The following is a 57,207-nucleotide window of genomic DNA, read 5'->3' on the forward strand; positions in this document are numbered from 1 at the left end:
GCTCGACGCGCCCGTTCCCGTACCCGAACCGGAGCGTCCGGCGCGGACGCCCGCGACCGCGTTCCCGCTGGAACTGCGCGGGGTCCGGGCCCGCTACCGGGGCCGGGAGCGGAACGCGCTCGACGGGATCGACCTCACCATCGGCGCGGGCGGCCGGATCGCCGTCGTCGGCGCCTCCGGCTCCGGCAAGACGACCCTCGCCCAGGTACTCCTCCGCTTCCTCGACACCGGGGACGGCACATACGCGCTGGGCGGGGTCGCCGCCCGCGACCTGGACGGCGACACCGTCCGGGGCTTCGTCGGGCTCTGCGCCCAGGACGCCCATGTCTTCGACAGCTCGGTCCGGGAGAACCTCCGGATCGGCCGCCCCGACGCGAGCGACGACGAACTCCGGCGCGCCCTGGCCGACGCCCGGCTGCTGGACTGGGTCGACGGCCTGCCCCGGGGCATGGACACCCTGGTCGGCGAGCACGGCGCCCGGCTCTCCGGCGGCCAGCGGCAGCGGCTCGCCCTGGCCCGCGCCCTGCTGGCCGACTTCCCCGTCCTCGTACTCGACGAGCCTGCCGAGCACCTCGACCTGGCGACGGCCGACGCGCTGACCGCCGATCTGCTGGCGGCGACCGAGGGGCGGACCGCCCGGGGCGCGGCCACCGTACTGATCACCCACCGGCTGACCGGCCTGGACGCCGTGGACGAGATCGTCGTCCTGGCGGAGGGCCGGATCGTCCAGCGCGGCCCGTACGCCGAACTCGCGGCGGCCGAAGGGCCCCTGCGGCGGATGCTGGTACGCGAACGGGAGACGGACGCGGTGGCGGCGGCCCGGGTGGAGGGCGCGGGAGCGGCGATGGCAAGAGTCTGAACGGCGGGTTCGGAGTTCAGGCACCGGTCCGTACGAGGCCGTCGGTGCGGGGCACCGGCCCGTACGGAATCCGGGGCGTCGGCCCGTACGGGATCCGGGGCGGGTCCCGGGCGGGGTCCCGGAGGGGTACGGATCCGGACCGGAAGGGTGTCTTCCGGCCGGTCTGCCGAGCCGACTTTTCTCGGCAAATAGGAATTACTAGGCTCAAGGCCATGACGGCTTCCGACGCTGCCCCCACAGAGCCCGACGACGAGCCGGACGAGGCCGGGGCCGCCGAGTCCGGGACGGCGTCCGGGGCCGGGTCCGGACGCGGGGCCGCCGGAGACGGGCCCCGGGCCGCCGGGGACGAGCCCGAGGAAGGGACCCACGAGCCCCGGGACGAGTCCAGGGATCCGCTGGAAGCCGCAACCCGGGCCACGCGCAGCCTCCAGGGGCTCTCCACCGAGCTGACCGCCCGGGTCCCCCAACTGCTGGAGGCGATGCGGTCCGTCGGTACCGGCCTCGAACTCCATACGACCCTCGACCGGATCTGCGAGACCGCCGCCGAACTCGCCGACGCCCGCTATGCCGCGATCGGCGTCGTGGACGAGGAGGGCCGCGGACTCTCCGACTTCGTCACCCACGGCATCGACGAGGAGACCGCCGCCAGGATCGGCCACCGCCCCGACGGCCACCGGGGGCTGCTCGGCGCGCTGATCCACGACCCCGTGCCGGTGATGCTCACCGATCTGACCTCCGACCCGCGCGCGGCCGGATTCCCGCCCGGCCATCCGCCCATGCGGACCTTCCTCGGCGTCCCCATCCGGGTCCAGGGCGAGATCTTCGGCAATCTCTACCTCGCGGAGAAACGCGGCGGCGCCCAGTTCAACGACTACGACCTCCACATGGTCCGGGTCCTCGCCACCGAGGCGGGCATCGCCATCGGCAACGCCCGGCTCTACGAGGCCGCCCGCCAGCGGGAGCGCTGGATCGACGGCTCCGTCGCCGTCACCACCGCCCTCCTCTCCGGCGGCGACGCCGAGGACGCCCTGACCGTCGTCGCCGAACAGGCCAGACGGCTCGCCGACGCGGCGGCCGGGATCGTCCTGCTCCCGGCGGCCGAGGGCGGCCTGGAGATCGTCGCGGTCGCCTCCGAGCGGCCCGCGACGGCGCTCGGCGAGGTGATGCCCCCGGAGAGCCCGGTGATCGCCCGGCTGCTGGCCGGGGAGCCGGTCTTCGTCGCCGACGCGGCCACCGACCCCCGGGTGATCACCCGCAGCGCCGGCCGGTACGGGCCGTGCATGATGCTCCCGTTGCAGAGCGGCGGCCGGGTCCTGGGCGCGCTGGCGACCCCGAGGACCCGGGGCTCCCGGCAGTTCACCGAGGCCGAGCGGACCCTCGCCACCCAGTTCGCCTCCCAGGCCGCACTGGCGCTGATCATGGCGGAGGCCCAGCGCGACCGGGAACGGCTCGCGGTCTACGAGGACCGCGACCGGATCGCCCGCGATCTGCACGATCTGGTGATCCAGCGGCTCTTCGCCACCGGGATGATGCTGGAGGGCGCGCAGCGGCGGTCCCGGGTGCCCGCCGTCCAGGACGGGGTCGGCAAGGCCGTGGACGAACTGGACGTCACCATTCAGGAGATCCGTACCGCGATCTTCGCCCTCCAGCAGGGACCCGCGGAGGCGCCGTCCGGACTGCGCACCCGGGTCCTGCGGGAGATCAACATGGCGGCCGTACCGCTCGGCTTCACCCCCGGACACCGTTTTCTGGGACCGGTGGACGCGCTGGTGGGCGAGCTGACCGGGAAGAACCTGATCGCCGCGCTGCGGGAGGCGCTGTCGAACGCCTTCCGGCACGCGGACGCCTCCCGGATCGATGTGATCGTGGACGCGACGGTGAAGCTGCCCGACGGATCCGAAGGGGTACGGCTGACGGTCGCCGACGACGGGGTCGGCATCCCCGACGGCGGGCGGCGCAGCGGCCTGCGCAATCTGGCCCGGCGGGCCGAGTCGCTGGGCGGGTCGAGCGTCTGCGGGCCGGGGATCGGTGAGGACGGCCGGGGGACGACGGTCCGCTGGGAGGCACCGCTGTAGCCCGCGGACGGGCCGGACCGCGGGCGGGGCGGCGGGGTCCGTGGGGCCCGCGGGGTCCGTGAGGCGAGGGGTTTTGCTGGTCCGGGTGGCCGTACGACCCCCCGGGCTCCCCGGATGCGTGCCCTCCCCGGGTGACGATCCGACACATGTGCCAAAGACGTCGGTCGCCGTTGCTCGTCCTGGTGGTGATCTGGTCCGTCCTGCTGCCGACCGCCCCGGCGGCGGCCGAGGCGGCCGAGGCGACCGGCGCTGCCGGGGCGGTCGCCCGGACCGACGGTCTGTCCGTCGTCGCCGATCCGGCACCGGACGCGGGGCGGGGGCCGGGCGCCTCGGCCCCGGTTCAGGGCCCCGTTTCCGGTATGTCCGCCGGACCGGGAGCCGGATCGGGAGCCGGTCCCGGTGGTGCACCGGCCCGGTCCTCGGTGGCCACGGTGGCGCTGCTGCCGCCCGGCGGAGGCCCGCAGATCCGGACGAAGGCGCGGGCGGAGGGCAAAACGGAAGGCGAGTCGTCGAGCGATCCGGAATCTGATTCCGATGGGCGGAGCCCGGATCCCGGCCCGGAGCGGGGCCGCGCTGCCGCCCACGGTCCGGTCGCCGGAACCTCCACCGAAGTGGCCCGGCTCTTCGACGAGGCGGCCCGGGTCACGGCCTCGTACGAGCGAAGCACGCGTGAGACGCGCCTGCGGCGGGCGGCGGCCGTACGGCTCCAGGAGCAGCTGGGCCGCCGCCGTACGGAACTCGCCGCGCTCCGCGACGCGGTCGGCGCCGCCGCCCGGGACCAGTACCGCACCGGTGGCCAGCTCACCGCCACCGCCGGGCTGCTGCTCGCCCGCGACCCGGACGCCCTGATGTACGGCAGAAGGCTCGCCCGGCAGGCCCAGATTGCCGTGGAACGGCTGCTGGCCAGGACCGAGGCGGCGGAGCGGCGGCTGACGGCCGCCGAGGACCGGGCCCGCCGGGCCTGGCGCGATCTGGAACTGCGGACCACCCGGCTGGCCCGCTCCAAGGAGCGGCTGGAGACCCGGCTGGCGGCTGCGCGCCGAATCCTCCAGGACGAGGCGCAGAGCCGGTCCGCACGGGGTACGTGCCCCGGCCCGGCGCGCTTCCCGGCGGACCCCGGGACCGGCACCCGGAACCATGGTGCCGACGAAAACGGAACCGAAACTGGAACCAGAAATGGAACCGGAGCGGGGGTATCGGGCGGTCGGGAGATCTGGGTGGCGCCCGTCGACCGGTACCGGCTCTCCGCCGGTTTCGGCAGCGGGGGCGCGCGATGGGCGAACCGCCATACGGGCCAGGACTTCGCCGTCGACATCGGCACACCGGTCCGGTCGGTGGGCGCCGGCCGGGTACTGACCGTCTCCTGCGGGGGCGCCTTCGGGATCCAGATCGTCGTCCAGCACCCCGGCGGCTACTACACGCAGTACGCGCATCTGTCGTCGGCCGGGGTCGTCGGGGGCGAGCCGGTCCGGGCCGGACAGGTGATCGGGCTCGCGGGCTCGACGGGCAACTCCACCGGCCCGCATCTCCACTTCGAGGTACGGATCACCCCGTATCTGGGCTCGGGCGTGGACCCGGCGGCCTGGCTGCGCTCCCGGGGCGTACGACTCCTGCCGTGACCGGCGGCCCTCCGCCCCGGCCCGCGGTGCCGTACGGCCCGCAGTGCCGTGACGCGCGGCTCAGCCGAGGAGACGGCCTCGGTCGCGGTCGCGGTCGCGGTCGCGCAGAATCTGCTCGATGACGACGGCCACACCGTCCTCGTTGTTGGCGACGGTCCGGCCGGACGCCGCGGCGATCACCTCGGGATGCGCGTTCCCCATCGCGTAGGAGGTCCCGGCCCAGCGCAGCATCTCCACGTCATTGGGCATATCGCCGAAGGCCACGACCTCCTCGGCGGTGATCCCGCGTTCGGCGCAGCACCGGGCGAGGGTGCTGGCCTTGCTCACCCCGGGGCCACTGATCTCCAGCAGGGGCCCGGGGCTGGACCGGGTGACGGAGGCGAGGCTTCCGGTGCTCTCGCGGGCGAGGGCGTGAAAGGCGTCGGGCGCCGTGGCCGCGTGGTGGGCCAGCAGCTTCAGCACGGGCGCGGAGCAGACGGCGTCGTCCTGGAGCAGCTTCTCGGCCTCGGCGACGATGGTCCCCGGCTCGTCGTCGTAGAGCGTCGGATACCCCGCCTCGTGGTGGAATCCGGCGGCGGTCTCGATCCCGAAGGTCGTCCCGGGCGCCGTGGCGCGCAGCGACCTGACGACCCCGAGGGCCGTGACGCGCGCCAGCGGATGGACGGTGAGCAGCGTACCGCCGGAGCGCAGATCGACGACGGCGGCGCCGTTGGCGCAGATCGCCAGCCCGTGGCCCTGGACGTGGTCGCTGACGACATCCATCCAGCGGGCCGGGCGGCCGGTGACGAAGAAGACCTCGATCCCGGCCTCCTCGGCCGCCGCGAGCGCGGCGACCGTACGGGCGGAGACCGACTTGTCGTCGCGCAGCAGGGTGCCGTCCAGGTCCGTGGCGATCAGCCGGGGCGGCGCCGGGTACGGGCTGCGGGGATCGATTGCAGGGGTCACACAAGCATTCTCGCGTACCGGCCCGTACGCGTGTACGGGCCGATGGGCCCGTTTTCCCGCCGCCCCGGCCTCGCCGGTCCCTCGGCCGCGCGGGCGGTCAGCGGAGCTGGGTCAGGGCGTCGCAGGCGATCTTCTCGTAGACGGCCTGGTCGGCGGCGAACTCCGAGTCCGGGATCGGCGCGTGGATCACGATCTCGTCGATCCCCAGGGCGAAGTGCGCGCCCGCGAAGTCGACGAAGGCGTCGAGGGAGCGCAGCGGGGTGTTGCCGTCGGGGGTGAATCCGGTCAGCAGGATCCGGTGCGGCCCAGCGCCCTCGCGTCCGGTCTCGGAACAGATCTCCGCCAGCCGCTCGATCTGGGCGCCGATCGCGGCCCGGGACGCCTCGGGGGTCCCCCGCCGCCCGATCTTCGGGTCGCCCGTGGTCACCCACGCCTGCCCGTAGCGGGCGGCCAGCCGCATCCCGCGCGGCCCCGTGGCGGCCACGGCGAACGGCGCCCGCGGCGACTGGACGCAGCCCGGTACGTTCCGGGCCTCCACGGCCGAGTAGTGGACACCCTCATGAGTGATCGCGTCCTCGGTGAGCAGCCGGTCCAGCAGCGCCACGAACTCGGCGAACCGGTCCGCGCGCTCCCGGGGCGTCCACGCCTCCTGCCCGAGCGCCGTCGCGTCGAACCCGTCACCGCCCGCCCCGATCCCGAGGGTGAGCCGCCCGCCCGAGATGTCGTCGAGGGTCATCAGCTCCTTGGCGAGAGTGACCGGATGCCGGAAGTTCGGCGAGGTCACCAGCGTCCCGAGCCGGATCCGCGAGGTCGCGCACGCGGCGGCGGTCAACGTCGGCACCGCCCCGAACCAGGGCCCGTCCCGAAAGGTCCGCCAGGTCAGATGGTCATAGGTGTACGCGGTGTGAAAGCCGAGGTCCTCGGCCCGCTGCCAGATCTGCCGCCCTTCGGCCCAGGGGTGGATGGGAAGGATTACCGTGCTCAGACGCATGACTCAGACCCTACGCGGGCTTCCTGACGTCGGGGATAAGCCGATGGGACGCCGGAGGTGAGACCGGCCCGCCGGGCGATCACGTCTTGTTAAGTCATGTATTACACTTTCCTCATGGCTACGTCCCGCGTCGGCAAGACCAGAGTCACCAGCGTCTCCCTTCGTGCCGAAACCCTGGAGGCGATCCGCGCGCGCGCCGGTAAACAAGGTGTGTCCGCCTATATCGAGGAAGCCGTGCAGCGGCAGCTCCAGCGCGAGGCCATCGACGAGTACATCGCCGCCGCCGAAGCGGAGCACGGCACTGTCGACGCCGCCGAGGTGTCGGAGAAGGCTGAGCGCGTTCGCGCGTATCACGCCGCCCACCGTCGTGACACTCCTGCGGCGGACGCGGCGTGAGCGGCACCCTCGTCCTCGACAGTGAGGCCCTCTCCAAGCTCTCCCGGCGGCACCGTGACATGACCGTATGGCTGGACGTCGCCCGCAAGCTGGACCTGCTCGTCGTGACGAGCACCGCCACCCTGGTGGAGGCGCGCGACCCGAAGGTCCCGCAGGCGGCGTTCGACCATGCCGTTTCCCTGGCCAAGGTGCGCCCGGTCACGGAGGAGATCGCCCGTGCGGCAAGCAGACTGCTTGCCGCCGAGAACCTGCACGGTCACAAGTACGCCATCGACGCGATCCTCGCGGCCACGGCTCACGAGGAGCACGGCGACATCACCGTCATCACGAGCGACACGGATGACCTGCGCCGACTGTGCCACTCTCGGATCGCCGTCGAGCCGATCTGAGCACTCGCGGGGATCGGCGTCGGTACCGCTCCGAACCAGGGCCCTTCCGGAAGGCGGCGCGCTTACCGCAGCATGCTGGTTCCATGGCGAATACGACCCGCATCACGGTCACCCTGCCCGCTGGACAGGTGGCGGAGCTGAAGAGGCTCACGGACAACGTTTCCGGCTATGTCGCGGCGGCGGTCGCCCGGCAGATCCGGCATCAACTGCTCGGCGAGGAACTGCGCCGTCACGAGGAGGAGCACGGCGCCTTCACCGAGCAGGAGTTGGCGGCAGCGCAGGCCAGGATCTTCGGCACGGCCGGGCGCGATGAATCAGCAGGCGCCGCGCCGACCGGGCAGCCATCCGGACGCCCTGCCGAGTTGCCCGAGTAGGCCGCTTCGGGCTCGGCCTCTGCTGGAAAGTAATCGGACAACTCAGGTTTGATCCACAGTCAACCCTGGTTATCCACAGGGGAATTGGCGATTCTGTGGACAACTCCGCTCCGTAATCGTAGTTTTGCCCAATATCGCTGGTGCGAAGGGGCCTTGAACCCAATGCAGCCAAGGCCCCTTCTTCACCGCCTGTTTGGGTCGGTGATGCCCAACTCGACGGCCCGGCCTCCTCCGATCGCTTCATCGACGGCTCGCGCCGCCCCGCTCACAACGGCGGCTCCAGCCGGGATATCCCGCGCAACAGCTTTGGTGCGAAACGGGACATCAGCAGGGCTCCGCGCGCTTCCGGGGTCACCGGGACCACGGCGATATCGCGGACCACCGCCCGCAGAATCGCCTCCGCCACCTTCTCCGGGGCGTAGTTCCGCAGCCGGTACAGCCGGGCCGACTTCCGCCGCAGGCGCCGCTCTTCGGCCGCGTCGACCCCGGTGAACCTGGTCGTCGCCGTGATGCCCGTATTCACGATGCCGGGGCAGACCGCCGTCACCCCGATGTCCCGGCCCGCCAGCTCGGCCCGCAGGCTCTGGCTCAGCATCAGCACGGCAGCCTTGGAAGTTCCGTAGGCGGAGAGCGACTTCAAGGGCTGATAGGCCGCCGCCGAGGCGATATTGACGATATGGCCGCCCTGGCCGCGCTCGGCCATCTGCCGCCCGAAGAGCCGGCAGCCGTGGATCACGCCCCACAGATTGACGTCGAGGACCCTCCGCCAGTCCTCGGGCGCCGTCTCCAGGAAAGGCCCGGCCACCCCGATCCCCGCGTTGTTGACCAGGACGTCCACCACCCCGTACTCCCCGGCCACCTTCCCCGCCAGCTTCTCCATCGCCGACTCGTCGGCCACATCGGCCTGTTCGGACCAGGCCGAGGCCGCGCCGAGCGACCGGGCCCGCTCGGCCGTCCGCGCCGCGCCCTCGGCGTCCAGGTCCACGGCCACCACCCGGGCCCCCGCCACCGCGAAGGCGAGCGCCGTCGCCCGGCCTATCCCGCTCGCCGCGCCCGTCACCAGCACCAGCCGCCCGCCGAACCGCTCGGCGTACGGCCCCGAACCGGGCACCCGCGCCAAAGTCGGCCCCGCCGCCGGGACTTTCCCCGGGGCCGCGACCTCCGCGGGTACCGTCGCCGTGTCCGCCACCGAATCGCCGGCCGGGGGCGTCGCCTCCCCGGACGCCTCCTCGGACGCGGTCTCGGGCGCTGCCTCGTGCACCCGTACGAAGTCGGCGATCCAGGAGGACAGTTGATCCGGCCGGGTCCGGGGAACCCAGTGCCCCGCCGCCAGCGACCGGCGGGTCAGGCCCGGCGCCCACTTCTCCAGGCCGTCGTAGAGCCACCGCGACAGATACGGATCCCCGTCGGGCACGATCAGCTGGACCGGGGCGTGCGCGTACGCGTCCGGGCGCGGCCGGGACATCCGGGTCCGGACGTTGTCCCGGTAGAGCCAGGTGCCGTGCGCCGCGTCGTCGGGGAGCGACGGTGTCGGATAGCCGCCGCCCGTCACTTTCTCCCGCCGCGCCAGCATCCCCGGCCAGGCCCGGCCGAGGGGACCCCGCCAGGCCCGCTCGGGCAGGACGGGGGTGTGCAGCGCGTAGACGTACCAGGAACGGACGTTCTGCCGCAGCAGTTGGGCGAGCGCCCGGGGTGTGGGCCGCGAGGCCCGCTGCCGCCGCCAGAGGGCCATATGGTCCAGGGACGGCCCGGAAATCGAGGTGAAGGAGGCGATCCGGCCCTCGGTCCGCCGTACGGTGACGAACTCCCACGCCTGGACCGACCCCCAGTCGTGGCCCACGACATGCACCGGACCGCCGGGGCCGACCTCGTCCACCACCGCGAGGAAGTCGTCCGTCAGCTTTTCCAGGGTGAAGCCGCCGCGCAGCGGACTCGGCGCCGAGGAGCGGCCATGGCCCCGGACGTCGTACAGCACCACATGGAAGCCGTGCTCCCCGGCGAGCCGCCCGGCGACCTCCGACCACACCTCCTTGCTGTCGGGGTAGCCGTGGATCAGGACGACCGTCGGCCGCCGCGCGTCGCCCGCCTCGGCCACGCACAGCTCGACCCCGCCCGTCCGTACCCACCGCTCCCGCACACCCGGGATCCCGGACCCGTCACGACCGGACCCGTCACGACCGGACCCGTCATGACCGGCCCCGCTCCGACCCGCCACATCACGACCGGAACCGTCGCGACCCGCCCCGCCGGGATCCGGTTCGCCGTCACCGGGCTTCTCGCCACCGCTGTGCACCGCCCACCCCTCTCCGTTCCGTACGCGTGCCGTCGCGCTCCGCGATCGCCGCCTGCCACGGACGAATGTGACAAGGCCCGGCGACGGCGTCAAGGCGCGCCCGCCGCCTGTGGACAACCCGCCAGCCGCCCGCCCTGCGCCCTCGTGACGCCCCGCGCCGCCGCCCGCCGCGTACCGCCCGCGCCCCCGGCCCCGTACGCCCTCCCCGGTAGCCGGGGCGTCGCCGATCGGACGACACCCCGCCCGCCCCGCCACTGACTTTCGTCGCTCCCCCTAAGGCCATGTCCACCTCAGGTCTGACAGGGATCCGACCACGAAGACTGATGCCCGCGCGGCCCGCCACCACTACGGTCGAGTGGTGACTGTGATCGCCACCGAAAGCCTCAGCATGCGGTTCCCCCGGGTAACCGCTCTCGACCGGCTCTCCTTGGACATCGGACCGGGCGTGACCGGACTGGTGGGTGCCAACGGGGCCGGAAAGTCCACCCTCATCAAGATCCTGCTGGGCCTGACCCCGGCTTCGGAGGGCCGGGCCACCGTACTCGGCTTCGACGTGGCCACCGCGGGCTCCTCGATCCGTGAGCACGTCGGCTACATGCCCGAGCACGACTGTCTGCCGCCCGATGTCTCGGCCACCGAGTTCGTCGTCCATATGGCCCGGATGTCCGGACTGCCGCCCGCCGCCGCCCGCGAGCGCACCGCCGACACCCTGCGCCATGTCGGCCTCTACGAGGAGCGTTACCGCCCCATCGGCGGCTATTCGACCGGTATGAAGCAGCGGGTGAAGCTCGCCCAGGCGCTGGTCCACGACCCCAAGCTGGTTCTCCTCGACGAGCCGACCAACGGGCTCGACCCGGTGGGCCGGGACGAGATGCTGGGACTGATCCGCCGGGTCCACACGGACTTCGGCATCTCCGTCCTGGTCACCTCCCACCTCCTCGGCGAGCTCGAACGCACCTGTGACCATGTCGTCGTCATCGACGGCGGCAAGCTGCTGCGATCCAGTTCCACCAGTGACTTCACCCAGGTCACCACGACCCTCGCCGTCGAGGTCACCGACTCCGACGAGCACCCCGACGGCACCGCCGCCCTCCGGGAGCGGCTGACCGCCGCCGGAGTCGTCCTCCACGACCGGGTCGAGGAGGGCCTGCCCGGGGCGGGCCACATCCTGCTGATCGAGGCCGAGGGGGAGCAGACGTACGACACCGTCCGGGACGTCGTCGTCGAACTCGGCCTGGGACTCGTCCGGATGGAACAGCGCCGCCACCACATCGCGGAGGTCTTCCAGACGGACGGCGCGACCGCGACCGCCGCCACCACGACCAACCCGGCGGCCGTCGCCGCCCACCCGGCCCCGGCCGTGAAGGGGGACCCCCGATGAGCAACAGGACCCCCGTCCCGGCCCCGGGCTCGCCCGCGGACGCCGCTGAGTCCGCCCGGATCCACAACATCGGCTACCGCCACTACGACGGACCGCGTCTGGGCCGCGCCTATGTGCGCCGGTCCCTGTACGTGCAGTCCCTGCGCGGCGCCTTCGGACTCGGCCGTTCCGCCAAGTCCAAGGTCCTGCCGATGATGCTGTTCGCGGTGATGTGCCTGCCCGCGCTGATCATCGTCGCGGTCGCCGTCAGCCTCAAGTCCGACGAACTGCCGCTGGACTACGCCGAGTACGGCTTCTTCCTCCAGGCCGTCATCGGTCTCTTCGTCGCCGCCCAGGCGCCGCAGGCGGTCTCCCGCGATCTCCGGTTCCGTACCGTGCCGCTCTACTTCTCCCGCCCGCTGGAGCGGGTCGACTACGTCCTCGCCAAGTACGGCGCCATGGCGACGGCGATGCTGATCATCACCGGTACGCCGCTGATCCTGCTCTACCTGGGCTCGCTGCTGGCCAAGATGGACTTCCTCGACCAGACCAAGTACTTCACCCAGGGCCTGGTCGCCGCCGCCGTGCTCTCCGTGCTCTTCGCCGGGCTCGCCCTAGTCCTGGCCGCCGCCACCCCCCGCCGGGGCTTCGGCGTCGCCGCGATCATCGCCATGCTGACGATCACCTACGCCGCCGTCTCCACCGTGCAGGGGATCGCCCACGGCACCGGAAGCACCGAAGTCGTCCAGTGGTTCGGCCTCTTCTCGCCCTACACCCTGGTCTACGGCATTCAGAACGCCTTCCTGGGTACGGACTCCGTCTTCCCCGGCGGCCACGAGACCAGTGCCGGGGTCGGCGCGCTGTACGTCCTGGTCGCCGCCGGGCTGATCGCCGGTTCGTACGCCCTGCTGATGAGCCGCTACCGGAAGGCGGGGCTGTGACCGAGCCGCTGCCGCACCCGACCGCCGCCGCCACCCGCCGCGAATCGCCCGGACCGTCCCGGTCCGGATTCCGGCAGAGCCGAGAGAACGGGCCCCGCCCATGACCACCATCTCCATCGACCACGTCTCCCGGTGGTTCGGGAACGTCGTCGCCGTCAACGACATCACCATGGCCGTCGGCCCCGGTGTCACCGGTCTGCTGGGTCCGAACGGAGCCGGGAAGTCCACCCTCATTAATATGATGGGCGGATTCCTGGCGCCCTCCACGGGAAGTGTCACCCTGGACGGCACCCCGATCTGGCGCAACGAGTCGGTCTACCGCGAGATCGGCGTCGTACCCGAGCGCGAGGCGATGTACGACTTCCTCACCGGCCGGGAGTTCGTCGTCGCCAACGCCGAACTGCACGGCCTGGGCGACCGGGAGGCCGCCCGCGCCCTCGCCACGGTCGAGATGGAGTACGCCCAGGACCGGAAGATCGCCACCTACAGCAAGGGCATGCGCCAGCGGGTGAAGATGGCGTCGGCCCTGGTCCACGAACCGTCCGTACTGCTGCTCGACGAGCCGTTCAACGGAATGGACCCCCGGCAGCGGATGCAGCTGATGGATCTGCTGCGCCGGATGGGCTCCGACGGCCGTACGGTGCTGTTCTCCTCCCACATCCTGGAGGAGGTGGAGCAGCTCGCCGCCCATATCGAGGTGATCGTCGCCGGACGGCACGCCGCGTCCGGGGACTTCCGGCGGATCCGGCGGCTGATGACGGACCGGCCGCACCGCTATCTGATCCGCTCCAGCGACGACCGCGCGCTCGCGGCGGCGCTGATCGCCGACCCGTCGACCGCCGGGATCGAGGTGGACACCACCGAAGGCGCCCTGCTCATCCAGGCCGTCGACTTCGGCCGCTTCACCGAACTCCTGCCGAAGGTCGCCCGGCGGCACTCGATCCGGCTGCTCACGGTCTCACCGTCGGACGAATCCCTCGAATCCGTCTTCTCGTACCTCGTAACGGCCTGAAAGGAGCTGTGACACCACCATGTACAACCCCACGGTCGCCCGGCTCACCTACCGGGCCGTACTCGGCCGCCGCCGCGCGGCCATCCTCTTCATCCTGCCGGGGCTGCTGCTGCTGATCGCGGTGGCTGTCCGGGGCTTCTCCGGCGTCGACGACCAGGTCGCCAACGACATCCTGGCCGGGTTCGCCATCGCCACCATGGTGCCGCTGATCGGAGTGATCGCGGGCACCGGCGCGATCGGCCCCGAGATCGACGACGGCTCCATCGTCTATCTGCTCGCCAAGCCGGTGAAGCGGCCGACGATCATCATCACCAAGCTGATCGTCGCGATCGCTGTCACCATGGCCTTCTCCGCGATCCCGACCCTGATCGCGGGCTTCATCCTCAACGGCAACGGCCAGCAGATCGCCATCGCGTACACGATCGCCGCCCTCTTCGGCTCGATCGCCTACAGCGCGCTCTTCCTGCTGATCGGCACGGTCAGCCGGAACGCGGTCGTGATCGGTCTGATCTACGCCCTGGTCTGGGAGGGCGTGTTCGGCAGTCTGATCGAGGGCGCCAAGACGCTCAGTGTGCAGCAGTGGTCGCTGGCGCTCGCCGAGCGGATCGCCGCCGACGGAATGGTCGACTCCGCGGTGAAGCTGCCGGTCGCCGTGGTCCTGCTGACCGTCGCCACGGTCGGCGCCACCTGGTACGCCGGGCAGCGGCTGAAGGTGCTGAAGCTGGCCGGCGAGGAGTGACGTACGGCCCCTGATCTCTGATTCGGCCCCCGGCCGCGGAAGCCCGGCTTCCGCGGCCGGTCCCGTTTCCGGGCGTACGACACCGGTCACATCGCGGGGCCCATCGCGGGCGGAGCCGTACGGCACCTGCTCCGTTCCGGGTCGTACGGTGCCGATGCCCTTCGGGGTCGTACGGTGCCGGTCTCTTTCCGGGTCTACGGTGCCGGTCCCGGCCTCGTACGCCCAGGGAAACCGGGGCGAAATTCGGTGGCGGGCCAACGGTGTCGGGAGGAGAGTGGGGTGACCGGGACAGCCGGAACCCCGGGTCCGGGAGAGGAGCACGACACCGCCCCGCGCGGGTCGGGCTTCCGTCCGGGCGGGCACCGGCGGGCCGCGGAGCCGCCGTCATGGCGACACTCCGCGCCGCGGTGCGGCCCGAGGGGGCGGTCGCTTCGAGCGCGCTGAGGCGCGGACCGCCCCCTTCCCCCGGCCGTCAGGTCGAAGGGCGGGGGAAGTAGCTGTCGGGCCGGAGCCCACAGCCATCGCGGGCCCGGAGCCCGCGGCGATCAAGCCGCGAGCAGGGACTCCAGCTTCACCGCGATACCGTCCTCGTCGTTCGACGCGGTCGTCTCGTCGGCGACGGCCTTCAGCTCATCATGGGCGTTGGCCATCGCGACCCCGTGCCCGGCCCAGCCGAACATCGGGACATCATTGGGCATATCGCCGAAAGCGATCGTGCTCGCCGCCTTCAGCCCCAGCCGCCGCGCGGCCAGCGACAGCCCGGTGGCCTTGGTCAGACCCAGCGGAATCAGCTCCACGATGCCCGGCCCCGCCATGACCACATCGACCAGCCCGCCCACGGTCTCCCTGGCGACCCGGGTCAGCTCGTCGTCGTCCAGCGTGCGGTGCTGGATGTAGATCTTGTTGAGGGGCTCGGCCCACAACTGCTCCACCTCGGTCAGCGGCAGATACGGCAGCGGCCCCTCATGGGCCACGTAGTCGGCGCTGACCAGGACGTCCCCGTCCAGCCCGTCCCGGCTGGCGGCCAGCGCCACCCGCCCGATCTCCGCCTCCAGCTTGGCCAGCGCGATCGCGGCGATCTTCCGGTCGAGGGTGAGGGACGTCAGCAGCCGGTGCTCGCCCGCGTGGTAGACCTGCGCGCCCTGGCCGCAGACCGCGAGACCGCGGTAGCCGAGGTCGTCCAGTATGTAGCGGGTCCACGGCACGCCGCGGCCGGTGACCACGATATGCGCGGCGCCCGCCGCCGTGGCGGCGGCGAGCGCGTCCCGGGTCCGGGCCGAGACCGTGCCGTCCCCGCGCAGCAGCGTGCCGTCGAGATCGGTCGCGACCAGCCCGTACGGGAAAGCTCCCGCCGGCTCCCGTATGTCCCGCTCCCCGGGCCCGCCCGTCGCGCTCACCGGGAGACCGGCTCCAGCAGCTCACGGCCGCCGAGGTAGGGGCGGAGCACCTCGGGAACGCGGACCGAACCGTCCGCGAGCTGGTGGTTCTCCAGCAGGGCCACGATGGTCCGCGGGACGGCGCAGAGCGTGCCGTTCAGCGTCGCCAGCGGCTGGGTCTTCTTGCCGTCCCGGTACCGGATCGACAGCCGCCGGGCCTGGAAGTTGTCGCAGTTCGACGCGGACGTCAGCTCGCGGTACTTGCCCTGGGTGGGGATCCACGCCTCGCAGTCGTACTTACGCGAGGCCGAGGAGCCGAGATCGGCGGAGGCCACGTCGATGACCTGGAAGGGCAGTTCGAGGGCGGTCAGCCACTGCTTCTCCCAGTCGAGGAGCCGCTGGTGCTCGGCCTCGGCGTCCTCGGGGGCCACATAGGAGAACATCTCGACCTTGTCGAACTGGTGCACCCGGAAGATGCCGCGGGTGTCCTTGCCGTACGTGCCCGCCTCCCGCCGGAAGCAGGGCGAGAAGCCCGCGTACCGCAGCGGCAGCTTCTCCGCGTCGATGATCTCGTCCATGTGGTAAGCGGCGAGCGGGACCTCGGAGGTGCCGACCAGGTAGTAGTCGTCCTTCTCCAGGTGGTAGACGTTCTCCGCGGCCTGGCCGAGGAAGCCGGTGCCCTCCATGGCGCGCGGGCGGACCAGCGCCGGGGTCAGCATCGGGATGAACCCGGCCTCGGTCGCCTGCGCGATCGCGGCGTTGACCAGGGCCAGCTCCAGCAGCGCGCCGACGCCCGTCAGATAGTAGAAACGGGAGCCGGAGACCTTGGCGGCGCGCTCGACGTCGATCGCGCCCAGCTTCTCGCCCAGCTCCAGATGGTCCCGGGGCGCGAAGCCCTCGGCCGCGAAGTCGCGGATCGTCCCATGGGTCTCCAGGACGACGAAGTCCTCCTCGCCGCCGACCGGGACATCGGGGTGGACCAGGTTCCCCAGCCGCAGCAGCAGCTCACGGGCCTGCTCGTCGGCCTCGTTCTGCTCCGCCTCGGCGGCCTTGACCTCGGCCTTCAGCTGCTCGGCCCGCTTCAGCAGCTCGACCCGCTCCTCGGGGGTCGCCTTGGGGACGAGCTTGCCGAGGGACTTCTGCTCGGAACGCAGCTCGTCGAAGCGCGCGCCGGACGACCTGCGGCGCTCATCGGCGGAGAGCAGGGCGTCGACGAGTTCGACGTCCTCTCCACGGGCGCGCTGGGAGGCGCGAACACGGTCGGGGTCCTCACGGAGCAGGCGAAGGTCAATCACCCCACCAGGCTACCGGTGCCCGCCTCGGGCTCGGCCACTTCATATTGCGTTGCGTTGGGATCTGTCCGTATCGGTGGCATTGATGGCTTTGGTGACATTTGCCGTTATTCAGCGGATTGTGGAGTGGTGCGGGGATCGGGCGCGGCGATCGGGTGCGGGTCGGGCGGGTTCCGGGGTGCTCCCCGCCGTTCGCCGTGTGCTCCGTGAATGGGGTCCGGGGATGCTTCGTGCCCTGGTCGGCGGGGGTCCGGCCGGCGTCAAGCGGGATCGGGGCGCTTCGCCGGAACGGGGCACGGCGGGGCGGCCGGAATTGACCCATGTTCCTTGCGGACCGGGGAACTTGGGGCCTCGTTGTCCACAGGAGGGGCGATGGTCGAAAAGTTATCCACAGGCTGTGTGAGAAAACTGTGGATTCCGGAAGTGATCATTCCTGTGGGCTCTCGGTTCGACTTCGGGATTCCTTTGCCAAACCCCCGCCATCCACTCATTCGGGTGGGAATTGCTCTCTCTTGGGGGGTGATGGATGAAACAGGGGTGACGGGCGGAGGTCCGGGGCCCGGCGGCCGTGCTGTGGACGATGTGACGCCGACCACGGCCGGTGCGAGGGGTGGAGGGGATAGGTGGCCCGATTTGTCGACGATGTCGGGCCACTCTGTCGACTTGTCCCCAGGTCGAGAACCCGTACCTGTGGATAACTCTGTGGATGATGAAAATCAGCAGGTAGGACAGTTCCGGTCAGCCGGGCCCGGCGGTCGGGAAGCGCCTGGAACCCGGCCCGGAGCGGGGCAACACAGGACAGGCCCCGGTACGGAGCCGACACCGCCTCCGTCGTCCGGCGTCCAGGGCCTCGTGCCGGTGTGCCGGTATGCCTCAGACCCGGCCGTCCTGGCAGCGGGCCAGCCAGTCCGACGCCTCCGTGAACTCCTCGTCCGACGTACCCGCCCGCGGCCCGCGGACATCCCCCGGCGATACCCCCGCCCGCGGGTACGAGCCCAGGAACCGCACCTCCGGACAGATCCGCTTCAGCCCCATCAACGCCTCACCGACCCGCCGGTCGGAGATATGGCCCTCCGCGTCGACCGCGAAGCAGTAGTTGCCGATGCCCTGCCCCGTCGGACGCGACTGGAGCAGCATCAGGTTCACGCCGCGTACCGCGAACTCCTGCAACAGCTCCAGCAGACCGCCCGGATGGTCCTCCCGCTGCCAGATGACCACCGACGTCTTGTCCGCCCCCGTGGGCGCGGCGGGCCGGGCGGGCCTGCCCACCAGGACGAACCGGGTCTCCGCGTTCTCCGCGTCGTGGATATCGGTCACCAGCGCTTCCAGACCGTACGTCGCCGCCGCGAACTCGCCCGCGAAAGCCGCGTCGTACCGGCCCTCCTGCACCAGCCGGGCCCCGTCCGCGTTGGACGCCGCCGACTCCCACAGGGCGTCCGGCAGATGGGCCCGCAGCCACTTGCGCACCTGGGGCTGGGCCACCGGATGCCCGGTCACGGTCTTGATCTCCGACAGCTTCGTCCCCGGCCGTACGAGCAGGGCGAAGGCGATCGGCAGCAGCACCTCGCGGTAGATCATCAGCGGCTCGCCCGACGCCAGCTCGTCCAGGGTCGCCGTCACCCCGCCCTCGACGGAGTTCTCGATCGGGACGAAGGCCGCCGCCGCGTCCCCGTTCCGTACGGCGTCGAGTGCGGCCGGGACCGACACCATCGGGACGAGCTCCCGGGTGGCGGCCTCAGGCAGTGTGCGGAGGGCGGCCTCGGTGAAGGTGCCCTCGGGACCCAGATACGTATACCGCGTGGCTGACATACGGTCACCCTAGTAGGACGGCCGGGCCCGGCCCGGCGATCGGCGGAACGAGCGGCAGCGGCCGGAGAGACGGCGGCGGCCGAAGGTGCTGACGGGACGGAAGGGCCGTCAGGGCCGGGTCACGACTCCAGCAGCCGCTGCCCGACGTACTCGCCCTCCGCCGCGCCCCCCGGTACCGCGAAGAGACCGCTCGACTCGTGGCGGACGAACGCCGAGAGCGCGTCGCCCCGGTCCAGCTTCCGCTGGACGGGGACGAAGCCGCGCAGTGGATCCGCCTGCCAGCAGACGAAGAGCAGCCCCGCGTCCGGCGCGCCGTCCGCGAGTACGCCGTCGTGGTACGAGAAGGGGCGCCGCAGCATCGCCGCGCCCTGGTTCTGCTCCGGCGCCGAGATCCGGGCGTGCGCGTTGGCCGGGATCACCGGTCTGCCGTCGGCGGCCAGCGCGTCCAGCGCCAGGGGGGTGGTCTCCGAGCCGCCGGTGAGCGGGGCGCCGTCGGACTTGCGCCGCCCGATCACCCGTTCCTGCTCGGTCCGCGGCAGCCGCTCCCAGGTGTCGAGGAGCATCCGGATCCGCCGGACGACGACATACGAGCCTCCGGTGAGCCACTCCTGGTCCCCGCCGGGCGCGACGAAGATCCGGCGGTCGAAGTCGGGGTCCGCCGGACGTGGGTTGTTGGTGCCGTCGATCTGGCCCATCAGATTGCGGGCGGTCATCGGGCGGTCCGTGGCGCCGGGCGAGCGGTTGAAGCCGTCCATCTGCCAGCGGAGCCGGGCGGCGTCCCCGGCGGCCCGCTGTACGGCCCGCAGGGCGTGGAAGGCGACCAGGGCGTCATTCGCCCCGATCTGGACCCACAGATCGCCTTCGGAGCGCCGGGGGTCGAGCTGGTCGGAGGAGAACGCGGGCAGCGGCTTCAGCCCCGCCGGGCGCCGGGCTCCCAGCCCCGTACGGTCGAAGAAGGTCCGGCCGAAGCCGAAGGTGAGGGTCAGCGACGACGGCCCGGCGTCGAGGGCCACACCCGTATCGCCGTCGGGCGCGGGCTCGCCCGCCATCAGGGCCGCCGCCAGCGCCGACCAGCGGCGCAGCAGGGCCGCCGCCTCCTTGCGGCCCGCCCCGGGCGCCAGATCGAAGGCGGTCAGATGGCCGCGGGAGTGCAGGGGCGTGGTGATGCCCGCCTGATGTTTCCCGTGAAACATCGCCGCCGTCGCGCCGACCGAGGTCAGGGCCGTCGGTACGTCGGTGGTGGCGGCATGGGCCGCTGCGCCGCCCGCGCCGCCCAGTGCCAGCCCGGCCGCGCCCGCCGCTCCGGCGGCCGAGAGGACCCGGCGCCGCGAGGGTCCCCCGGCGCCGGGGCCGGAACCCTCACCGGCTTGCCGCCCCGGCCCGGAATCCGGACCCGAACCGTCTCGGCGCCCCGGCCCGGAATCCCGGCCCGAACCCTCCCGGTGACCCGGTTCGGTCGCCGGTTCCGGCGTCCCGCCGGGTCGTCCGTGCGTGCCCCGCCCGGCCGGTACGGAGGCGGGGGCGCCCGCCTCCGTATCCGGCTCTCCCGAAGGGGTCCGGGTCCGCGCGGAGGTCTTTCCGGCGGCGGTCGTCTTCTTCTTCGCCATGGGGTACGTCAGCCGATCTTCATGCTCTGGTCGACGGAGGTCTGGTCGATGTCCGAGGTCCGTACGGTCACCCTGATCCGCCAGTCGCCCGCCACGGGGATCCGTACGGCGTCGGCGCTCCACTCTCCCGGCGCCGTCCGCACGGGGGTCACGGCCAGCGGGCCGATCTCCTGGGCGGGGAGGGTGAGGGCGACCCGTACCTCCGGAACGTCCAGCGGGCCGCCGTCCGGGCCGGTGACCCGGATCCGGAGGCCGTTGGGGCCCCGGCCCGCCGGGTCGAGGGCGAGCCGGATCGTGCCCCGGCCGTCGGTGCCGCCCGTGTCGAAGGGGATCTCAACCTCGGCCGGGGTACCGGTGCCCGAGGGCGCCGGTGACGAACCGGCGGTCGTGGCCGCCCGGTCCGCCGTCTCCGCGGTCCGGGCGGGCTCGGTGGCCGTCAGTGCCGTGGTCACGGCCAGGACGACGGCCGCGATCCCGGTCTCCACCAGGACGGAACGGCGCAGTCCGGAGCGTACGGGGTCGGCGTCCCGGGCCTTGCGACGCGCGGTGGAGGCCACCGCGGCACGCTGCCGGGCCAGCTGGGCCGCGCGTACCGGATCGGCGTCTGCCGGATCGGCGTGTAGCGGATCGGGCCCGGCCGCCGGGGAACCGGCCCGGTCCGGGACGTCCCCGGCGCCACCGGCCTCCGGGGTCCGGGCGAACTCCTCGGCCGCCCGCACCTCCAGACACCGCGAGCACTCCGAGTGACCCGGCTCCCGCGCCGCCGCGGCCGCCTCCAGCCGGGCCGTCCAGCGGCGGGACCAGCGGGCGACGGCCACCATCAGCACCACCAGCGCCACCTTGACCAGCAGCAGCCGCCCGTACGGCGTCCCGGTCAGCGCCGACCAGGAACCGATCTGCCGCCAGGACTGATAGAGCCCGGTCACGGCGAGGACGACCACACAGCCGAGGGCGACGCCGGAGAACCGGCGTACCGCCGACGGCTCCAGCGACGGCTCCCGGCGCAACGCCGTGAGCAGGGTCGCCAGCCCGCCGAGCCAGCCCGCGACCGCCAGCAGATGGAGGACGTCGAGGGGGATGGCGAGACCGGTCTGGATACCGGTGGAGGCGTGTTCGGAGAGCGCCCAGGTGGCGGCGATCCCGGCACAGACCACCGCGCCGCCGACCCTCAGCCCGAAGGCCAGGTCCTCCCGGCGGTCGTCCACCGGGTGCGGCTCCCCGCCCGGGGCGGGAACCGGGGCCTCATGGCGCCGGACCCGCTGGCCGTAGGCGCCGATGAGGACGGCGACGAAGAGCGCCGCGGCCCCGAGCAGCAGCAGCCGTGAGACCAGGGCGGCGCCCGTCTTGCTCGCCAGGACGTCCTGGAGACCGCCGAGGTCGAAGACGTCCGCGAGCTTCCCGGAGCCGGTGTACGGCACCCGGAGCATCAGCATCGCCACGGTCGCCGCCGTCAGGACCGCCCAGGAGCGGGTGATCAGCTTCTGGACGGACCGTACGGACGCGCCCCGGGGCCAGCAGACCAGGACGAAGGCCGCGGCGCCGCAGAGCAGGACGAAGCCCGCGTAGGAGATGTACCGCGCGATGTCGTACAGCGTGCCGACGGTTCCGCCGCCCGCCGCGCCGTCGGGCAGTGCGACCGTGGTCGCGGACGGCGCCCCGACGGAGAAGGTGAAAGCGCCGGAGATCGGATGGCTGTCGGCGGACACGGCCTGCCAGGCGACGGTGTACGTGCCGTCCGGCAGCCCGGTCCGCAGGCCGACGGAGTAGGCGACCCTGCCGTCGGCGGAGCGGTCGCGGACCGGACCGGAGTCCGCCCGCGACCCGTTCGGTTCGAGTACCCGGATCGAGCCGTCGCCCATGGCGAGCTGCTCGGAGAAGGTCAGGGTGACCTCCGCCGGGGCCGTGGCCACCACCGCCCCGTCCTTCGGGTCGCTCCCGGTCAGGGCGGCATGGGCGGCCGCGGGACCCGCTGCCGCCAGCAGGGCGCTCAGCACCGTGCCGACGAGGACGACGGCGGCGAGCAGGGCCCGTAGCGGCCCGGCCGGACGCGCCGACCGGACCGGTGGGGGATGGGGGGCGGTGATGGTTGTCATGGCTTCCTCAGGGATCCTCGGCTCAGTGGTGCCCGCCGGAGGCGTGCCCCGACTTCTCCGGTGATTCCCCGGACTTCCCCGTCCCCTCCGGACGCTCGGAGTCCGGCTCGGTCGCGGGGTTGTAGGTGGCGTCCATGACGGGGAGTTCGACCCGGATCGGGTCGGACGTCTCGAAATGCAGCTCGATCACGACCTTCTGGCCCTTGGCCGGCCGGGACTTCAGCCGCTCGAACATGATGTGGTTGCCACCGCGTTCGAGGGCGAGCGACCCGTCGGCCGGAACGGGGAAGGAATCGACCTTCCGCATCCGCTGGCCCTCGGTCTCGTGGATCGTGATCCGGTCGGAGATCGAGCTGGTGACGGAGGTGAGCCGGTCGGCCTTCCCTCCCCCGTTCCGTACGGTCAGAAACCCGGCGGCCATGTCATTGACGGGTTGTGGCATGAATTCGCCACTTACTGTCAATTCGGGCGCGTTCGGCCTACCGTTGGAGGAGTCCGAGGAGCAGGCGGTCAGCGTCACGGCCGTCCCGGTGACGACGACGGCGAGTGCTATCAGGGGGTATGCCGCGCCCCCTCGCCGCCACCGTGCCCGGTCCCGGCCCCCGTGTCCGTCGCTCACGGGGCCTCCCCGCGGACGAGCTTCGGCAGGTCCTTGGCGTATGCCTCGGGCGTGGTGTCCTCGCCGTAGACGACATAGCCGCGGTCGGTCTTCGGGGAGAAGGCCATGACCTGGGCGCCGTGCATGGAGGTGACGGTTCCGTCCTTCTCCTTCTTCGGCGCGTCGATCCCGATTCCGACCGAGCGGGCGGCGGCCTGGATCGTCTTGAAGTCGCCGCTCAGGCCGATGAAGGAGGGGTCACCGGCGGAGGGCAGCCACTTGCCGATCGCGGCGGGGGTGTCGCGCTCCGGGTCGGTGGTGACGAAGACGACCTGGAGCTTCTCCCGGTCGGCCGCCGGGAGCTTCTCCTCGGCGATGGCGAGGTTGCTCATCGTCATGGGGCAGACGTCGGGGCAGTTGGTGTAGCCGAAGAACAGCAGAGTCGGCTTGCCCTTGGTCCGCTCCCGCAGGTCGAACGGCTTGCCCTTGGTGTCGGTCAGTACCAGATCCGGCTTCTCGAAGGGCTGGTCGAGGACGGTACCGGGCTTCTTGTCCTTCGGCGCGGAGACCTCGGCGACGGAGTTCTTCGAGCCCGATCCGGAACCGCCGTCGGAGCAGGCGGAGAGGGTCAGAGCCGTGGCCGCGGCGAGCGCGGCGACCAGTGCGGTCTTCTTTCGCATGGAGACAGTCCTGAAGGAGAGGGAACGGGATGGGGGAAGAGACGTCATGAGGTGACACCGCTGTCGCGGCGGCGTCCGGCGAGCACGCCGAAGGCGACACCCGCGGCACCCACCAGGATGCCGACCACACCGAGGACCCGGGCGACGGTGTCCGTCGAGTCGTCCTCGCCGTCGTCGGCGGAGGCGTTCGCGGACTTGCCGTCCGTGCCGCCGTGGTGGTCCCCGGCGGCACCGTCGGCGGCGGGAGCACCGTGACCGTCGGCCTTCGGCGCGGACAGGGCCAGCACCGGAGCAGGCGCCTCCGGCTCGGGGCCGCCCTTCTCGGCGACCTCGATCCAGCGGACGACTTCCTTGTTGTCGTACGTCTGGAGCGCCTTGAAGACGAGCTGGTCGGTGTTCTCGGGCAGTCGGCCGAGGGAGAGGGGGAACTGCTGGAACTGGCCCGGACCGATCTTCGAACCGTCCGCGGTCCAGGTGACCTTGGAAACGGCCTCGGTGATCTGCTTGCCGTGCACGGTCAGCGGCTTCGCCAGCTTCGACTTGGTGACCTCGACCTTCCAGCCGGGGACCGGCTGCGGCTGGACGGACGCCAGCGGGTGCTCGGTCGGGAGGACGATCTCCAGCTTCACGGTCGAGGCGTTGTCGCGCTCATTGGGGACCTTGACGTCCACAGTGGCGTAACCGCCCCGGGCCGCGTCGCCCCGGGGCTCCACCCCGACATGTGCGAACGCGGGCCCGGCCAGCAGCAGGGAGGCCGCCCCGACGCCCGCGGCGAGGGCCGTGACCCGGACGGCACGGAAGGACCGGCGACGGGCCGGACCACCGGCGGCGACGCCGGAAGCCGAAGCGGAAGCGACAGGGGCAGCGGCAGACCCGGCAGAACTAGCAGACCCAGCAGGCTCGACAGACTCAGCAGAAGCGGAGAAAGCGGAAGAAACGGGGGAAATTCTCATGGTGCACGTACTCCACGAACAGGGGAGGAAACGGTGGTCGTGCCGGTGCGCGAAGGCGCACGGGCACCACGGCCGCACTCCCGTCGAGTGGGCCGTGTCAGGCGGCGAGCGCGAGGCCCGAGGGCGGCCCGCGTCTGATCACCGTGTGCTGAAGCGTCTCGCCCACCGGTGGTGGCGGAGCGTCCTCGCCGGGGCGCGCGGGCCCGGTGCCGGGCGCCGGAAGCCGTACGAGACCGGCGCAGAGCGTCCGTACGAGGGCGAGCGCGGCCCGCAGCGACCGCAGCCGGGCCGCCTCGGCCATCAGCCGGCGTGCCTCGTGCGCCGATGCCGCCGAATCCGTCGCCAGCTCGATCAGCCGCAGCAGCGCCAGATCCCCGCGGCGCAGCAGCCAGCCGGTCACCACGGCGACCAGCAGATGGGCCAGCAGCATGGCGAGGGACGGCAGCAGCGCGGCCCCGATCAGGCTCTGTTCACCGGCCGGGTGGCCGGTCGGTCCTCCGGCCGTCGGCGGGTTGATCCCGGCGGTGGTGACGATCCGCCGGGCGTCGTCCGCCGTCAGGGTGCCGGTCGGCCCGCAGACCAGGTTCGCGGCCATCCGGATCAGCCCGTCGTCCGTGCCGGACGACGGCCGGACCGGATGCCCCTGCCCCAGTCCGAAGAGGACATGGAGCGCGAGCTGTCCCGCGCCCAGGGCGACGGCGACGGCGGGCAGGGACCGCACCCGGCCCGTGAAGGGCAGCGCGAGGGCGAACGTCCCGGCGAGCGCGGCCAGCAGGGTCCACCAGGGGACGCCTTCATAGGAGGCGAGCGCGTGTCCCGTCGCGGACAGCACGACGCAGACCGCGGCGAACACCGCGGCCCGCAGCAGCCGAAGGCCGGTACCGGTGGGCGCACCGGGCCGGGGCGACAGGGACGACATGGCCGGGTCATCATCCCACTGCGGTTTCCGGCGCCCGACGGCAGGTCCGCGTCGCCTCCCCCGGATCACCTGGTGGATCGAAGGGGAGCGGTGGCGGGCGGCGCGGAGCGCGCCGGGGCGGTCACGGTACGGAATCGCCGCCGTCCGCGCCCCTTCCGTCACCCCCGCCACGATGTCACCCGTCCGGCATACACCTTTGCGCCATGGGCGCGCTTCCGCCGAATGAGCGCAATCACACCAACTCTGGGCTTACGGCCCGTGTCTTGGGGCAATACGTATCGGTATGTCGAGCCGCGGCCAGGAGGCTGGAGCATGAGCATCTGGTGGTCTCTGCACTTGCGGCGCGAAGCTGCGAGCATTCCGCTCGCCCGGCGGCTGCTGATCGGCGCGATGGAGACGGCGGGGGTCGATCCCGATATCTCCTTCGACCTCTCGGTCGCCCTGAGCGAAGCCTGTGCGAATGCCGTGGAACACGGCGGAGGCGCGGGTTCCGGCGGTCCGGCCGGGGGGTATCGCGTCACCGCGTACCTGGACGGCGAGAAGTGCCGAATCGAAGTGTCCGACTCCGGGCCGGGGTTCCCGGCCGGATCCGCCCGGCACGGCCGCGGCTGTGCCCACGGCGGAGCCGCGGTACCGGCGGCCGGAGGCGCCCGTACGGTGCCCCAGGGCGCCGAGGGCGCCCTGGGAAGACCTCCCCGTCGGCAGGGGAGCCAGGGGAGCCAGGGGAGCCCGGGGGGCCAGGGGAGTCCCGGAAGCCCGGAGACCGCCGGGACGCGGGCCGTGGCGCCGGGCGCCACCGGCGGCCCCGCAGGCCCCGGGATCTCGGTGAACAGAGCGGCCGACCGGCCCCTCGAACGTCTCGGGGCCGGGCAGGACCGGACCACCGGCCCGGGACCCGCACGCTCCGAGACGACCCCCGCGCGGCCCGATCCGGGCTTCGCGGCGGCCACCGCCGAAAGCGGCCGGGGGCTCTGTCTGATCGAGGAGCTGGCCGATCACGTCCACTTCAGCAACCGGCCGGGCCGGGGCGCCGTGGTCAGCTTCGACAAGATCCTCAAATGGCGGGAGGACGCGCTGCTCAGGGTCTCGTAAGGGGGAGACCCCTCACCGGCCCGGCATACGCGTCCTCCGCCGGAGGTCGTCCGGACGGCCCCCGCGCGGCGGCGGGGGCCGGTCCTTCGGAGACGTCAGCCCTTCAGTGCCGCCATCCACGCCTCGACCTCGTCGGACCGGCGCGGCAGCGCGGCCGAGAGGTTCCGGTTGCCGTCCTCGGTGACGAGGATGTCGTCCTCGATCCGGACGCCGATGCCCCGGTACTCCTCCGGGACGGTGAGGTCGTCGGCCTGGAAGTAGAGACCCGGCTCCACCGTCAGGCACATGCCCGGCTCCAGGGTGCCGTCCACATACGCCTCGGTCCGCGCCGCGGCGCAGTCGTGGACATCGAGACCGAGCATGTGGCCGGTGCCGTGCAGGGTCCAGCGGCGCTGGAGGCCCAGCTCCAGGACGCGCTCGACGGGGCCCTCGATCAGCCCCCACTCGACCAGCCGCTCGGCCAGCACCCGCTGGGCGGCGTCGTGGAAGTCGCGGTACTTGGCGCCCGGCTTCACGGCCGCGATCCCGGCCTCCTGGGCGTCGTGGACCGCGTCGTAGATCTTCCGCTGCAACTCGGTGAAGCGGCCGTTGACCGGCAGGGTCCGGGTGACGTCGGCGGTGTAGAGGGAGGTGGTCTCCACCCCGGCGTCCAGCAGCAGCAGATCGCCGGAGCGGACCGGGCCGTCGTTGCGCACCCAGTGCAGGGTGGTCGCATGCGGGCCGGAGGCGCAGATCGAGCCGTAGCCGACGTCGTTGCCCTCGACCCGAGCCCTGAGGAAGAACGTTCCTTCAATGTAGCGCTCACTGGTCGCCTCGGCCTTGTCGAGGACCTTGACGACATCCTCGAAGCCCCGGGTGGTGGAGTCGCAGGCGCGCTGCAGCTCACCGATCTCGAAGGCGTCCTTCACCGCGCGGGCCTCGGAGAGATAGACCCGCAGCTCCTCGTCGCGCTCGCCGGTGACCTTGTCGGTCAGCGCGGCCTCGACCCCGGCGTCGTGGCCCCGGACGATCCGGACCGGTCCGGTGGCCTCGCTCAGCTTGTCCTTCAGCTCGCGGACGTCGCCCGTCACCAGCCCGAGCAGGGTCGACTTCTCGGCCAGCGAGTGGCGGCGGCCGATCCACAGCTCGCCCTGGCCGGAGAGCCAGAACTCGCCGTTCTCGCGGTCGGAGCGCGGCAGCAGATAGAGGGTGGCCTCGTGCCCGTCGTCGGTGGGCTCCAGGACGAGTACGCCGTCCTCGCTCTGGTCACCGGTCAGGTACACGTACTCGGTCGCGGCGCGGAAGGGGTATTCCGTGTCGTTGGACCGCGTCTTCAAGTTGCCCGAGGGGACCACCAGGCGCTCCCCGGGGAAGCGCGCCGACAGGGCCGCGCGGCGGGCGGCCGCGTACGGGGCCTGCTCGACCGGGGTCAGGTCGCGCTGCTCGGTGTCCGCCCAGCCGCTCGCCATGTTCGCGGCGAGCTCTTCGGAAACCTCGGGGTAGAGGCCGTTTTTGCGCGGCTTGATCGGCTGCTCTTCTTCTTCCGGGGCACTCGGGGTGAGCTCCTCGGCCACGTCTGCCTCCTCGACACGTCATCGGACCGGACTCCATCGTATGTGGGGCGTGAAGAGGGCCTCGAAGGGTGTGACGAGTCCGACATAACGGGTGTACCACTGGACCGGTGGCAGAGCCTTCCGGACGCCGTCCGGACAGCCCGGATCCGCTTCCGCTTTCTCATGCTCCCGCCACGGATGCCCTCGCCACCGATTCACCGGCCGCCGACGCTCCCGGTACCGGGGGTTCCGGCCCCCGGCGGGCGGCGCGCCGGGCCGGGCGGCCCGCCCGGTCGACCCCGGGCCCGAGCGGCCGGGTGGCCGGATCGGGCCGGGTCAGCCGAACCGTACGGCGAGCACGACGACGTCGTCCGCGCGGTGGTCCGTACGACCGCCCGGAGCAGCCGTCCGCCGGGCGTCCATACCCCGGCGGTCGCGGCCACCGGCCCCCATCGCGTCCGGCCCGGCGCCGTCCTTCTCGATGGTGCTGGAGCAGCCGTACGGGTCGGCCGGCTCCGGCAGCAGGGTGTCCAGGACGTGGTCGGCGATCGCGCCGGGGTCGTCCCTGAGCGCCCTCGGCACGCCCGCGGCGGCGGCGTGCAGCCGGGCGAAGGCCCGGTCCATGGAGTCCCCGGTCCGCCGCAGCAGCCCGTCCGTATAGAGGAGCACCGTTTCTCCCGGTTCGGGAGAGACCTCGACGCTGGGCGCCTCCCAGCACGCCAGCATCCCCAGCGGTGCGGAGAGCGACGTCTCCACGAACTCCGTCCGCCGCTCCCCGATCAGCAGCGGCGGCGTGTGCCCGGCCCCGGCCAGCACCATCTTGCCGGCCGCGGGCTCGGCGTAGGCGAAGAGCGCCGTCGCGGTCCCGGCCGGTTCCGTGAGCCGGAGCAGCAGTTCGAGATCGGAGAGTACGGCGACGGGGTCCTCGCCCTCCATCACGGCGTACGCCCGCAGCGACGCGCGCAGCCTGCCCACGGCGGCCAGCGCGCCAGGACCGGTGCCGCCGACCGAGCCGACGGCCAGCCCCAGCGCGCCCTCCGGCAGCGGCAGCGCGTCGTACCAGTCGCCGCGCGGTCCGTCCGGGCCGGTGCGGTGCCGGGCGGCGAGCCGGACCCCGGGGACCCGCGGCAGCCTGGTCGGCAGCAGCTCCTCGGCGATCGCCGCGACGCTCCGCCGGGCCGTCTCCAGCTCGATCAGCCGGGAGAGGTGCTCGGTGGCGTATCCGGCGTACCGGGCCACCAGCTCGCGCCGGTGGTCGGCGGGTGCCGCGGGCTCGTCGTAGAGCCAGACGGCGGCGCCGAGCGTGCCCGAGGTCTCGGAGGCCAGCGGCTGGGTGTAGGCGGCGGCACAGCCGAGGCGTACGGCGACGGCCCGGCGGACCGGGTCGAGGGACTCGTCGCCGAGGATGTCCGGATGGGCGATCGCCGACGGCAGTGGGGTATCCGTGGCCGCCGACGGCAGTCGGGCGCCCGCGACCGCCGCCGACATCACCGGTGGGTGCGGTTCCGCCGACGGCCCGGCCGGGACCGTGCTCCGGTCGAGGATGCGGCCGTACGCGGTCAGGGCGCGCGGCACGGTCTCGATCTGTCCCAGCTCCGCGTGGCTCAGCCCGTACCCCCGGGTGAGGGAGGCGGGGAAGGCGGTCGACGGCCCGGCCGGAGGTTCGATGACGGCCAGTCCGCGCCGGGCGCCGACCAGCGACGCCCCGGCGCGCAGTACCTCGTCCACGGCGGTGTCGAAGGAGTCGGTGGCCGCCAGGCGGCGGGTCAGCTCGTGCAGGGCGGCCAGATCGGCGGCGAGCCGTGCGGCGGGGCGGTCCGCCTCGGGGGCGGGCGCGCCCGGCGCCGTACGCGCCCCGGTGAGCATCGATACGCCCCCGGTCAGAGGGTGCCGACCGGTTTCGGAGGATTCACCGGCCCCTGAACGCGGTACGGATTCAGCGCCGGACTCCGCACCGCGCGCCGCCGGATCGTCCGCGAGGGAGTCGGCAGAAGCGGAAGGAGCCGCCGCAGTTTGCGGGGAGCGCTGAATCGAAGAATCGATTCCGGCCACTTTCGGAAGGTGTGGGGCGCTCATCGGAGAGGGCTTTCCGATGGGTGCATTTCGTGGCATAGCATTGCAAACCCCCAGGTCATTTTGCGCCGCCAGCAATGGGTCCACATCTACACGCAGATGTAAGCGGATGTCCAGCATTGCACCAGTGGGATTGATGGTGTCTACGTGAGTTTGGACAGGCTTTGGGGTGTTCTTGACGGAGAGTTCCCGAGTGGGGGGCATTCGTCACACCCGGTGGAACTTGGCTGGAAATCGCTCCTGCTTGCCGTCAATTGCGATCGACTGAACGCGTTCGACGTTGATCCTTCCGAACGGGCCTTCCGGAGCGAGTCTTTCCGGGGCGGCCGTCGGCGGGCCTCCGCCCGGACGCGTCACGCCGCGCGTGACGGGTACGTGAAGTGCGTAAAGCAGGTAAAAGGGTGACGTCCGGGGTCCTCGTGATCCCCCGGAACCCGGCGAAGGGCCGGGGCGTCTTAGAGACCGTGAGCCGTGACGCCACCTGAGCAGTTTCCCCGGACAGGCCACCCGGACCGACCGTCGGGCGGTGGGGAAAACACGGATCGGCCCGCGCACGCGGGGGCGGTCCGGCTATAACGGGACACAGAAGCGTCAGGCACGCGTCCCTCATCAACGCGTTCGACGAAGCAGGGCCACGTCGGCCCCCGGGCGGCCAACTGCCGCGGGCCGACGGGGGGACGCCCCTGCCGGAGGCGGTCGAGGCCACCGGCACAGCAGGGCGGGAACGGCGCCGACCAGCCGACCCGAAGGTATGCACCAGTCGCGGAACATGCGGCAGTAAAGCGGTACATACCTAGCGCAGTACGGACGCACAGCGTGTATTCCTACGCACAGTGACAGAGCTGCACACATGGTGTGATGTGGACCTCGGCGTTCAACGGAAAGGAACGAGCGCATATGCGCGAGATCCTCGGAAGGCGACGCGGGCTCCGGTTGTGGCGCAAGAGGGGCCCGGTACCGCCTGCTCAGCTGGAAGCGGTGCTCACCTGCGCCGCATGGCAGTGGCCCGTGGTCCCGGGGGTGGGACCGGCCGCGGCCGGCGGTGACCGGGGGCGGGCCTGCGCCTGCCCCGACCCCGAGTGCGTCGTACCCGGCGCCCACCCCTTCGACCCCGGAATCCTGGCGGCCACCACGGATCAGCGCATGCTGAGCTGGTGGTGGTCGAACCGGCCCGCGGCACCGGTGGTGCTGGCGACCGGCGGCACCGCGCCCTGCGCGGTCAGTCTGCCGGCGCTCGCCGGAGCGGCGGCCCTGACCGAGCTGGACCGGATGGGCGTACGGCTCGGCCCCGTGGTGGCGACCTCGACCCGATGGTCGCTGCTGGTGGCTCCGTACAGCCTCGAACGGCTCGGTGAGCTGTTGTATGTGAAGGACCGGGTGCCCGGTTCCCTGCGGTTCCACGGGGACGGCGGCTATCTGGTGCTGCCCCCGTCGGAGACAGGTACGGGGCAGGTCCGCTGGGAGCGGGCGCCCCGCCCCGGGGCCGACGCGCCCTGGCTGCCGGATGTGGAGACCGTGGTCGACGCCCTGGTGGAGGCGAGCACGAACGCTCCGGACGGCGGCAGCCGACTGGCGTACTGAGTTCTCCGTTCGGGCGGGGGCGTGGGGCCGGGCGTCGATCCGGCGCCGCGGCCTCGCCCGAACGGGTAGCAGTACGCCGGAGTTGTCCGGGAATCGGGTGTACGGCTGGTTCCGTCACCGCGCGGCCCGGTTATGGTCGCCCCGGTCCAGCGGTTCCGCGCAGTCGGCAGGTGCCCATGAAACTCCGCACGGTCGCCATCGGTCTGGTCGTGGCGGTCGCCGGGCTGGTCTCCCCGGCCGCGGTCGCGGGCGAGGACGCTAATCCCGGCGCGAACCGTACGGTGCCGGGCGACCCCTCCGGCAGAACGGCCGGAAATCAACCCATCCATCGGTGGCTCACTCCGCCGAAGGCGGCGAACAAGGCCGGTCCGATTGTCGGAGTACCCCATTCCGCACCGGCCGGGGCCTGGATCGCCGGGATCATGAGGGTCCGCTGCGGGCCGGAACTCACCTCACCCCACGGTGTCGAAGCGCAGACATGTGTACTGACCGATGGCCGTACCACATGGGGGCGTACGTACTACCGGAATGCCACCGGCGCGGAATTGAACTCCGTACTGACTCTCATGGGTCCCGGGTGGCGAACCGTTCGGTTGAACTGCGCGGTGGAAGCGGGTGACGAGCCGAAGGTCTGCGAGACGCCGGCGATGACTTCCCGCGGTCTCACCGGCTATTCGGCGATCGCCGAGTTCGCGGCGGTGGAGCGGCCGGACGAGGCGTCCGGAGGGGGTGTCGGCGGAGCTTCGGACGATCCGGTCCGCGCGGCGGACGGGCCGCCGCTGCTGCTCCGTTCGGGCAGCGAGTCCGGCGGCAACTACCGTGACCCGGACGGGCGTTGAGGGAGCGGGGCCGGCGGCGGACGGAGGGCCGGAAGGAAGCGGAGCCTCCGGTACGACCCGGTCGGCGGGCCCGGTGCGACCGGGCGGACCGGGCCGGGCGGGCCCGGCTCCGAAACGACAGAGGCCCGATCGCTGGCGACGGGGGATGCACCAGCGACCGGGCTCTTAAGAACGGTAACAAGAGATCTGCGGTTCGCAAATTCGATCTCGGTTATTCGGACAGAAAATCGGCTGAGTGTGGCGGGAGTTGTGACTGGAGTCACCCGCTAATCCCGGCACCGTCCACCCGTGCCGACCACGGGTCCCGGGCCGGGGGCGGCCCGGGATTCCATCCGGGGTCGTGTTCCGGCCAGTTGCGCGTCGGCCGTAATAATTGGCGTGTTCAGCTCAGTGTGATCTGCCGATTGGTGAGACCGCCGCGCGCCCTGCGCTCCTCCGGGGTCAGCGGGGCGTCCGAGGCGAGCGCCCCGGCGAGCCGCTCGGCGAACGCGGCGGCGGGCTTCTCGCACTCCTCGGCACCCATCGCGGACGGCAGGTCCCAGACCGGAACGGTCAGACCGTGGGCCCGGAACGAGCCGACGAGCCGGGTGTCGTCGCCGAGGGACGAGGTGCCCGCCGCGTGCAGCCGGGCGAGGGCGTCGAGCAGCTTCTCCTCGGGGTGCGTCATCACCCAGCGGAGGTGGTTCTTCTCCGGGGTCTCGCACCAGTAGGCGGCGTCGACTCCGGAGAGCCTGACCGTGGGGATGGCCGCGGCGTTCGCCCGCTCCAGGGAAGCGGCGACGTCGGGCCCCGCGGACTCGGCCTCCGTCACCCAGAACTCGAACCCGGTGTGCACCACCGGCTCGAAGGGGGCGGCGGGGTCGAGCAGGTCCTGGAGCCGGGGGCCGTCGCCGGACGCGGCGCGCTCGGCGCCGACCGGGGTGCCGGGCTCCGCGGTCAGCGCGCGGGCGAGGGTGTCCGCGAGGTCGCGGCTCAGATCGCCGGACGCGGTGTCGTTCTGGAGGCCGAGGAGAACGGAGCCGTCGTCGCGGCGGAGCGCGGGCCAGGCCATCGGCAGTACGGTCGCCAGCGTCACGGACGGCACACCGTCGGGCAGCCCGTCCTTGAGCGTCAGCTCGACCGTCGAGGCCGGGACCAGCTCGCGCAGGGCGACCCAGTCGGCCTCGCCCGGCAGCCCGTCGAAGGGCCGCTGGACCAGCTCGGTGACGGCATGGGCGGCGGCCCGGCCGTGGCACGCCTTGTAGCGGCGGCCCGAACCGCACGGGCAGGGCTCCCGGGCGCCGACCACCGGTACGGGCTCATTGGCGCCGACGGTCCTGCTACGGCCCTGCGGCTGCTGCCTGGCGGACTTGGTCTGGGGGCGCTTCTTGGCCATGGTGGGGCTTCTCCCGTGGATACGGCGTGCGCGGTGCCCGTACGCAGCCCGGGTTGGTGCGCGGGCACATGACGCCTGATGGGTGGTGCTGTACGTGTTGTCGGTGCTGGCGCGAGCCTAGGCCATGCCGGGAAAGCGCCGTCCGGCCGACGGCACCGGGGCCCGCGATTCGCCGGGACGGCGGCGGTACGCGCGGTTCACCGGCCGGGCCACGAGACGTACGGGGGTCCGGTGGGACGTACGACCGCCCCGTGAGGCGTACGGCGGCTCCGAAACGCCCGCCCGCCCCGGGAAGGCGCCGTCCGTCCGGAAACCGCTCGGCGGCCCGGAAATCGGTCGGCCGGAAACGTACGGCGCCCGACGGCGCTCGGCGGTCCCGGCGGGACGGGCGGCGCCGTGAAGCGACAGGGGTGCGCGGGGGAGTCGTACGGCTGTCGGCGGTACGGGTCACCACGCCGCCCGGGGCCGTCCGATGACGGGATCATCGTGCTGCGGCCACGCCGCTCGGCCGTGACCCGGCGGCTCGTCGGCACGGTTCCCGGCGCGCCGGGAAGTCCTCCGCCGTGCCGGTGATCCGTGCCGGTGCCGTCGCCCGGGCCCGGGAACATGCCCCGCGCGAACGTCACTCGACGGCCCGCCCCGCCGGAACGCCGTACGGCGGGGCGCGCCGCTCCGAGGCGGCGTCTTCGGGCCGGTGCTCCGCTCAGGCGGTGTCGCGCGGCTCCCCGCCGGGAGCGCCACCGGGCCTTCGGTCGTACGCCGCGCCGTCATAGGCGACCCCGTCGTACGGCACGCCGTCGTACGGCTCCACGAAGCCGAACCCGCCGCCCGGGACACCGGTGGTGACGCGCGTAGCGAATGGATCGTGGCCGCTGCCTTCTGCCACCAGCGCCCATACGGTGACCTCGCCGGCCGGATGATCGCGTACGCCCCACTCCCGTGCGAGCGCCGTGATGATCTGGAGGCCGCGGCCCCCGCGCGCGGTCACCGATGGCGTCGACGGAACGGGCCTGGTCGGGCCGCCGCCGTCGGTCACCTCGACCGTCAGCCGCCCCGACCGGTCCACCCGCCAGGCAGCCCGGATGTCTCCGTCGCCCCGGTCGGCCAGGCCCAGCGGCCTGCCGTGCCGGAAGGCATTGCTCAGCAGCTCGGAAAGAATCAGCATCGCGTCGTCGATGACCGATTCGGGCACTTTGCTCATACGCAGCTGCTCACGCATGCGATGCCTCGCCTCACCCACGCCCGCAGGGCCATGGGGTACGGCCATGCTCGACGACGTGGGCACGTGTTGTGCCACCACCAACGCCACCCCCGAGACCTCCTTTGCCCCACGCCACCGTGTGAATGCCCCGATGGACTGAACCGGAAACCGAGGCCGGGTGGCCGGATGGGGGCACTACTGACCGGACAGTACGGTGCGAATGCGCCGGTGCACTCCCCGTAGTGAGTGCCATGTGCACCTATGACGGGTCGTTCCAGCCGTTATCGGGGCGCACCAGGGGGAAGCGGGCGGGAATGTGAAGGAGATGTGCAGAGTGATCTGTGGCGCGAGTTACACGGCTTTCGGCGTCCCGGCCGCCGCGTCCGCCGCCCGCCGGGCCGTCGCCGCCCCCGGCCGCCGGTGGTCCGCCCGTCGGCGCCCCGTCCGCCCGGGGTCTCTCCGCCGGGCCCGAGCCGTCTCCCGGGCCGGTGTCAGCCGGTGGTCCGGCCGAGCTGCTCCAGTACTTGTCGCGGCCGGTTGGTGATGATCGCCGCGACGCCGAGCCTGACGCACAGCTCCACATCCGCCGGATCGTCGACGGTCCACACATGGACCCGCTGTCCCGCCCGGTGAAGACGCTCTACGTGCTCCGGATGGTTGCGCACCATCCGGATCGAGGGCCCGGCGATCCGGGCGCCCGCGGGCAGCCGCCCCTCGCGCAGCCGGGGCCCGGCGAACTGCGTCAGATAGACCGTGGGCAGGGTCGGCGCCGCCGCCGCGACCCGGTGCAGCGACCGGGCCGAGAAGCTCATGACTCGTACGGGCGACTCGTCCGGCGCCGCGGGCGCGGCGAGCCCGAACCGGCCCAGGAGCTGGAGTAGCCGCTCCTCCACCTGGCCCGCCCAGCGCGTGGGGTGCTTGGTCTCGACGGCCAGCTCGATCCGCCGGCCCGAGTCGGCGACGAGTTCGAGCAGCCGCTCCAGGGTGAGGACGGAGGTGAGCGACGGATCGCCCCAGTCGGGGCTCTCGACGGAGTCCTCCCGGCCCTTCCAGGTGCCGAAGTCGAGGGCGGCGAGATCGGCCAGCTCCAGCGCCGAGACGGCGCCGCGCCCGTTGGAGGTCCGGTTCACCCGCCGGTCGTGGACGCAGACGAGATGCCCGTCGGCGGTGAGCCGTACATCGCATTCGAGTGCGTCGGCGCCGTCCTCGATCGCCTTCATATACGCGGCCAGCGTGTGTTCCGGGGCGTCCTCGGAGGCGCCTCGGTGGGCCACGACCTGGATGTTCTGCTGCCGTGCTGGGGTCACCGCGTCATGGTGCCACCGCGGCGGGCGGGGCGGGTGCGCGGGGCGCGGGAAGGCCCGCCGCGGCAGGTCCTCGTCCGCCTCCGCCATCGGCCCGTTTTGTCGCTTATAAAGGAATGGTGGAAGAGGCACAGCTCCCGCTTACCCTGCTCTGACGGGCCGTGGGAAATGCTGATCCGAGAACATTCGAGACACTTGCAGCGCGGACTTCGCGACCTGAGGAGATGAGCCGTGAGCACCGAGTACGAGGGCAACGAGGGCGCGGCGCGGCAGTCGGCGACCCCGTCCGCCCCGCCCGTACCCCCTGTGCCGCCCGTCGCTCCCGAGGGGCCGCCCCCGCCGCAGTCACCCGAGGCGCAGGGTCCCGCGCCCGCCGATTCCGTTTCTCCGCCGCCTCCGCCCCCTCCGGTGGAAGCCCCGTCGGTTCCCCCGGCGCCCGCCGCTCCGGTCGCGCCCCCGGCGTACACCCCGGCCGCCGCCCAGCCCCCGGCCGCCGCGCACACCCCGCCCGCCGCGCCGCCGCCTCCGCAGCAGCCGGGCGCGGGCACGGACACGGACACCGGCACCGGCACCGCCGCGTACCCGGCGGCCGACGGCGGCTGGGCGTCCCCGCCCCCTCCGGCCGCCGCGTCCACCGAGACCGCCGGGTTCGCCTCCCCGGCGCACGGCGGCGACGGCCCGGTCTGGGGCGCCCAGCCCCCGGCCGACGGCGCCAAGCCCCCGCGTAAGCGGGGAACCGCCCTGGTGACGGCGGTCCTGGTGGCGGCGCTGGTCGCGGGCGGCGTCGGCGGTGCCGCGGGCTACTGGGCGGCGTCCGAGCGGAACGAGGACAGCGCCTCCACGACGGTCACGTCGTCCGAGATCCCGAAGGACCTCAAGCGCGCCCCCGACACGGTCGCGGCGGTCGCCGCCAAGGCGCTGCCCAGCGTCGTGACCATCGAGGCGAAGTCGAGCGGCGGCGGCGACGGCCGCGGCGACCTCCCCGGCGGCTCCCAGGGCGGCGGCGGTACGGGTACCGGCTTCGTCTACGACCAGCAGGGCCACATCCTCACCAACAACCATGTGGTGGCCACCGCCGCCGAGGGCGGCACCCTGGCGGTGACGTTCTCCAACGGCCGGGAGTACGACGCGGAGGTCGTCGGCCGCGCGGAGGGCTACGACGTCGCCGTACTGAAGCTGAAGAGCCCCCCGGCCGGACTGACCCCGCTGCCCCTCGGCGACTCCGAGAAGGTCGCCGTCGGCGACTCCACGATCGCGATCGGCGCCCCCTTCGGCCTCTCCAACACGGTCACGACGGGCATCATCAGCGCCAAGAACCGTCCGGTGGCCTCCGGCGACGGCAGCGGAACCCGCGGCTCCTACATGAGCGCCCTGCAGACCGACGCCTCCATCAACCCCGGCAACTCGGGCGGCCCGCTGCTCGACTCCCGCGGCGCGGTGATCGGCATCAACTCCGCCATCCAGTCCACCGGCGGCACCCTGGGCCAGGCGGGCTCCATCGGCCTCGGCTTCGCCATCCCGATCAACCAGGCGAAGAACGTCGGCGACCAACTCATCAAGACCGGTAAGCCGGTCTACCCCGTCATCGGCGCCACGGTCGGCATGTCCGAGTCCACCGAGGGCGCCAAGATCGCCGACCGGGGCACCGACGGCACCCCGGCGGTCCCCCCGTCCGGCCCCGCCGCCAAGGCCGGTCTGAAGCCGGGCGACGTCATCACCAGCTTCGACGACAAGCCCATCGACAGCGGCCCGACCCTGATCAGCGAGATCTGGAACCACAAGCCGGGCGACAAGGTCACCCTGACCTACGAACGCGGCGGCAAGGAGTCCAAGGTCACCCTCACCCTCGGCTCCCGCACCGGCGACAGCTGACCCGCCCCGCCCACCCCGGAAGTCTGCTGCGACACCCTCCGGCGTCCCGGTACTCTGTAGGCCGCTCCGCGCCGGTCGCCGCGCGGACGGGGTGGGTTGCCCGAGCGGCCTAAGGGAACGGTCTTGAAAACCGTCGTGGCAGCGATGTCACCGTGGGTTCAAATCCCACACCCACCGCCAGGTGAGAGAAGTAGCAGGTCAGAAGGGGTGCCCCGGATCCGGGGCACCCCTTCTGTGTTCACCCTGTCTCACCCCGAACCGCTCTGTCCCACTGTCGACCAGCTTGCGTGGCCAACCTGTGGCCAACCGGTGGGCGGCATTCTCACTGGTCAGACCCCTCGGACAGGGCAGCATCGATCTTCTCGTTGGCCACGTTCTGTTGCCCCCGCAAGATCCGGGCGTAGAACCGGAAGAGGACGGCGACGCTGTGCCCGGCGCGCCGGGCGACCTCCACCGGGTCCACACCGGCCTTGATCCACAGAGAGACTCCCGCGCTTCGCAGCAGGCTCGGGACTTTTGCGAGAGGGGTTTCCAGCTCTGCCTCTGTCAGGACGTCGGTACGTGCTGACGCCCAGACGTCGCAGTACTCCGTAGAGCTGACCCGACCACCGTCAGCGCCCCGAAAGATCCTGCCGTCCGGTGCCACGCCGTACGCGGCGATATGGGCCCGGATCATCCGCACGAGGACAGGCGGGATGGGCACCGACCGGTACGCCTTGCGGGTCCGGTGCTTGAGCCCACGCTTCTCGTACGGCGTGCCGTCGTCGGTCCAGCCGCTCCCTACCTCGGGGCGACTCTCCTCCACGAGAACGACCCCCCACGCCTCTGCGTACGCGGGTGTGTCCGGCGGTAGGTCGAAGTCCCGGTCCTTCAGCGCAGCAGCCTCAGACGGGCGAGTGGAGGCGTAGTAGATGCAACCGAAGAACCCTTCCAAGTGCTGCCCGCGCGCACCTCGGCGCCGCACCGCTGCGATCAGGGACCGCGCCAGCGCAGGGTCCGGAACGTACCGGAAGTCGATTTCACCGTCAGCCTCCGGCGTCGACCAGTCCACCCGGTCCAACGGGTTGAACGGGAGCAGCCCCTTCTCCTCCACCGTGTACCGGAGGAAGTTGCTCAGGACCATGACCTTCCGCCGGGCGGTGTTCTCGGCCGCCTTCCGGCCGTTCAGGAGCCGTGACGTCGCCTCAAGCGCAGGTCGTAGAAGGTCTGGATTCTCCAGCTCACTGACGCGCATCGAGTGCGACGCCAGCCAGGCCAGAGCAGTACTGATCTCGGCGGGCGGTTCCTCCACGGTCGGCCGACCCACCAGCACGCCGCCGGGACCCTGAACGGCACGGAACGCCCACTGGTAGAGGGCGGTTCGCAGTGTTCGCGGGTCCGGGACGCCGCGCCGGGTCGTGACCAAGGTCGGAATGACGACCGCAAGCGCCTCGGCGATGCTGGCCCGGTGCTTGGCCGAGGAGCGTGGCCATTTCATCAGGGAGTACGCGCAAGCGTGTTCGTACCAGGTAGGCGACGTGATCTCCCGGAGCTCCGAGAGCGGTAGGCCCGTTGCTACATCGAACGGCTCACCTACCCTCGACGCGGTCAGGAGCTGGGCCCGTCGGGCGTCGGCGAGCGTCTTCGTGGCGAACGGTGCCTGGTGAACCTTGCCCGCCACCGTCCACCGGACCTGGAAGGGGGCGCTCTTACTCGCCCGGCGGCGGATGCCCCAGATACGGACGTTGTAACTCTTCACTGATCACCTCAAGGCGGAGGGGGCCGCGTCGGGGCGGCCCCCTCCTGTTGGAACGGACGGCTAGGTCAGGCGGCTGCTCGCTTCTCGCAGCGCTCCCACCACGCGTCCAGATCGGTCCGGCTGACCCGGAGCTGACCGTTCGGAAGCTTCTGGAGGGTGGGCGCATGTCCTCGGGCGCGAAGCCGATAGAAGGCAGCGCGGCTCATGTCGATCTCTTCGAGGACTTCGCGAAGCTTGAGCATCTTGGGACGGGCCACGGCGCGACTCCTTCGCTGCTGGCAGGTGGCTGATGTGTCCGAAGCTGGGATTTCTGCGTCACCGCGTCATCTGCGTCAATCAGGCTTCTGACCTGCGGTTTTCTGTGACGCAGAAGGGGGCGGGGTGCGTCACGGGTGACACAGGCCCGTGTCACGGGGTGACGCGGTGACGCAGGGGTGACGCAGGATTCCGGGGTCTGCGTCACGCCCCTTTCCGCAGGTCACCGGCCGTCTGTCGGGCACTTGTGACGTACGTGACGCAGCGTTCCCCTTCTTAGGAAAAAACGGGGGTGGTGTCTGTGGTGGTCCGCCCTGCTCAGGACATGAAGAAGGGGCCGCTTCGCGGCGCGACCCTTGCAGGGCGGCTGTCGCCGCCGGAGAAGCAAGAGGAGCACCGGGGCGCCGTGCTCCTCTTGCCTTTTCGGGACGGCGCGGTCAGAACGCAGGCTCCTGCTGGCCCGGTTCCGGGTCCGCCGGGCGGGTCATCTCGATGTAGCGGCCTTCCCGGGTGCGGCCCCAGTCGATGAGGACGCCCCGGGCCGCGAGGGTGGGCTGAAGGCGCTTGAGGCGGTCTGAGAGGACTTTGCCGGTGGTCGGCCACCCTTTAGGAAGGGGGCGGCATTCCTCGCCGCTGTAGAGGCCGGACAGGGCGTGCAGCCATTCCGAGGAAGTCATCCGGGCTTCCGCGCCCGGGGCGAACCCGGCGGCGTGCTTGAGGACCGTCTGCGCGAGCAAATCGCCCTCGATGACATCGTCGTTGAGGTCGTCCAGGCTGGCCCGGTAGGCGGGCAGTGATCCGAGCCCGGCGACCGCGTCGAGCTGGGCGCACAGGTGGGCAAAGTCCGCCATCCGCAGATCGGTGGGGGTGTCCGCCTCGGCGGCCCGCACCCGCACCGTCAGGTCGAGGAGCGAGCCCAGGACCACCGGCAGCACCTCCGCGTACTCCGCCCACAGCTCGGCTTCGGTCCGCCGGACCCGGGGTCGTACGAGGCGCAGGGGGAGGAGGCGTTCGGCGAGGTCGGGGCGGATGATGCCGACGTCGATACCGGTCAGCAGCATGGGGCGCCGGTAGCGGGAGCGGACTACGTCGCCGTCGGTGAACAGGGCGCGCTTGATGCTTTCGGCTCCGGTGACGATGCAGCACATCAGGTCGGACAGGTCCGGGGGCAGGTGGGAGAGGTTGTCGAGGGCGGTGACCCATCCGGCGGCGACGGCCGTGATCATGTTCTCTTCGTCCCTCGGGGCCCGGCGCAGGTCCCCGGTCATGCCCTCGATCACCCGGGTGAGCATCCGCCCGGCGGTCGACTTCCCGGCGCCCTGGGGGCCGGTGAGGAACGGGGCCGGAACAGGGACGGACGGTTCGAGGCAGCCGATGAGCCAGGCGATGGCCAGGCACTCGCTTGATGGCCCGGCGAAGTTGGTCAGCCGAAGGAGCAGGTCGATGCCCTTGCCGTCGGTGTCCCGGGCGGGGAGGGGGAGTTCGCCGGTGAGCTGGGTACGCCGCCAGCACACCTCTTGTGGGTCGGGGGTGAGGATGTCCCAGCCGGTGGGGTGGATGCGTACGGACTGGCCGTCGTCGCGGCCCAGGTCGAGCCAGGTCGCCCCGTCGAATCCGGGGGCGACGCGGATATGGGTGGGCTGCACGTCCTCGGTGAGCGCGAGTGCTTCGATCAAGTCGAGTGCCTCCTTCAAGGCCGTGCCGTTGAATACGCCGACCCCGTCACGGAAGAGGCCGACCATGAGTTCCTGACGGTGGCTCCCGGTCGTGCCCTGGGAGCGGATCGGCCGGGCGACCGGGTGGCCGTTGCGCTGGGCGTAGACCGTCCCGTCGACGGTGCGGAAGTACCGGAAGTGGGCCTGGGCGTAGTCGGTGATGATCTGCCGGGCCGGAGTCTTCTCGTCCTCGGACACGTCACACCCCCAGGGCGGTGCGGGCGTTGGCCCACGCGTCGGAGCAATGCCGCACGCTCTCGCCCTTGGCCCGCGCGGCGGTGAACAGCCGCCCCACGTGGCCATCGGTGAGGCATCCGCACCGGCCGTGCGCGGACAGCACGGCGAGGAACACGGAGTAGACGGTGTGGTGGATCGCGGCCTGAGCGGCGGTGATGCGCTGCTCAGCCATCGAGATACCCCGCTCCAGATAGACGGGGGAGCGGTGCGGGCACGCCCCGCCCCCGCCCGGCGCGGACACCGCGACCGGCCGCCGGACCGGGGCCGGTACAGGCGTCTCCCGGACCACCAGCGCCCGGACAGCGGCGGGCAGGGGCGCCATGGCGCCGACCCCGGGGCCGAGCCACCGGGCATAGGCCATGGAGCTTTTGATGTCGACGCCGGGCCGGACCGCGTTCGCGGACCGCATGGCGCCCCGGTAGATCCAGTGCTCACCGCGCGTCGTGGCCACGGTCCGGGTGGGGGGCAGGGTCTGGCGGGCCCAGGCGACGGCGGCCGGGTCGTCCAGGTCGAGGACGGTGACCCCGGCGCCGCCGGGGTGGTAGGCGACGGCGGTCGCGTGGTGCCAGTCAGCCGCCCACTGCGCGGAGGTGAGAGTCCGCGGGTCGGCCGTCGCGGCGGCCCAGCCGTGGCAGGGGAGCGGGCACGCGCACGGGCCCGGTACGCGCATGTGCGGACGCCCCCCGCACATCGTGTTCCGGCACGCGGAGCAGTTCGCCGGGGGCCGCTTCTCCCGCAACGGGAGCACGGGCACGCCCCGCCGGGCGAGGTCGAGGGCGACTTGTAGCAGGGACGGGCGGTCATGGGTCATGCTGGAGACCTCCAGTTCGTTGGGTCGGGCTGGGTGAGGGCGGCCCCGGACTTTGGCGAGAAGGGGGCCGCCCTCGTACGTCTTGGGTCAGTCGGTGAGGCGGATGACGGCGGCGGTGGCGTCGTCGCGGTACCCGTCGGCGTCGCCCTCGGCGGCGGCCACGATCAGTTCGGCGAGCCTCTGCGGGTCGTCGCCGTACTCCCGCGTCAGGGTTTCCATGGCGGCGTGGGTGGTCTGACCGTGGGCGCCATCGCTGGTGAGGACGATGAGCCGGTCGTAGATCTGGCACATGGGCACGGTCGCGATAGAGCAGTGGGCGAGCTGGGAGCGGGCATAGTCGTCCAGCACCCGGGCGCCCGCCTCTGTCGGCACGGTTTCGTCGGGGTGGTCGTCGCGGTGGAGGGTGACGCCGGTGCCGCCCCAGCGGCGAAGCCAGGTGCCCATCGTCTGGTCCGTCGACCGCTGGACAAGGTGTTCGCCGTTCCAGCCATAGATCCGAGCGTCGCCGGTCCACGCGATCAGCGACGTGCCGGTTTCTTCGTTGGTGACCGCAGATGCGGCGACACCGTCGTCTACCTGATCGGTGAGGGGTCCGGCGGCCATTTCAGCGGCGGCGAGGATGCCGAGCAGCGGCCCGCGCCGGGCGCCGACACGGGCGATGACCTCGGCGGCGATGGTCGAGAACCGAACGACAGCGGGTGTGTTGCCGATGCCGTCCACGACGGTCGCGGCGACCATCGGCGAGCCAGGCAGTCGGTGCACGGCGGTGGCGTCGGCGTTGTAGCTGCGGGTGCCCCGGCGGGACGCGGTCGCGGTGGTGATGATCACGAGTCTCCTGTCTAGAGCGCGGGGATGGCCGCGATCACCGCGGCGGCCATTTCGTTGATGGGCTGGGCGGCGCCGGTGGAGGCGAGGAAGAACCCGAACCCGGCGGCGGCGAACGCGGCCCCGGGGGTGAGGCTTCCGGAGCGGAGGAGGAAGTAGAGGACGAGCCCGAAGAGGGCGACGAGGGAGACGGTCACGGCCATGGGCGGGTGTCCCGTTCCTTTCTGGTTGGTCCGTGCGGGGTTATCGGGTTCCGGCGCGGTAGGTGCGTGCGAGCCGGTTGTAGAGCCAGCGGCCGACGCGGATCCGGCGGCCGGTGGCCTGGCAGCGGCGGCACGCCTTACCGGGCCGGGGGCGTCCCCGGCGGTCGGTGCGGATGGTGCAGCCCGCGCCGTGGCAGCGTCGGCAGGTCCCGAACGGCGCGGCGGCACACAGCCCGGCGTAACAGAAAGTGATAGCGATGGTGGTGGCGATAGCGAGCAGGGTAGGGGTCACGAAGGGGCCCTCCCGGGCGGTCTCGAAGGGTTTCCGCAGGTGGGCCGCTAGCCGCTAGCAGCCTGATCAGGCCGGGTTTGAGGTGCTAGCGGGGGCGCTAACGTTAGCGGGGGCCGGTGCTAGCGTTAGCGCCCCCGGGCGGTCATCCCGCAGCCCGGTTTCCGTCACGCTCCGCGATCGCAGTGGTGATGTGGGAACGGGTGATACCGCGCCGGTTGACGACCTTGCCGTCCACCCGGCGGCCGACCTGGACGGTGCTGATGCCGTGGGGCTTGAGGGCGGCGGCGAGCGCGTCGGGCTCCCAGCCGTCGTAGACCTCGGGCCGCAGTTCGGCGAGCTTGGCAACCACGGTCTCCGACCACGCCTTCGCCTCCGTGGCGGGGACGACGGCGACGATGTCGGCGAGGAGGTCGTACGCGGGTCCGGTCACGGTCTCGGGCTCCTCGCCCAGGGCGTGGCCGGTGAGGAGCCCGGCCTTGGTCCGGGCGAGACGGGCGCGGGCAGCGATGGCCTCGGCGCCGGGAGCATCCACGTAGACGGAGGCGACGATCCGGGCATCCGCTCCTTCGCCGACGAAGTAGTGAATGCCCTTGTCACCCCAGGCGAACATCGTCGCCCGAACCCCGCGCTTGTAGGACGAGGTGCCGAGGACCATGTCGTTCTCGACCTGTCCCATCACCTTCAGGCACCAACGGGCCCCGGCGTTCGCGGAAATCCCGGTCGGGAGCGACTTCGCGTCGGGGCGCTGGGTCGCGAGCAGGAGCACGATGCCGGTGGCGGGACCGCGCTTGACCAAGTCGGTCGCGATCTCCTCCAGCTCCTTGCCGTGCTCAGGATGCTCGAACAGCACCTGGCACTCATCGACCCCGATCACGATCGGATGCAGCCCGAGCGACCGCTTGTCCGCCAGCGCGGACGTCACCTTCGACTCCGGGCAGATGTCCCGGGGCAGGGACCGGATCACCTTCGTCCGGCGCCGCAGTTCCTCCCGCAGCGCGCGGAAGTCGGCGAGGACGTAGGCGAGGGAGTCGTCGTCGTCCCCGGCGGCGTGCCGGTGGGAGACCGCGTGCCCGACGGGGTCTAGGTCGCCGGTGCCCTTCATGTCGTAGGTGTGGAGTTCGGCCCTCGGGTCGAGGGCGGCGATCAGGAGCAGCAGACGCAGGAGGAACGTCTTGCCCATACGGGGGATCGCGCCGATCACCCCGGCGATGTACATGAGCGTGAGTTCCACCCACCGTCCGCGCTGGTCGGTGCCGTAGGCGACGGGCTTGAACAGATCCACGGAACCGGTCTTGGCCAGCGGCCACGCGGGCTTCTTCGCCTTCGTCAGGTCCTGGTCCCCCACCCACAGCACCAGACGGCCGGTGTGCTCGTCCGGTACCGCCTCCGGCCACACACAGCCCAGCGGGCGCCGCAGACCAGAGGCGAGCCGTTCGCGGCGCTCGATGATGTCGGTGACCGTCACCCCGAAAGGAAGGTTCCCCTCGGCACGCCAGCCGGGCCCGTCACGGGTGATCGGGGCGGTGAACTCGAACCCGTCCCGCCCCTTGCCCTGCGCCTGGTTGATCGCCGGGATCCCCAGCGCACCCAGCGCGCGGAGCACGATGTCCGATGTGAGCTTCATGGCCTTGGGGACGTCGACCGCCCGGTGCACGACCGGGTCGTCCGCCCGCCGCCCGGCCGCCCCCAGAGCGAGGAGCACCGCGCCGACGGACACGGCTTGCAGCCAGCCCGGCGCCAGCACGTAGATCGCAAGCGCCACGGCAAGGCCGGTGAACGCGGCCAGCGCGGCAACCAGGGTCCGCAGCCGTACCCGGTCGTCACGCTGCTGGGACAGCCGCAGGTACTCCACCGCGTCCTCACGCCGTACCGACGCCTGCCGGACCGGCTCACCCTCCCAGTCAGCCACCCACCGCACCACACCCCCGGTGAACCGCGCCGCACCGACCGGGGCCCGCAGCCCCAGCCGCGCCGCGTACACCGGAGCCCGCAGCGCGTGATACCCGACCATGTGGGCGTAGTGACGCGCCACCCACCCGCACGCGGTCCGCAGCTCCGCCGACGACCGCAGCCACGGCGGGACGACCGCCCGCCGACGCGCCCCCGCCAGACGGCCCAGATACCCCGGGCCCGCAGCCGCGGGAACCGGCTGGTCCACCAGAACTACACCCGGACCCGTGCCGCCGTCGTCACCGGTGGCGGCCGGACCGCCCTCGGCAGGGGCAGGCTCGCGGGCGGCACGGGCCTTGCCCAGGTCCACCACCTCAGCCCCGCCGGTCGGTCCCGCGTCCGGATACTGGCCGGACTCCCGCTCCTCGTCCATGCTGAACACGTCTCCTTCCCCCACCCGGCTCGCCGGGTGGCGGTCACAAGGGGGTGAAAGGGCCCGGGGCGGCCGGTCGCCTGGCAGTGGACGGCCGCCCCGGGGCATAGCTAGCTGCGCCGACCGCGCCCCCCCTCGCGGGCACGGGCGCCATCGAGGATCCGGTCCACGCGCCGCTCAAGGTCGCCCTGGTAGACCCGGCCGCCGTAGACGCGGTCGTCGGCCAGACCCCGCTTCGCCATCCGGGCGGTCAGCCACGCGATCTTCGCGATCTCTCCGGCCGTCAGACGCGGAGTGCCGCCGCTGGTGTCTCGTTGGTTCGCCATCTGGGATCCCCATTCCGGGGCCGGGTCTGTCCCGGCTCCCCGCCCCCGCCCGGCCACGTCGAGGACGCGGCCGGGCGGGGACAGGCAACCGACAGCTCACGGCTTGCGGGCGCGGGCGATGTTCTTCGCGGCGGCTGTACCGTCGGGCCCGCCGATCGACTTGATCGCGGTAGCAAGTCCCCAGGTCACGCAGACGATGACGAGGGCGACCACGGCCAGCGAGACCGCCATGGAGGTGATCGCGGCGACCAGCAGCGGGCCGAAATAGACGCTCGCGCCGACGGCCCCGGCGCCCACCCCGCCACCGAGGGCGACGCGCTGAAGGGTCCGGTCCGGCGGAGCCTGGTGAACGTGGACGACCTGAGGCACCGGGGTGGCGCCGTGCGGCTGGTGGGGGGTGGGGAGGGTGCCGGGGGGTGCGTATCCGTAGGTGCCGTCCGGGAGACGGACCACCACCGGATGCACCCCGCCGGGGGTGGGCTCGGGCAGATGGGTCATGGCGGACTCCTTGCGGGCCGCTCAGACAGCGGCCCGGGTCTCGTCGTGGCAGGTCACGCACGTGCCAAGCGACGCCGGGATGACGTATCCGGCGTCGCGGCAGCACTGCGGGCAGGTGCGGCGGGCGAGCATCGCCGCCGCGAGAGCGGCGTGCCTGCCGGGGGTCATCGGCCGGACCGGGCGGGCCCGGTCGACCCGGTAGAGGTAGGCGGTCAGCGGCCCCCGCCCGCGACGCGGGCGCAGAACTTGGGCTGCGACCGGTTGGCCGCCGGGCCGGAGCCCGGCGGCGCGGAGCTGACGACGGGTCGCCAGACCATCGGGGGCGAGGCGCCACGGGTAGGTGGGGATGCCGTGGCGGGCGCCGGCGGGGTCGTAGCAGCGGCCGGGGCCGGGGCTCACGGCTCAGCTCGCTTTCGGCTTGCGCCTGCGTCGGCCGATGCGGTCGGTGGCGCCGTCTTCGGGGCGGCGGCCGGAGCGCGCCCACTGGCCGGGGGCCTGCCCGGCAGAGGACGCGGGGCCGGGGTCCGGCCGGGTGATCTCCCACCGGCGCGAGGTCTTGTCACGCCACATGCCCATGGGTACCTCCCCCGGTCCGGTCGGTGCGGATCGTGTCGCGCAGACGGCGGGCCGTGGCCGGGGAGATGTGAAGCTCCCGGCGGATGCCCTCGGCGGTCAGCCGGTCGTCGGGCCAGTCGGCGGTCAGCGTCCGGGCCTCGGCCAGAAGCTGATCGGGGGTGCGGCGGGGACGGGCCGTGCGGGCCGCGTCCGGGACCCGGCCGGTCACCGCGCGCGGGCGGCGGCCGTCGGCCCCGATCGCCCGTCGGCCCGACCCGGACGCCACGGCCGGGGCCTTGACGATCGGCGCCGATTTGGTGGCCGTGGGGTCGATCGGATCGGGCACCGTGATGCGGTCGATCCGAACCACCACCGGGCTCGATCCGGGCAGGTCAGAGGTAGACCGTTTCGTAGGATCTTGGGTCGATTCCTCCGCATTCGCGGGGTCGATCGGCTGGGCCGTGTCGGCGGCCGGGGTCGGCCCCGTGATGACGGGAGCCTCCATCGTCGCGCCGAACATCGCGGCCAGCGCGGCATCGGCGCCGCCGATGATCCGGGTCCGCTGGACGTCGACCAGTCGGCCGCCCAGGGAGACGTCACCGGCGCCGATCCGGCGGGCGAGCCGCCACGACGCCCGGTCCGACCGGCGCCGGACCGACGCGGAGGGGTGGGACGCGGCACGGGCCCGGTGGTAGGCAAGGGCCCGTACGGTCGCAGCGTCCCGGGCTTCAGACTCGGCGTCGCGGCCGTCGGTGTGGACGACGATCCGGCGGGCGAGGAACGCCATGCCCTCCGCCGAGATGGTCATGCCCATCGGGGTGATGGCGTAGATGACGGTCCGGGCCCCGTCCGGGGCGGCCATCGCCGACATCAGCGACGCGGCGGCGGGCAGCGCCCACAGACCGGCCCGCACCACGGCGGGCGAAGACTGCCCCAGCAGCGTCAGCCCCAGCAACACCAGAGCCAGCACCGCCGTCGCGCCCTCACCGGCCGCCACCGCACCGAGCGCCGTACCCGGCCCGTACGCGGCGGCGATGTTGCTGTAGGTGCCGTACCCGCCCGCGACACCGGTCGCCAGCATCGGCACGAACGCGAGCGCGAGAACGGCCTTCTGTGTGCGGGTCAGGGACCGGCGAGCCGTCGGGGCACTCACGACCCACCGCCGATCAGGCGGACGTCGAGGGTGCCCGTCAGCCAGATGGAGCGGGTGTCCTCCCCCGGCGCCTCCGTCCACTCCCACACCGCGCCGTCGACCGGCGCGAAGCCGAGCGCGGCAAGGGCGGCGGACCGCTCCTCGTGCGTCGGGAGCTTCCGACCGAACTCGTGTACCGGCCAGTCCTTCGAGGGGCTGTCCGAGGCGATGTACACCTCCCACGCCCCCCAGGGGGTGTGGGACATCCGGGCCCGGTACCTCACGCCGCACCCCCCGCCCACCCCGGCGTACCGGGGCGGTTCGTCAGGGCCGCGCGGGCCGCCATCACCCGGCGCCGGGCCCGCCGGATCCGGCGGTCGTCCAGCTCGGACGGGACCCGGTCCAGGACCGCGATCCGAACATCCAGCTCATCGACCTCGGCCAGGATCAGCGGCATCTCCCGCTCGATCTCGTCCAGCTCAGCCGCCGTCGGCTCCAGCCACGGCGCGAACGCCGTAACCGCCCCGGCGACCGTCAGGTCAGGGACAATGCCCATGGGTCGTTCTTCTCCTTCCGGTGAAACGGCCCGAACCGAGGTCCCGGAGTTGCACCTCCGGGACCTCACGCCGTTGGAGCGGACTCTCAGCTCCCCCCACCCCGCCCGTACGACCCAGAGGGCCGTACGGGCGGGAAGAGGCAACCGGCCGCCCAGCCGGGCGGCGATGGTCGAGAAGCGGCTTTCACCCGGCTCCGTTGCGGCGGAGTACGGGTCCCGAGATGCCGGATACGGGTGCGTCATCGTCGCTGCTCTGACGCCAGCAGGGCGGCCGTGTGCCAGATGGCACCCGAGGGGCTGACCTCCCGAAAAGGGAGGGATGATTCCCGCCGGTGTTCTCCAGCGCTGACACACGAGCAAGGTGTGCCGCCGACGGCCCTCACCCGGCCGCCACAGGGACGGGGACTTCCACCCCGCCGTTCAAACACACACTCTGTTCAGTTCTCAAAGGCCGAACGCTTCCTTCGGGTCCCTTTCACCGGACCCTCCGGACTATCCCGGAGCGGGACAGGGCACTGCTAAAGAGATCCTGTCCTCAACTCCTCTTTAGGAGTGACTCGACTATGGCGTACCCTGAGCGAGACGTCAACTCCTCTTGAGGACTTATCCTGAGTTGGTCAACGAGCAGGGATGGTGAGGCCACGATGGCCAAGCGGTACGAGCGGATCGCCGGACAGCTTCGTGAGCGCATTCGCGCTGGTGAGCTGAAGCCCGGTCAGCGTCTCCCCGCAGAGACGGCGCTGACTAAGGAGTACAGGACCAGCCTGCCGACGATGCGGGATGCTCTTGCTCTGCTTCTGGCTGAGGGGCTGATCGACAAGAAGCACGGCGTGGGGAACTTCGTCCGCAAGCCCCGAAAGCTGGTACGTCGGGAGAACACCCGCCACCAGTGGGAGAAGGACCGGGCGCGGGCTGGTGAAGAGGACCGGCTCTCGACGGGAGCGACTGAGCGGGACACCGGTCTGACGATCTCGGATCTTGAGTTCCACGCGAGCTTCGCGGAAGTGCCGGCCACCCCAGACCTCGCGGAGCAGTTCGGTGTACCGGTCGGCACCCGACTGCTTGAGCGCGTCTATCGCACCAACCACCGGGACGAGGACACGCCATTCAACATCGCCCGGTCGTACCTGGTGTACGAGCAGGTAGCGGCCAACCCCGAGCTGCTCGACCCGTCCAAGGAACCGTGGCCGGGTGGGACCCAGAACCAGTTGCACACCATCGGTATCGAGCTGGATCGAGTGGTGGAGCGCGTGACGGCCCGTCCGCCCACGGTTGAGGAGTCCGAGGACTTGGGTCTGCACGGGGGTATCGCCGTGGTTGTTCTGCGGAAGACGTCGATCGACACGGACGGCCGCGTGGTGGAGGTCTCTGACGTGACGCTGCCCGGCGATCGCACTGAACTGATCTTCACCACACCTCTGGCGAGGTGGTAGACGTGAGCCGTCGCATTTCGGTGATCACGGCTGTTCACGCACCCGCCGCCCACCACCTCGCGGACACCTATAAGTCACTCCTTGCCCAGCGCCTGCCTGACGGGTGGGACTGGGAGTGGATCATCCAGGAAGACGGCGAGACGGATGCCGTTGCTCCGCACATCCCTGACGATCCGCGTATCAGTTTCGCCCAGGGCAGGCCGGGGCGGGCCGGGATGGCTCGGACGCTCGCCCTGTCGCGAGGGAGCGGCGAGTACGTGAAGACGCTTGATGCGGACGACATGCTCACACCGGGAGCGCTGGCCCGCGACTTGGCCGCGCTCGTGGAGGCCCCTGCCCTTGGCTGGGCCACGTCCCGGGTTCTCGACCTCTTCCCGGACGGGTCGACTGTTGGGTTTGATCAGGACCCACCGCAGGGGCCTATCGAGCGAGGCGCAGTCCTCGCGCACTGGCAGGCGAACGATTGCCGGGCGCAAGTTCATCCGGCGACACTGTTCGCCCGCCGGGACCTGGTTTTGGCTCTTGGCGGGTGGATGGCGCTGCCAGCCTCGGAGGACACGGGGTTGCTGCTAGCCCTGAGCGCCGTGGCCCAGGGCTGGTTCACTGCCGAGACGGGTCTGCTCTACCGGAAGTGGCCGGGGCAGGTCACGAGTCACGCATCTCATGTGCATGAGGGTGAGTGGCAGGCCCGGATGACAGTCATCAGGGCGCGAGCAGAGGCGCTTGCCCGCTTCGAGGGCTGGCGCTTCGGATCCTGAATGGACACCCCCGTTGGCCAACCTCTGGCCAACGGGGGTGCTTTTTCGTTCGAGGGTATGGCAAAGGGCCAGGCCACCGGCGGGGCGATGTCTCCCCAGCAACCGGTCTTGAAAACCGTCGTGGCAGCGATGTCACCGTGGGTTCAAATCCCACACCCACCGCCTGATGGAACGGCCCCTGACCAGCGTGAACGGTCAGGGGCCTTTCGTCTGTCCGGGCGCTGGTCCGGGGCGGCGGTTAGAGCGGGCGGGGGGCTGAAGGGCGGGGTGGGTTTCGGTCAGGTGGTAGGGATTCGGTCATGATCACATCAACACTTCCAGGTACTTTACTTGCCCTTGACCTGGTGGCAGGCTGACGTCCATCTCAGCCCCCCACAGGCGAAACCTTCTCAACTCCCCTTGTTCACAGGTGAGTTGAGCCTGGGCTGATTTCAGTGGGACTTCATGGAAACAGACCTCTGGATCGGAGTGCTCGTGAAGCGTCGTGTTCGTTGTGCGGCTTTTGTGGCGACTGTCGCGGCTGGTGTCGCCCTGACCCTGTCGAGCGGTACCGCGCACGCCCAGGAGAAGCAGGCGGCTCCCGGCGCCGGGGGCGGTCTGATCAACATCAACGGGCCGCTGATCTACAACACCGGTGACATCGATCTGCTCGAGGACGTCTTCGAGCACATCAGCATCCCGATCTTCGGGCAGGCCGTGCACCAGATGTACGACTGGGCGAAGTTCGAGGGCGGCCTCTTCGGCAAGAAGTAGTCGCGGGGCCCGGGACGCCGGGACCCGGAATCGGTTGTGAAGGGGTGCCCCGTCGGCGGGGCACCCCTTTCCGGTGGTACGGGCGCTACGGCGCGGCGGTCCCGTGGCGGCGGCCCCGCTGTTCCGAGGTGAGGCGGCGGGCGGAGGCGATGGTGGCGCGGGCCTCGGGTTCGGGGAGTCCGGCGTGGACGGCGGCTCGGGTGAGGGCGTCGGCCAGGGTCTCGCCGATGCCGTTCTCGTAGGCCCGGCAGGCGGCCCAGAACAGCCGGGTGTTCCGTTGGCCCTGATGCGCGGCGCGGACGAAGTGCACCAGGCCGTGGCCGTGGGAGGGGCGCGGACGGGAAGCGCCGGGGTGGTGAGGGCGCGCGGGGGGCGCGATCAGCCGGAGGAGCGTGCGCGGGCAGGGCGCGGGCGCGAGCCGGGCCGTACCGGGCGCGAGGCGGTACGTCCCCCGGGCGGTCACCGAGCCGGGGCCGACGAGGTAGCCCCCGTACCCCCGGATGTCGATCCCGGGGGCCAGCCGGCTCGCGGAGTTGGGGGCGGTGACATCGGGCGGGCCGGTGAGCCAGAGATGACGTCCCCCGCTCGGGGTGATCACGGTGACCGTTTCCGGGATCGTGAACAGATGCCGGAGCGCGAGGTCCCGCAGCGCCGCGAAGGACGCGGGTGATTCCGGGGCGGACGGTTCCGGGTCCTGGTCACCGGGGGTGCCGGAGCTGCCCGGTGTGGTGACGTCGAGGTCGATCCCGATCAGCCGGTGCGGTGCCCTGCCGCAGGCGATGCCGTAGCCGGTCGCCCCGGGCGCGGCGGCGAACAGGGCGCGTACGGCCGCCGGATCGGTGGTGGCGTCGTGGACGCCGTGGCCGGGCAGCCCGCAGGCGCCGCGGCACCGTTCGGTCCCGGCGGTTTCCGGGGCCCGGCCGGGGGCGGGTTCGTCGCGGTGCGGCGATCGCAGTGCCGGGAGTTTCGAGGCGGACAGCGGAATGACGGGGAGGCCGCGTTCGGCGGCGGCCAGGGCGTGGGCGAGAACGAGGGTGGAGGTCTCTCTGTCGGGCAGGGCCATGAGCTCATTTTCGTACTTGTGTTCGAAGATCGGTAGAGGGGGGTGACGGAGTCGAGGGGCGCCGTAACGGTTCGCCCCTTGTGGCGCCCGGGATTTGGGGCACTTGGGCCGGTTCGGTTCCGGCGATCCGTACCGGTCTGCGGGCGTGAAAGGGGTTTATCTGCTTGTCCTCACGCTTGAGGGGGAATCGCTCCGGCTTGGGTAGTTCGGCGGGGGTTCGTTGGGCAACTCTGGGGGCGCGACGCCGTCCTCGCGATCCGGCGCGTTCGGTCCCTTTGGACCGGCGCTCGGAGTCGTCTTGCATGGATGCGTCGTAGTTACGGCATTAGTTATGAATTTTTCGGAGGAGAAGACATGGCAAGCATCCGTACGGTCCGCGTTCTCGCCGCCGTTGCCGCCCTGCCCCTGACGGCTGTCCTGTTCACCGGGGTCGCCTCGGCCGACAACGGAGCCTTCGCGGACAACGGATCGAACACGACCATCGCCTCGATCGTCGGCAGCGGGGTGGGCGGTGCCAATCACGGCAATTCGACTACCAGTCAGCAGGTCGCCAGCGGCGCCGGTTCCTCGAACCAGAGCAACAACGCCAGCGTCAACGGCTCGGCCTTCACCGCCATCGACCAGGACAACGTGAATGTCCACTTCGGTCACCTGTGGTGGTGACGTCCGGCCCGACGGGGGGATGACCGAGGGGTGATGTCGCCTGGGCGGCGGTGCCGGGAGCGCCGCCGCCCAGGCGCTTCTCCGTTCTCGCCCTGGTCTCGTCCCGGTTGTCGTCCTGTCGTCGCCCGTCCTGCCGGTGCGGGCCGGACCCCGGTCACGTCCGGTACGGGGGTCCGGGCCGTGACCGGGGTCCCGGCCTTCGGGCGGCGGCCGGTCCATGGGTCCGCCGGAGGTACCGGCGCGCCGAAGGAGCCGCGCGCCGGGGCTCGTACGCCGAAGCCCCGGCCCGACCCGACGCGCCCGTGAGTGCCGTCCGTACCTCCTGGTCGCGCTCCTCCCGGTGCCCGTCCCGGGCGGGTAGGGGTGGACCCGGGTATCAGGGGTAGCAGTACTTGTTCTCCACCTGGAGGCGTACGGCGGTCCACCCAGGTCGTACGCCCTGAGAGGCCCCGCCCCCACCCGGAAAACCATCACCGGTCCGGGTCATCCCGGCGGAACGGACATCCGTCGGCCCGTACCCTCTCCTCCGCCCCTGAGGGTCTTCTCCACCCAGAGGAGGTGGGGTCACCACTACCACTACAACCTGAGGGGGACACGGCTTCGGGCCTTCTGGCCGATCCGCCGGAGCCGGGCCCGCTCCTAGCGTGGAGCTATGACCACGCCAGTCTGCACAAGCGCTTCGAAGGCCGCCCTGTCGGTGCCTCCGTCGTACGGCACGACCGACGCACGGTACGCGACCTGCTCCCGCTACTCGTCGTTCTCGTCGTACGTACGGGCGCGGGGCCCCGTGCTGCTGCGGACCGCGCGATCGCTCACCGCGAACCCCAGCGACGCCGAGGACCTGCTCCAGACCGCCCTCACCAAGACCTATGTGGCCTGGGAGCGGATCGAGGACCACCGCGCGCTCGACGGCTATGTCCGCCGGGCCCTGCTGAACACCCGGACGTCGCAATGGCGGAAGCGGAAGGTGGACGAGTTCGCCTGCGAGGAGGTGCCCGAGCGGGAGACCTCGCCCACGCCCGACCCGGCGGAGCAGCAGGTGCTGCACGACGCGATGTGGCGGGCCGTGATGAAGCTCCCGGACCGGCAGCGCGCGATGGTCGTACTGCGTTATTACGAGGACCTGAGCGAAGCCCAGACGGCCGAGGTGCTCGGGGTCTCCGTGGGCACGGTCAAGAGCGCGGTCTCCCGGGCGCTCGGCAAACTCCGCGAGGACCCGGAGCTGGCGCCCGCGCGCTGAGCGTCCCCGATCGCCTCCGATTGTCTCTGATCGTCTTTGATGCCTCCGATGGCGATTTCGTGTCCCCCGGGTAGTGACATACCGCCTGGTACGCGAGCAGAATCTTCCCCACCCTTACTGCCGCGTAGCATCACAGCGCCCACCGGGAGGACGCCGTGCTGAGCACCATGCAGGATCTACCGCTGACCGTGAGCCGCATCCTCGAACACGGGATGAGAGTTCACGCGGGTTCCCAGGTCACGACCTGGACCGGCGGTCCCGAACCGGAGCGCCGCAGCTTCGGCGAGGTCGGTGAACGGGCGATCCGGCTGGCGAACGCGCTCCGCGACGAGCTGGGTGTCGACGGCGACCAGCGGGTCGCGACCCTCATGTGGAACAACGCCGAGCATCTGGAGGCGTATCTGGCCGTGCCCTCGATGGGTGCCGTCCTGCATACGCTCAATCTCCGGCTCCCCGCCGAGCAGCTGATCTGGATCGCGAACCACGCCGCCGACCGGGTGGTGATCGTCAACGGTTCGCTGCTGCCGCTGCTCGCCCCGCTGCTGCCGCATCTGCCCACCGTCGAGCACATCGTGGTCTCGGGACCCGGTGACCGGGGGCTGCTGACCGGCGCGGACACCGAGGCGCGGATCCACGAGTACGAGGAGCTGCTGGCGGACCGCCCGACCACCTTCGACTGGCCGGAGCTGGACGAACGTACCGCCGCCGCCATGTGTTACACCTCCGGCACCACCGGCGATCCCAAGGGCGTGGTCTTCTCCCACCGTTCGATCTATCTGCATTCGATGCAGGTGGGTATGGCGGAGTCGATGGGCCTGACGGACAAGGACACGACCCTCGTCGTCGTGCCGCAATTCCATGTAAATGCCTGGGGAATTCCGCACGCCACCTTTATGACCGGTGTCAACATGCTTATGCCGGATCGTTTCCTCCAGCCCGCGCCGCTGGCCGAGATGATCGAGCGCGAGCGGCCGACGCACGCCGCCGCGATCCCCACCATCTGGCAGGGCCTGCTCGCCGAGGTCACCGCCAACCCCCGCGATCTGACGTCCCTCACCCAGGTCACCATCGGCGGCTCGGCCTGCCCCCCGGCGCTCATGAAGGCATATGACGAACTGGGCGTACGGCTCTGTCCGGCCTGGGGCATGACGGAGACCTCCCCGCTCGGCACGATGGCCCACCCGCCCGGCGGACTCACGCCCGAGGAGGAGTGGCCGTACCGCAATACGCAGGGCCGGTTCCCGGCCGGGGTCGAGGGCCGGATCGTCGGCCCGGGCGGGGACGTCCTGCCCTGGGACAACGAGTCGGTCGGTGAGCTGGAGGTACGCGGCCCGTGGATCACGGCCTCGTACTTCGGCGGCACCGGGGCCGAACCGCTCCGCCCCGAGGACAAGTTCAGCGACGACGGCTGGCTGAAGACCGGTGACGTCGGAGTGATCAGCCACGACGGCTTCCTCACCCTCACCGACCGGGTCAAGGACGTGATCAAGTCCGGTGGCGAGTGGATCTCCAGCATCGCGCTGGAGAACGCGCTGATGGCCCACCCCGAAGTCGCCGAGGCGGCGGTGGTCGCGGTGCCCGACCCCAAGTGGGACGAACGCCCGCTGGCGACCGTGGTCCTCAAGGCCGGCGCGACCGTCGA

General features: G+C 71.9%; 51 protein-coding genes, 1 tRNA gene and 2 pseudogenes (2 of these 54 running past the window's edge). 22 read left to right on the forward strand and 32 right to left on the reverse strand.

Annotation, left to right across the window (positions count from 1 at the left end):
• The 3 genes from cydD to AB0G74_RS02845 all read left to right on the forward strand — a co-directional run.
• On the forward strand, positions 1 to 859 hold the end of the coding sequence (gene cydD / locus AB0G74_RS02835; protein ID WP_361139760.1) for a thiol reductant ABC exporter subunit CydD. It extends 2,786 nt beyond the left edge of the window; only the last 859 of its 3,645 coding nucleotides appear in the window; its start codon lies beyond the left edge, outside the window; it ends in the stop codon at positions 857 to 859.
• A gap of 212 nt (positions 860 to 1,071) precedes the next feature.
• Entirely contained in the window at positions 1,072 to 2,934 is a 1,863-nt protein-coding gene (locus tag AB0G74_RS02840; RefSeq protein ID WP_361139762.1) for a GAF domain-containing protein, read from the forward strand.
• Positions 2,935 to 3,080: 146 nt separating this feature from the next.
• Complete coding sequence (locus AB0G74_RS02845; RefSeq protein ID WP_361139765.1) at positions 3,081 to 4,553, forward strand: peptidoglycan DD-metalloendopeptidase family protein; 1,473 nt, start codon at positions 3,081 to 3,083, stop codon at positions 4,551 to 4,553.
• A 60-nt stretch (positions 4,554 to 4,613) separates the two neighbouring features.
• Here the strand turns inward: AB0G74_RS02845 and AB0G74_RS02850 are convergent, their stop codons facing one another.
• On the reverse strand, positions 4,614 to 5,498 hold the full coding sequence (locus AB0G74_RS02850) for a Cof-type HAD-IIB family hydrolase (RefSeq protein ID WP_361139768.1): 885 nt from the start codon (positions 5,496 to 5,498) through the stop codon (positions 4,614 to 4,616).
• A 97-nt stretch (positions 5,499 to 5,595) separates the two neighbouring features.
• Positions 5,596 to 6,489 (reverse strand): LLM class flavin-dependent oxidoreductase, encoded by an 894-nt coding sequence (locus AB0G74_RS02855; RefSeq protein ID WP_361139771.1) that lies wholly within the window; start codon positions 6,487 to 6,489, stop codon positions 5,596 to 5,598.
• A gap of 114 nt (positions 6,490 to 6,603) precedes the next feature.
• Between AB0G74_RS02855 and AB0G74_RS02860 the strand changes: the two genes are divergently transcribed.
• The 3 genes from AB0G74_RS02860 to AB0G74_RS02870 all read left to right on the forward strand — a co-directional run bounded on the left by AB0G74_RS02860 (position 6,604) and on the right by AB0G74_RS02870 (position 7,648).
• Entirely contained in the window at positions 6,604 to 6,885 is a 282-nt protein-coding gene (locus AB0G74_RS02860; protein ID WP_361139774.1) for a hypothetical protein, read from the forward strand.
• The gene (locus AB0G74_RS02865) at positions 6,882 to 7,274 is read left to right on the forward strand and encodes a PIN domain-containing protein (protein ID WP_361139777.1); all 393 of its coding nucleotides are present in this window, start codon (positions 6,882 to 6,884) and stop codon (positions 7,272 to 7,274) included. The genes AB0G74_RS02860 and AB0G74_RS02865 overlap by 4 nt, the downstream gene beginning before the upstream one ends.
• An 83-nt stretch (positions 7,275 to 7,357) precedes the next feature.
• The gene (locus AB0G74_RS02870; RefSeq protein ID WP_361139780.1) at positions 7,358 to 7,648 is read left to right on the forward strand and encodes a hypothetical protein; all 291 of its coding nucleotides are present in this window, start codon (positions 7,358 to 7,360) and stop codon (positions 7,646 to 7,648) included.
• A gap of 265 nt (positions 7,649 to 7,913) precedes the next feature.
• Here AB0G74_RS02870 and AB0G74_RS02875 read toward each other — a convergent pair whose 3' ends face one another.
• Positions 7,914 to 9,785, reverse strand: coding sequence for an SDR family oxidoreductase (locus AB0G74_RS02875; protein ID WP_361139783.1), 1,872 nt, complete (start codon positions 9,783 to 9,785; stop codon positions 7,914 to 7,916).
• Between the two features lie 544 nt (positions 9,786 to 10,329).
• Between AB0G74_RS02875 and AB0G74_RS02880 the strand changes: the two genes are divergently transcribed.
• From AB0G74_RS02880 to AB0G74_RS02895, 4 genes are all read left to right on the forward strand, one after another.
• Entirely contained in the window at positions 10,330 to 11,322 is a 993-nt protein-coding gene (locus tag AB0G74_RS02880) for an ABC transporter ATP-binding protein (RefSeq protein WP_361139979.1), read from the forward strand.
• Positions 11,319 to 12,242 (forward strand): ABC transporter permease, encoded by a 924-nt coding sequence (locus AB0G74_RS02885; protein WP_361139785.1) that lies wholly within the window; start codon positions 11,319 to 11,321, stop codon positions 12,240 to 12,242. Before AB0G74_RS02880 ends, AB0G74_RS02885 begins: the two co-directional genes overlap by 4 nt.
• Before the next feature lie 100 nt (positions 12,243 to 12,342).
• Entirely contained in the window at positions 12,343 to 13,254 is a 912-nt protein-coding gene (locus tag AB0G74_RS02890) for an ABC transporter ATP-binding protein (RefSeq protein ID WP_361139788.1), read from the forward strand.
• Between the two features lie 19 nt (positions 13,255 to 13,273).
• On the forward strand, positions 13,274 to 13,993 hold the full coding sequence (locus AB0G74_RS02895; RefSeq protein WP_361139791.1) for an ABC transporter permease: 720 nt from the start codon (positions 13,274 to 13,276) through the stop codon (positions 13,991 to 13,993).
• A gap of 545 nt (positions 13,994 to 14,538) precedes the next feature.
• Here AB0G74_RS02895 and AB0G74_RS02900 read toward each other — a convergent pair.
• The 9 genes from AB0G74_RS02900 to AB0G74_RS02940 all read right to left on the reverse strand — a co-directional run bounded on the left by AB0G74_RS02900 (position 14,539) and on the right by AB0G74_RS02940 (position 25,320).
• Positions 14,539 to 15,390 (reverse strand): HAD family hydrolase, encoded by an 852-nt coding sequence (locus AB0G74_RS02900; protein WP_361139794.1) that lies wholly within the window; start codon positions 15,388 to 15,390, stop codon positions 14,539 to 14,541.
• Positions 15,387 to 16,664, reverse strand: a complete 1,278-nt coding sequence (gene serS / locus AB0G74_RS02905; protein ID WP_361139797.1) for a serine--tRNA ligase — start codon at positions 16,662 to 16,664, stop codon at positions 15,387 to 15,389. The genes AB0G74_RS02900 and serS overlap by 4 nt, the downstream gene beginning before the upstream one ends.
• Before the next feature lie 870 nt (positions 16,665 to 17,534).
• Positions 17,535 to 18,470, reverse strand: coding sequence for a prephenate dehydratase (gene pheA / locus AB0G74_RS02910; protein ID WP_361139800.1), 936 nt, complete (start codon positions 18,468 to 18,470; stop codon positions 17,535 to 17,537).
• A 119-nt stretch (positions 18,471 to 18,589) separates the two neighbouring features.
• Positions 18,590 to 20,077, reverse strand: a complete 1,488-nt coding sequence (gene efeB / locus AB0G74_RS02915) for an iron uptake transporter deferrochelatase/peroxidase subunit (RefSeq protein ID WP_361139803.1) — start codon at positions 20,075 to 20,077, stop codon at positions 18,590 to 18,592.
• Between the two features lie 8 nt (positions 20,078 to 20,085).
• A complete protein-coding gene (locus tag AB0G74_RS02920) occupies positions 20,086 to 22,170 on the reverse strand; it encodes a copper resistance protein CopC (protein WP_361139806.1) in 2,085 nt (694 codons plus the stop codon).
• Positions 22,171 to 22,192: 22 nt separating this feature from the next.
• On the reverse strand, positions 22,193 to 22,690 hold the full coding sequence (locus tag AB0G74_RS02925; protein ID WP_361139981.1) for a copper chaperone PCu(A)C: 498 nt from the start codon (positions 22,688 to 22,690) through the stop codon (positions 22,193 to 22,195).
• Between the two features lie 95 nt (positions 22,691 to 22,785).
• Positions 22,786 to 23,448, reverse strand: coding sequence for an SCO family protein (locus AB0G74_RS02930; protein ID WP_361139808.1), 663 nt, complete (start codon positions 23,446 to 23,448; stop codon positions 22,786 to 22,788).
• A 44-nt stretch (positions 23,449 to 23,492) separates the two neighbouring features.
• Positions 23,493 to 24,197, reverse strand: coding sequence for a YcnI family protein (locus tag AB0G74_RS02935; RefSeq protein WP_361139984.1), 705 nt, complete (start codon positions 24,195 to 24,197; stop codon positions 23,493 to 23,495).
• A 301-nt stretch (positions 24,198 to 24,498) separates the two neighbouring features.
• Positions 24,499 to 25,320 carry a hypothetical protein gene (locus AB0G74_RS02940; RefSeq protein ID WP_361139810.1) on the reverse strand — a complete coding sequence of 274 codons (822 nt, stop codon included), beginning with the start codon at positions 25,318 to 25,320 and terminating at the stop codon, positions 24,499 to 24,501.
• Positions 25,321 to 25,632: 312 nt separating this feature from the next.
• Between AB0G74_RS02940 and AB0G74_RS02945 the strand changes: the two are divergent.
• Together AB0G74_RS02945 and AB0G74_RS02950 are read left to right on the forward strand one after the other, a co-directional pair.
• Positions 25,633 to 25,905: pseudogene (locus AB0G74_RS02945) on the forward strand (ATP-binding protein); the annotation flags it as partial.
• Between the two features lie 366 nt (positions 25,906 to 26,271).
• Positions 26,272 to 26,412, forward strand: a pseudogene (locus AB0G74_RS02950) (ATP-binding protein); the annotation flags it as partial.
• A gap of 95 nt (positions 26,413 to 26,507) precedes the next feature.
• On the opposite strand, the gene AB0G74_RS02955 reads toward AB0G74_RS02950, so the two are convergent.
• Positions 26,508 to 27,965, reverse strand: coding sequence for an aminopeptidase P family protein (locus tag AB0G74_RS02955; protein ID WP_361139813.1), 1,458 nt, complete (start codon positions 27,963 to 27,965; stop codon positions 26,508 to 26,510).
• Between the two features lie 315 nt (positions 27,966 to 28,280).
• Positions 28,281 to 30,137, reverse strand: a complete 1,857-nt coding sequence (locus AB0G74_RS02960) for a PP2C family protein-serine/threonine phosphatase (protein ID WP_361139816.1) — start codon at positions 30,135 to 30,137, stop codon at positions 28,281 to 28,283.
• A 777-nt stretch (positions 30,138 to 30,914) separates the two neighbouring features.
• On the opposite strand from AB0G74_RS02960, the gene AB0G74_RS02965 reads away from it, so the two are divergent.
• Together AB0G74_RS02965 and AB0G74_RS02970 are read left to right on the forward strand one after the other, a co-directional pair.
• Complete coding sequence (locus AB0G74_RS02965) at positions 30,915 to 31,598, forward strand: bifunctional DNA primase/polymerase (RefSeq protein ID WP_361139818.1); 684 nt, start codon at positions 30,915 to 30,917, stop codon at positions 31,596 to 31,598.
• 176 nt (positions 31,599 to 31,774) lie between these two features.
• On the forward strand, positions 31,775 to 32,437 hold the full coding sequence (locus AB0G74_RS02970) for a hypothetical protein (RefSeq protein ID WP_361139821.1): 663 nt from the start codon (positions 31,775 to 31,777) through the stop codon (positions 32,435 to 32,437).
• Between the two features lie 382 nt (positions 32,438 to 32,819).
• Here the strand turns inward: AB0G74_RS02970 and AB0G74_RS02975 are convergent, their stop codons facing one another.
• The 3 genes from AB0G74_RS02975 to AB0G74_RS02985 all read right to left on the reverse strand — a co-directional run bounded on the left by AB0G74_RS02975 (position 32,820) and on the right by AB0G74_RS02985 (position 36,320).
• A complete protein-coding gene (locus tag AB0G74_RS02975) occupies positions 32,820 to 33,812 on the reverse strand; it encodes a DUF5926 family protein (RefSeq protein ID WP_361139824.1) in 993 nt (330 codons plus the stop codon).
• Between the two features lie 703 nt (positions 33,813 to 34,515).
• On the reverse strand, positions 34,516 to 35,121 hold the full coding sequence (locus AB0G74_RS02980) for an ATP-binding protein (protein WP_361139827.1): 606 nt from the start codon (positions 35,119 to 35,121) through the stop codon (positions 34,516 to 34,518).
• A gap of 383 nt (positions 35,122 to 35,504) precedes the next feature.
• Positions 35,505 to 36,320, reverse strand: coding sequence for a glycerophosphodiester phosphodiesterase (locus AB0G74_RS02985; RefSeq protein WP_361139830.1), 816 nt, complete (start codon positions 36,318 to 36,320; stop codon positions 35,505 to 35,507).
• 228 nt (positions 36,321 to 36,548) lie between these two features.
• Here AB0G74_RS02985 and AB0G74_RS02990 point away from each other — a divergent pair, with 228 nt between their 5' ends.
• Together AB0G74_RS02990 and AB0G74_RS02995 are read left to right on the forward strand one after the other, a co-directional pair.
• Positions 36,549 to 38,189, forward strand: a complete 1,641-nt coding sequence (locus AB0G74_RS02990; protein ID WP_361139832.1) for a trypsin-like peptidase domain-containing protein — start codon at positions 36,549 to 36,551, stop codon at positions 38,187 to 38,189.
• A gap of 90 nt (positions 38,190 to 38,279) precedes the next feature.
• Positions 38,280 to 38,369: transfer RNA gene (locus tag AB0G74_RS02995), tRNA-Ser, on the forward strand.
• Positions 38,370 to 38,511: 142 nt separating this feature from the next.
• On the opposite strand, the gene AB0G74_RS03000 is transcribed toward AB0G74_RS02995, so the two are convergent.
• The 14 genes from AB0G74_RS03000 to AB0G74_RS03065 form a co-directional block, all read right to left on the reverse strand.
• The gene (locus AB0G74_RS03000) at positions 38,512 to 39,927 is read right to left on the reverse strand and encodes a site-specific integrase (RefSeq protein ID WP_361139835.1); all 1,416 of its coding nucleotides are present in this window, start codon (positions 39,925 to 39,927) and stop codon (positions 38,512 to 38,514) included.
• Positions 39,928 to 39,992: 65 nt separating this feature from the next.
• Positions 39,993 to 40,184, reverse strand: coding sequence for a helix-turn-helix domain-containing protein (locus tag AB0G74_RS03005; protein WP_361139837.1), 192 nt, complete (start codon positions 40,182 to 40,184; stop codon positions 39,993 to 39,995).
• 435 nt (positions 40,185 to 40,619) lie between these two features.
• Positions 40,620 to 42,095: an ATP-binding protein gene (locus tag AB0G74_RS03010; protein ID WP_361139840.1), complete on the reverse strand. Its 1,476-nt coding sequence runs from the start codon at positions 42,093 to 42,095 to the stop codon at positions 40,620 to 40,622.
• Between the two features lies 1 nt (position 42,096).
• Positions 42,097 to 42,945 (reverse strand): bifunctional DNA primase/polymerase, encoded by an 849-nt coding sequence (locus AB0G74_RS03015; RefSeq protein WP_361139843.1) that lies wholly within the window; start codon positions 42,943 to 42,945, stop codon positions 42,097 to 42,099.
• Positions 42,946 to 43,032: 87 nt separating this feature from the next.
• A complete protein-coding gene (locus tag AB0G74_RS03020) occupies positions 43,033 to 43,773 on the reverse strand; it encodes a PP2C family serine/threonine-protein phosphatase (RefSeq protein WP_361139846.1) in 741 nt (246 codons plus the stop codon).
• A gap of 11 nt (positions 43,774 to 43,784) precedes the next feature.
• Positions 43,785 to 43,973 (reverse strand): hypothetical protein, encoded by a 189-nt coding sequence (locus AB0G74_RS03025; protein WP_361139849.1) that lies wholly within the window; start codon positions 43,971 to 43,973, stop codon positions 43,785 to 43,787.
• Between the two features lie 40 nt (positions 43,974 to 44,013).
• Positions 44,014 to 44,265: a hypothetical protein gene (locus AB0G74_RS03030; RefSeq protein WP_361139852.1), complete on the reverse strand. Its 252-nt coding sequence runs from the start codon at positions 44,263 to 44,265 to the stop codon at positions 44,014 to 44,016.
• Positions 44,266 to 44,407: 142 nt separating this feature from the next.
• Positions 44,408 to 46,588: a cell division protein FtsK gene (locus AB0G74_RS03035; RefSeq protein WP_361139987.1), complete on the reverse strand. Its 2,181-nt coding sequence runs from the start codon at positions 46,586 to 46,588 to the stop codon at positions 44,408 to 44,410.
• Between the two features lie 110 nt (positions 46,589 to 46,698).
• A complete protein-coding gene (locus AB0G74_RS03040; RefSeq protein WP_361139854.1) occupies positions 46,699 to 46,914 on the reverse strand; it encodes a DUF6257 family protein in 216 nt (71 codons plus the stop codon).
• Positions 46,915 to 47,010: 96 nt separating this feature from the next.
• Complete coding sequence (locus tag AB0G74_RS03045) at positions 47,011 to 47,412, reverse strand: DUF6251 family protein (protein ID WP_361139857.1); 402 nt, start codon at positions 47,410 to 47,412, stop codon at positions 47,011 to 47,013.
• Between the two features lie 21 nt (positions 47,413 to 47,433).
• Positions 47,434 to 47,811, reverse strand: a complete 378-nt coding sequence (locus tag AB0G74_RS03050; protein ID WP_361139860.1) for an RRQRL motif-containing zinc-binding protein — start codon at positions 47,809 to 47,811, stop codon at positions 47,434 to 47,436.
• 160 nt (positions 47,812 to 47,971) lie between these two features.
• Positions 47,972 to 49,048 carry a conjugal transfer protein gene (locus AB0G74_RS03055; RefSeq protein WP_361139990.1) on the reverse strand — a complete coding sequence of 359 codons (1,077 nt, stop codon included), beginning with the start codon at positions 49,046 to 49,048 and terminating at the stop codon, positions 47,972 to 47,974.
• A 68-nt stretch (positions 49,049 to 49,116) separates the two neighbouring features.
• Entirely contained in the window at positions 49,117 to 49,365 is a 249-nt protein-coding gene (locus AB0G74_RS03060; protein WP_361139863.1) for a DUF6303 family protein, read from the reverse strand.
• Between the two features lie 14 nt (positions 49,366 to 49,379).
• Positions 49,380 to 49,649 carry a DUF6284 family protein gene (locus AB0G74_RS03065; RefSeq protein ID WP_361139992.1) on the reverse strand — a complete coding sequence of 90 codons (270 nt, stop codon included), beginning with the start codon at positions 49,647 to 49,649 and terminating at the stop codon, positions 49,380 to 49,382.
• Positions 49,650 to 50,299: 650 nt separating this feature from the next.
• On the opposite strand from AB0G74_RS03065, the gene AB0G74_RS03070 reads away from it, so the two are divergent.
• The 3 genes from AB0G74_RS03070 to AB0G74_RS03080 all read left to right on the forward strand — a co-directional run bounded on the left by AB0G74_RS03070 (position 50,300) and on the right by AB0G74_RS03080 (position 52,599).
• On the forward strand, positions 50,300 to 51,088 hold the full coding sequence (locus tag AB0G74_RS03070; RefSeq protein ID WP_361139866.1) for a GntR family transcriptional regulator: 789 nt from the start codon (positions 50,300 to 50,302) through the stop codon (positions 51,086 to 51,088).
• 2 nt (positions 51,089 to 51,090) lie between these two features.
• Positions 51,091 to 51,846, forward strand: a complete 756-nt coding sequence (locus AB0G74_RS03075; RefSeq protein WP_361139869.1) for a glycosyltransferase family 2 protein — start codon at positions 51,091 to 51,093, stop codon at positions 51,844 to 51,846.
• A 504-nt stretch (positions 51,847 to 52,350) separates the two neighbouring features.
• A complete protein-coding gene (locus AB0G74_RS03080) occupies positions 52,351 to 52,599 on the forward strand; it encodes a hypothetical protein (RefSeq protein WP_361139872.1) in 249 nt (82 codons plus the stop codon).
• 85 nt (positions 52,600 to 52,684) lie between these two features.
• On the opposite strand, the gene AB0G74_RS03085 is transcribed toward AB0G74_RS03080, so the two are convergent.
• The gene (locus tag AB0G74_RS03085) at positions 52,685 to 53,662 is read right to left on the reverse strand and encodes a bifunctional DNA primase/polymerase (protein WP_361139874.1); all 978 of its coding nucleotides are present in this window, start codon (positions 53,660 to 53,662) and stop codon (positions 52,685 to 52,687) included.
• A gap of 354 nt (positions 53,663 to 54,016) precedes the next feature.
• On the opposite strand from AB0G74_RS03085, the gene AB0G74_RS03090 reads away from it, so the two are divergent.
• The 3 genes from AB0G74_RS03090 to AB0G74_RS03100 all read left to right on the forward strand — a co-directional run.
• Positions 54,017 to 54,325: a hypothetical protein gene (locus AB0G74_RS03090; RefSeq protein WP_361139877.1), complete on the forward strand. Its 309-nt coding sequence runs from the start codon at positions 54,017 to 54,019 to the stop codon at positions 54,323 to 54,325.
• Positions 54,326 to 54,977: 652 nt separating this feature from the next.
• Positions 54,978 to 55,565, forward strand: coding sequence for a SigE family RNA polymerase sigma factor (locus AB0G74_RS03095; RefSeq protein WP_361139880.1), 588 nt, complete (start codon positions 54,978 to 54,980; stop codon positions 55,563 to 55,565).
• 155 nt (positions 55,566 to 55,720) lie between these two features.
• Positions 55,721 to 57,207, forward strand: the 5' portion of a protein-coding gene (locus AB0G74_RS03100) for a long-chain fatty acid--CoA ligase (protein ID WP_361139883.1). The gene runs 166 nt beyond the window's last position; 1,487 of the gene's 1,653 nt are visible here — the first part of the coding sequence; its start codon is at positions 55,721 to 55,723; the stop codon falls past the right edge of the window.

It is taken from the genome of Streptomyces sp. NPDC020875 (assembly GCF_040641415.1).
GTDB lineage: Bacteria > Actinomycetota > Actinomycetes > Streptomycetales > Streptomycetaceae > Streptomyces.

Coding starts and splice junctions, on each gene's coding strand:
- AB0G74_RS02975 (WP_361139824.1), bottom strand. CDS start 33,812: ATGGCCAAGAAGCGCCCCCAGACCAAGTCCGCCAGGCAGCAGCCGCAG.
- AB0G74_RS02920 (WP_361139806.1), bottom strand. CDS start 22,170: ATGACAACCATCACCGCCCCCCATCCCCCACCGGTCCGGTCGGCGCGT.
- AB0G74_RS03095 (WP_361139880.1), top strand. CDS start 54,978: ATGACCACGCCAGTCTGCACAAGCGCTTCGAAGGCCGCCCTGTCGGTG.
- AB0G74_RS02855 (WP_361139771.1), bottom strand. CDS start 6,489: ATGCGTCTGAGCACGGTAATCCTTCCCATCCACCCCTGGGCCGAAGGG.
- AB0G74_RS03045 (WP_361139857.1), bottom strand. CDS start 47,412: ATGACCCATCTGCCCGAGCCCACCCCCGGCGGGGTGCATCCGGTGGTG.
- AB0G74_RS03015 (WP_361139843.1), bottom strand. CDS start 42,945: ATGACCCATGACCGCCCGTCCCTGCTACAAGTCGCCCTCGACCTCGCC.
- AB0G74_RS03060 (WP_361139863.1), bottom strand. CDS start 49,365: ATGTCCCACACCCCCTGGGGGGCGTGGGAGGTGTACATCGCCTCGGAC.
- pheA (WP_361139800.1), bottom strand. CDS start 18,470: ATGTCAGCCACGCGGTATACGTATCTGGGTCCCGAGGGCACCTTCACC.
- AB0G74_RS02970 (WP_361139821.1), top strand. CDS start 31,775: ATGAAACTCCGCACGGTCGCCATCGGTCTGGTCGTGGCGGTCGCCGGG.
- AB0G74_RS03070 (WP_361139866.1), top strand. CDS start 50,300: ATGGCCAAGCGGTACGAGCGGATCGCCGGACAGCTTCGTGAGCGCATT.
- AB0G74_RS03035 (WP_361139987.1), bottom strand. CDS start 46,588: ATGGACGAGGAGCGGGAGTCCGGCCAGTATCCGGACGCGGGACCGACC.
- AB0G74_RS03085 (WP_361139874.1), bottom strand. CDS start 53,662: ATGGCCCTGCCCGACAGAGAGACCTCCACCCTCGTTCTCGCCCACGCC.
- AB0G74_RS03025 (WP_361139849.1), bottom strand. CDS start 43,973: ATGGCCGTGACCGTCTCCCTCGTCGCCCTCTTCGGGCTCGTCCTCTAC.
- AB0G74_RS02840 (WP_361139762.1), top strand. CDS start 1,072: ATGACGGCTTCCGACGCTGCCCCCACAGAGCCCGACGACGAGCCGGAC.
- AB0G74_RS02845 (WP_361139765.1), top strand. CDS start 3,081: ATGTGCCAAAGACGTCGGTCGCCGTTGCTCGTCCTGGTGGTGATCTGG.
- AB0G74_RS03055 (WP_361139990.1), bottom strand. CDS start 49,048: ATGCTGGCGACCGGTGTCGCGGGCGGGTACGGCACCTACAGCAACATC.
- AB0G74_RS03040 (WP_361139854.1), bottom strand. CDS start 46,914: ATGGCGAACCAACGAGACACCAGCGGCGGCACTCCGCGTCTGACGGCC.
- AB0G74_RS02880 (WP_361139979.1), top strand. CDS start 10,330: ATGCGGTTCCCCCGGGTAACCGCTCTCGACCGGCTCTCCTTGGACATC.
- AB0G74_RS02890 (WP_361139788.1), top strand. CDS start 12,343: ATGACCACCATCTCCATCGACCACGTCTCCCGGTGGTTCGGGAACGTC.
- AB0G74_RS02870 (WP_361139780.1), top strand. CDS start 7,358: ATGGCGAATACGACCCGCATCACGGTCACCCTGCCCGCTGGACAGGTG.
- AB0G74_RS02965 (WP_361139818.1), top strand. CDS start 30,915: ATGCGCGAGATCCTCGGAAGGCGACGCGGGCTCCGGTTGTGGCGCAAG.
- AB0G74_RS02860 (WP_361139774.1), top strand. CDS start 6,604: ATGGCTACGTCCCGCGTCGGCAAGACCAGAGTCACCAGCGTCTCCCTT.
- AB0G74_RS02960 (WP_361139816.1), bottom strand. CDS start 30,137: ATGCTGGACATCCGCTTACATCTGCGTGTAGATGTGGACCCATTGCTG.
- efeB (WP_361139803.1), bottom strand. CDS start 20,077: ATGGCGAAGAAGAAGACGACCGCCGCCGGAAAGACCTCCGCGCGGACC.
- AB0G74_RS02895 (WP_361139791.1), top strand. CDS start 13,274: ATGTACAACCCCACGGTCGCCCGGCTCACCTACCGGGCCGTACTCGGC.
- AB0G74_RS02940 (WP_361139810.1), bottom strand. CDS start 25,320: ATGTCGTCCCTGTCGCCCCGGCCCGGTGCGCCCACCGGTACCGGCCTT.
- AB0G74_RS02885 (WP_361139785.1), top strand. CDS start 11,319: ATGAGCAACAGGACCCCCGTCCCGGCCCCGGGCTCGCCCGCGGACGCC.
- AB0G74_RS03090 (WP_361139877.1), top strand. CDS start 54,017: ATGGCAAGCATCCGTACGGTCCGCGTTCTCGCCGCCGTTGCCGCCCTG.
- AB0G74_RS02930 (WP_361139808.1), bottom strand. CDS start 23,448: ATGCGAAAGAAGACCGCACTGGTCGCCGCGCTCGCCGCGGCCACGGCT.